This window comes from Pantoea latae (genome assembly GCF_002077695.1).
In the GTDB taxonomy this organism is placed as follows: domain Bacteria; phylum Pseudomonadota; class Gammaproteobacteria; order Enterobacterales; family Enterobacteriaceae; genus Pantoea; species Pantoea latae.
In genome coordinates this window covers 113,491-168,426 of the sequence record NZ_MWUE01000027.1, presented here as the reverse complement: position 1 = coordinate 168,426, position 54,936 = coordinate 113,491, and the positions used below count along the sequence as shown (strand labels likewise).

Sequence of the window (54,936 nt, the reverse complement as noted above, 5' to 3'; positions counted from 1 at the left end):
CACCACGCAGTTGCCCGCGCCCAGCGCCGGCGCCAGCTTCCACGCTGCCATCAGCAGCGGGAAGTTCCAGGGAATAATCTGCGCCACCACGCCGAGCGGCTCATGAAAATGGTAGGCGGCGGTAAATTCATCAATCTCGGCGGCGGTGCCCTCCTGGGCGCGCACGCAGCCGGCGAAATAGCGGAAGTGATCCACCGCCAGCGGCAGATCGGCGGCCAGAGTTTCGCGCACCGGCTTGCCGTTATCCCAGGTCTCGTTGACCGCCATATACTCGAGGTTCTGCTCCAGCCGGTCAGCAATCTTCAGCAGCGCCAGCGAACGCAGCTGCGGCGAGGTTTTGCCCCAGGCGTCGGCGGCGGCCTGCGCTGCGGCGACGGCATTGTCGACGTCCGCCTTGTCAGAGCGCGGAAACTCGCCCGCGTCGGAGCCGTTGACCGGCGAGGTGTTGGTAAAGTAGTTGCCGTTCACCGGCGTCACGAATTCGCCGTTAATAAAGTTGCCGTAGGTTTTCTGCAGCTGGATCAGAGAACCCTGTTCTCCGGGAGAGGCGTAACGCATGATCAAACTCCTTTCAGGTCAGGAATTGAAACAACAATGAAACGTGCTGTTAACAATGAACGAACAAACCTGGCCTGTCAGATGTTGCTTTCAAGAACTGTGACCGCCGCAAAGGAAAAGCGTAACGCCTGCGCACGGCAGGCAAAACAGAGAGGAGCACGGGTGGCTGAAAAGAGAGGCGACGCGCTTTTGCGCTCAGGCGCCCTGCGCCTGGCTCGCCTGCGGACGCGTCTGCTGCCAGAACGCCAGCAGCAGTTCGCGCGCCCAGTCGTCGCCGTCGATATCCGCGCCGCTGTCGCTGACGCCCGACGGCAAACAGGCGCGCATAATACGGCGCGAAAATTCCGGGTGAAACTGCACCGACAGCGCCTGCGGCGAATAGCGCAGGATCTGACAGCCGTCTTTCTCCGACGCCGCCAGCACCTGCGCCTGCGGCGGCGGGACCAGCACCGACTGGCGATGCGACAGCCAGACGCTAAACCGTTCCGGCAGCGCTGCCAGCAGGTTGTCGCGCCGCGCCGCCGCGTCACACACTACCGGCAGCAGACCGCGCTCCCAGCCGTTGGGGTTGTCCGCCACCTTGCCGCCCAGCGCGTAGGCCATCAGCTGATGACCGTAGCAGACGCCGAGCAGCGGCAGCTGCGCCTCCAGCGCCGCCCGCACCCATGCCGCGCTGCGCTCGCTCCACTCGGCGTGATCGGTGACCATCGCCCAGGAGCCGCTGAGGATGGCGCCGCCGATCTGATCGAACTGCGGCAGGGATTCGCCCAGATGAGGGCGCACAATCACATAATCATTAGGCTGCAGGCCGAGCGCCTCGATAAACCAGCGCGGCTGTTCACCGATACGCGCGACTACGTCGGCAGGGGGCGTTTCTAACTGAATCAGGGCAAGAGGCAAAGCGGAAGTGGCAGTCACGAATCGACTCCTTTGCAGGTGAACGTCTCGGTAAAGCAGTCTGACAGCAAAGCGGCGGCTTGTCTTATGATTTTCCCGCCCGCGTCATAACATAAAAATATTTGTCGCCGCCTGTCGGCGCCTCCCCGCTTCGTGCCATCATTAGGGCGTGGCGAAAAAATAACAGCGAAGGACAGTATTGTGGCATTGCGGCATTTTTTTCTGGTGTTGATGGTGGTGTCCATCTGGGCGTTCAACAACGTGGCGGTTAAGTGGGGGCTGCTGGAGCTGCCGCCGCTGTTTCTCACCTGGATGCGCTTCGTGGTGGTGGCGATCGTGCTGATCCCCTTCTGCCGTATCACGCGGCAGCAGCTGCCGTGGCTAATGGCGCTCGCCTTTACCTTCGGCTTTATGCACTTCTCGCTGCTGTTCGTCGGCATGCGCTATACCGACGCCGGCACCGGCGCGATTGTGGTGCAGCTCGGCACGCCTATCGCCATGCTGCTGGCGATGGTGGTGCTGAAAGAGCGGCTGCGGGCGATCCAGCTGGTCGGCATCGCCGTCTCGCTGTGCGGCGTGGCGGTGCTCTCCGGCAGCCCGACCATTCCCGCCTGGTGGGTGCTGGCGATCCTGCTCTGCAGCGCCACCGGCTGGGCGGTGAGCAATCTGATCGTCAAGAAATCGCCGCCGATTAAGCCGCTAACCATGACCGGCTGGATCGCCTTTCTGGCGGTGCCGATCGTCGGCCTGTCGAGCTTTGTGATGGAGTCGCATCAGTTCTACGCGCTGAGCCAGGCGGGCTGGCGCGGCTGGTTCGGCATTCTCTACAGCGCCCTCGCCTCCTCCATTGTCGCCTATACCCTCTGGTACGGACTGCTGAAGCAGTACAACGTCAATCTGATCATGCCCTATTCGCTGCTGACGCCGGTGCTGTCGGTGCTGATGGGCATCCTGGTGCTGGGCGACAGCCTCAACAGCTTTAAGATTATCGGCGCCTCGCTGGTGGTCTGCGGCACGGCGATTGCGGTGATCAACCTGCGCAGCCTGCGTATGCACGCGCGCTTTCCGCGTCTGCGCCGCCGCTAGACAAGCGGTGCTATGCTCTGGATACCGCTTATTTCTGGAGCACGCTTATGGATTATCCGCTCGCCGCGTCGCTGTGGCAGCAGCTGTGGCAAGGATTGCGCGGCCCGCAGCCCGCCGCCGCCGCGCCTGTTTTTCTCGATACCGCCACCTTCTCCTCCGCCTTCGCCGTCAGCGAGCTGGCTGCTACCAGCCTCGGGCTGGCGACGCGGGCAACGGCAGAGCTGATCGGCAGCGAGCAGCCGGTCAGCGTCAATGTGCGCCTCGCCTCGCGCTGGTTTCAGCACAGCTTTTTCCCGCGTAATCGCCCTGCGCCCGCGCTCTGGGACGCCTTTGCCGGTGATTACCGCAGCGCCGACAGCTGGATCCGCCTGCACACCAACGCGCCGCCTCACCGCGCGGCGATGGAATCCGTGCTGGGCCGGCATGCCGATCGCCACGCGCTGGCGCAGCAGGTTGCGCGCTGGCAGGCGGAGACGCTGGAGCAGGCGATTGTTGACGCAGGCGGCTGCGCCGCGCAGATGCGCAGCGAAAAGGGGTGGCAGCAGCATGCACAGGGTCAGGCAGTGCGCGACGAGCCGCTGATCGCCTGGCAGCGTGGCGCCGCCGCGCCAGCGCGCAACTGGCCGATGCCCGCCGCCCGACCGCTGCTCGGCGTGCGGGTGCTCGATTTAACGCGCGTGATCGCCGGACCGGTAGCGACCCGCTTTCTCGCCAGCCTGGGTGCAGAGGTGCTGCGTCTCGATCCGCCCGACTGGGACGAGCCGACGCTGGATGAAGAGATGAGCTGCGGCAAACGGCGCGCGGTGGTCGATTTCACCACAGCGGCGGGCCGCGAGACGCTGCGCGCGCTGCTGCGGCAGGCGGACGTGCTGGTGCATGGCTATCGCGCCGACGCGCTGGAGCGGCTGGGGTTTGACGCAGAGACGCGCGCCACGCTGTCGCCGGGGCTGGTGGATATCAGCCTTAACGCCTGGGGCTGGGGCGGCCCATGGCGCAACCGACGCGGCTTCGACAGTCTGGTGCAGATGGCGTGCGGCATCGCCGAGCGCGGCATGGTCTGGGCGGCAAGCGACAGGCCGACGCCGCTGCCGGTGCAGGCGCTGGATCACGCCACCGGCTATCTGATGGCCGCCGCCGCGCTGGAGGGGCTGCGTCAGCGCCGCGCCACCGGCTACGGCAGCCAGGCACGGCTGTCGCTGGCGCGCACCGCCCTGCTGCTACAGCAGCATCCTTCCCGGCACGCGAGCGCAGGCATTAGCGCCCATCAGCACGACTGGCTACCCGCAACAGAGCTGACGCCCTGGGGCGTCGGCGAACGGCTACGCGCCGCCGCGCGTCTGCCCGGCACGCCGCTGCTCTGCGCGACGCCGGGCTGCGAACCGGGCGCGCACCCGGCGCGCTGGTAAACAGCGGGCGGCGTTACGCGTCGCCCGCCTCTTCGTTCAGCTCATCCCACATCGCCTGAATCGCTTCACGGCTCAGCATCGCCAGCGTGCGGTAGAAGGCGGTAGTGGCGTGCGCCTCGACTTTGCCAAGAAACGCGCCGCACCAGGGCAGCAGATAGCTGTCAAACAGGGCGCACTGCGCCGCGCTCTCATCTTCCGCCGACTGATCTTCCAGCCAGGAGGCAGCCAGCATCAGCACGCCGAAGTGATCGGCGGGCGCGTCGCCGAGCGGCATGCCGCGTGAGGCGAGAAAGGCGCGCACTTCCGGCTCGGGTTTACCCTCCGGCCACTGCGAGGCATAGGGCGGCACGCTGCAGTCGGGGCCGACAAACAGCGCGTTATAGTCCGCCGCCAGCGCCTGCGGATCGCTGTTCTGCTGCAGGCGCTGCAGCAGCTCATCCTGCTCCAGCGGCCATTGCGCGCTGAGTTTGCCCTCGCGCAGCAGCGTAAACAGCGGCACCAGCAGCGGATCCTGCGGCTGGCGATTAAACAGGGAACCGATGACGCGGCAGAGAATGGAAAACTCGTTCATGCACTATTCCAGAGGCAAAAGGGTTTAAAAATCCGCCAGTTCGGCAATCTGCTTGCCGGTACGCTGCTCAAGAAAATCGAGCAGGCGGCGCGGCGTGACATTTAACACGCGATCTTCAGGAAAATCCACTTCGCGCGTGATGCGCAGGCAGTGCTCGAAATTCCCCAGCGTAAAGGCGGTGTGGGAATCGGAGCCAAACGCCAGCCTGCCGCCGGCGTCGCGCACCGCTTCGGCGATGGCGCGGCAGTTCGGCTCGCTGCCGGGACGCGAGGTGGTAAACGAGGAGTTGTTGATCTCCAGCGCCACGTTGTAGTGCGCCGCCGCTTCGGCAATGGCGCGGATATCTACCGGGAACTTCGGGTTGCCTGGATGGCTAATGATATGCGCCACGCCGTTGGCCATGGTGGCAATCATCGCGTCGGTGTGATGACTCTTGTCGCGCGGCGCGTAAACCGGCTCGTGAAAGCCGGCGATAATCAGATCCAGCGAGCCGAGCATCGGGCCGGAGCAGTCGATTTCGCCCTGCTGGTTTTTAATATTGGCCTCGATGCCGCGCAGAATGCCGACGCCGTCGATAACGCGCGGCCAGATTTTCATATTGACGAAGTGCCAGTAGTGCGGCGCATCGGCCATATCGGGGCCGTGATCGGTGATGGCGAACAGCCGGATGCCGTTGTTTTTCGCCTGCGCGACATAGTCGTGCAGCGTGCTGTAGGCGTGGGTGCTGGCAACGGTGTGCATATGTAAATCAACAGGATACATTCTCTTCTCCTCTCTGCCGCCCGTGCGGGCGGACAATCATTAGCGCATTAGTAGCCGCGCTGGCGATCAACGCAGCCCGACGGTTTCTCGCCCGCCTCAATGGCGCCGATAGCGCGCGCAATGGCGTCCATCGACTCATCCGGCAGCGTCAATGCCGCAATATGCGGCGTGACGGTGACGCGCGGATGACGCCACAGCGGGTGATCCTGCGGCAGCGGCTCCTGCTGGAACACGTCCAGCGCGGCGGCGCGCAGCTGCCCGCTCTCCAGCGCCGCCAGCAGATCCGCTTCCACCACCTGCGCGCCGCGCGCCATATTGAGGAAACAGGCGCCGTGCGGCAGCTGGCTCAGGGCGCGCGCGTCAAACAGGTTAAGGGTTTCCGGCGTGGTGGGCAGCAGGTTGATAACCACCTGCGCGCCGCGCAAAAAGGCGTCGAGCGACGCGCGGCCAGCAAAGCTCTCTACGCCGTCAATCCGCTTGGGCGATCGGCTCCAGACGCGCAGCGGAAAACCCCAGGGCCTCAGCGCGTCGATCACGCTCTTCCCCAGCACGCCCGCGCCGAGCACGCCGACGCTGAACGCCTCCCGCGGCATCAACGGCAAAGGCTGCCACTGCGCCTGCTGCTGCTGCCGGGCATAGTCGTCGAAGCGGCGAAACCAGCCGAGCACGCAGCAGAGCGCGTACTCCTGCATCTGCCGCGCCATGCCGCCATCCTCTAGCCGGATCAGCGGCACCGACGGCGCCAGCATATCGGGATAGCGCGCCAGCTGGGCGAGAATATCGTCCACGCCCGCGCCCATGGCGAACACGCCACGCAGGCCCGGCCGATCCGCCAGCAGCTCGCGCGGCGGCTGACGTACAATCGCATAATCGGCGGGCGCATTGTCGCCCGGCTGCCAGCGCCGCACGCGCGCCTGCGGCAGGCGCCGCTGCATTCCCTCCAGCCAGATCGCGCCCTCCTGCGTCGGGTGATACCAGATAATATCCATTTTGCTCCTCGTTTTTTTGCCCTCAGCCTCCGGTAAAAGCGGCGCCAGGGCAAGCGAAAAGCGCCGCGACGGGTAGTGTCGCACGCCTGGTCTGCTTCACATTTCCGTAGTCTGGTTGCGCTACGTTGCCAGATTGCGACTAAAGTTGTTTGAGTGGTCAATGCGTTACGCGCGGCCGCCTTTCGGACAAGGAGAAAAACCGATGAAAAAAACTGTCGTAACCGCGCCTGTCGGGCGTCATGGCGTCGCGCCAGTGCTGCTGACGCTGCTGCTGGGTTTGCCTGCGCTGACGGCGCATGCAGAGGATCAATCCCGTATGCTCAGCAGCCAGCCGCAGCCGCCGGACGTGCGGCTTGGCCCGTTGTTCAGTGCGGTGCAGCAGGCGCAGTTTTATCCAGACCAGAAAACCTTTGCCGACGCGGTGCCTAAATTCGATCCCGCGTCGATCCTGGCGGACTGGCAGATGCAGAAAAATCAGCGCAATTTCGATCTCAAGCGCTTCGTCGCCAGCAACTTCACCCTACCCGCCGCGGGCGAAAAGTATGTGCCGCCCGCCGGCCAAAGCCTGCGCGCGCATATCGACGGCCTGTGGCCGGTGCTGACGCGCACTGCCAAAAGCGCCGGGCGCTACGACTCGCTGCTGCCGCTGCCGAAGCCCTACGTGGTGCCGGGCGGCCGCTTCCGCGAGGTGTACTACTGGGACAGCTATTTCACCATGCTCGGCCTGGCCGAAAGCGGCCACTGGGATCGCGTGCAGGATATGGTGGATAACTTCGCCTGGGAACTGGATACCTACGGCCACATCCCCAACGGCAACCGCAGCTACTACCTCAGCCGCTCGCAGCCGCCCTTCTTTAGCCTGATGATCGATCTGCTGGCGACGCATGAGGGCGATGCGGCCTACCGCAAATATCTGCCGCAGCTGCAAAAAGAGTATGACTACTGGATGGCGGACAGCGACAGCGTCGCCGCCGGTCAGGCGAGCAAGCGTGTGATCAAGCTGGCGGACGGCACGGTGCTCAACCGCTACTGGGACGCGCGCGACGCGCCGCGCACCGAGTCCTGGCTGGATGACGTCAATACCGCGAAGAAAGCGCCGCAGCGTGACAAAGGCGAACTGTACCGCGACCTGCGCGCCGGCGCGGCCTCCGGCTGGGACTTCAGCTCGCGCTGGTTCAGCGACGCGCACAATCTGGCCTCAATTCGCACCACCCAGCTGGCGCCGGTGGATCTTAACAGCCTGATGTTCCATCTGGAGAAGACGCTGGCCAACGGGTATCTCCTCGACAAGCAGCAGGATAAGGCGAAGCAGTTCGCGGATCGGGCGGAGAAGCGCCAGGCGGCGGTGAATCGCTACCTGTGGGATGAGAAACAGGGCTGGTACGCCGACTACGATAGCAAGACGCGCCAGGCCAGCCCGCAGCTGACCGCCGCGGCGCTCTTCCCGCTCTATATGCAGCTGGCCAGCGACAAGCAGGCCGATCGCACCGCCTCGGCGGTAGAGAAACAGCTGCTGAAGGCGGGCGGTCTGCTCACCACCACGGTGAACAACGGCCAGCAGTGGGATGCGCCAAATGGCTGGGCGCCGCTGCAGTGGGTAGCGGTGGAAGGTCTGGAGCACTACAACAAGCCGCAGCTGGCGCAGCAGGTCGGTATGCGCTTCCTGCAGAACGTGCAGACCACCTACGACAAAGAGCACAAGCTGGTTGAGAAGTATGTGGTCGACGGGCCGAGCCTGGGCGGCGGCGGCGGCGGCGAATATCCGCTGCAGGACGGCTTCGGCTGGACCAACGGCGTGACGCTGATGCTGCTCGACAAATACTGTCCAAAAGAGAAAACCTGCAACAGCGCACAGGATATACCTCAGGCTTCGGCCACCACGAAATAACCTCCCTCAGGCGAAGGGTTTTCCCTTCGCCCCTTTTTTCAGACTCCTCTCCTGTCACAACGCTTGAAACATTTTTCACATATTGATAATAATTCTCACTCTGATTTTGAGAATCTTTACTATTTATCCGCCGCGCCCGTTTTGCGGCCCAAACAAGGACAGGACATGACGCTGCCGTTTACCCCTCACCGCTGCGCGCTGCTGTGCGCGCTGGCGATCGCTCTGCCCGCCGCCAGCCTGGCGGCTGAGACGCTTATGGTCACTGCTTCGCCGCAGGAGCGCGCGGACAGCCCGACGCAGGGCTATGTTGCCACCACCAGCGCGGGCGCCACGAAAAGCGATCGTTCGCTGGTGACGACGCCGCAGTCGGTGTCGGTGATTACTCGCCAGCAGATAGACGATCAGGGCGCGATCGATCTCAATCAGGTGCTGAACTATACGCCAGGGGTGTTTACCAACTTCGGCGGCGCGGCGACGCGCTATGATACGATTTCGCTGCGCGGTTTCCACGGCGGAGACGTCGATAACACCTTTCTTGACGGCCTGCGCCTGATGAGCGACGGCGGCAGCTATAACGTGCTGCAGGTCGACCCCTGGTTTCTGGAGCGCGTCGACGTGATTAAAGGCCCCTCGTCCGCGCTCTACGGCCAGACGGTGCCGGGCGGGCTGGTGAACCAGACCACACGCCGTCCGCAGTTCAGCGAAACGGGACACTTCCGGCTGTCGGCGGGCAACCACGACGCGCGCGGCGCGGCGTTCGACTACGCCAACGCCATCAACGACCAGTGGGCGTTTCGCCTGACCGGCATGACGCGCAACAGCGATACCCAGTATGACCACACGCGCGAGGAGAAGTATGCGCTGATGCCGCAGCTGATGTGGCAGCCCACGGAAGATACGCAGCTGCTGCTGCGCGCCTACTTGCAAAAGGATCCGTCGGGCGGCTATCACGGGTCGGTGCCGGGCGACGGCGCGCTGAGCGCCCACAACGGCGCGAAGCTCAGCACCGGCTTCTACGACGGCGATCCGTCGCTGGACCAGTTTAAACGGCGCGAGCAGATCTACAGCTATGACTTCCAGCATCGTTTCAACGACGTCTGGTCCTTTAGCTCGGTGGGCAGCTACAGCCACTCTGACGTCGATCTCGATCAGGTCTATCAGATCGGCTGGCAGGCGCCCGACAGCCGCGTGCTAAACCGCTACTACTCCGGCGAGCGCTCCTCGCTTTCCGCCTGGGCGACGGATAACCGCATCACGGCGGAGTTCGCCACCGGTGAGCTGACGCATCGCCTGTCGCTCGGCGCGGAATATCACCGTTATAAGAACGATCTCAGCGAGGCGAGCGGCGGCGCCAGCGCGCTCGACGCCGCCACCGGCGCGGCGCTCGGGCCGATGCCGGACATGAGCTGGACGCGCGAGACGCGCCGCTACTATCAGACCGGGCTCTACCTGCAGGATGAGATGGTGTGGGATCGCTGGCATCTCGATCTCTCTGGCCGCTATGACCGCATCGTCGCCGACAACAGCGGCACGGCGCGCCGGCAGGACGACCATATCAGCGGGCGCGCGGCGCTGCTCTACGCCTTTGACAGCGGCGTCTCTCCTTACGTCAGCTACAGCCAGGCGATTACCCCCACCGCCCTGACCGGCTCGGATGGCAATCTGCTGCAACCGACCACCTCAGAGCAGTATGAGGCGGGCGTGAAGTTTCAGCCGCCGGGCACGCGAGATCTCTACACGCTGGCGATTTACGATCTGACGCAAAAAGATGTCGCCACGCGCAATATCGTCGACTCCACCTACACGCCGACCGGCAAGGTGCATTCGCAGGGGATTGAGCTGGAGGCGCATAATCAGCTGACGCCGCGCCTGAGTACGGTGGCGGGCTATACGCTGAATCATCTGCGCTATAAAGAGACGGTGGACGGCAATGATGGCCATACGCCCTATGTAACGCCCAACAGCATCGCCTCATTCTGGGGCCACTATCAGTTTGACGCCGGGATTGGCGTCGGCGCGGGCGTGCGCTATATCGGCAAGCAGTGGGCGGACAATGAAAACAGCCGGCGCGTGCCTTCGGTTACGCTGTTTGACGCCTCGGTGCGCGCCGATTTAGGCGCCTGGCAGCACAGCCTGAAGGGCGCGTGGCTGCAGGTTAACGCCAGTAACCTGACCAACCGTCACTATGTCGCGGCCTGCTACGGCACCGGCTATTGCTACTGGGGCGCGGATCGCTCGCTGCTGTTAACGGTGGGATATGATTTCTAGCGTTTAACGTAAAACGGGACGACCAGAGGTCGTCCCGTTGCAGTTCTGACGCAATGCGTACTAGCTACGGACTTTACGGTAGATAAACAGCACCACCAGCGCGCCGATAACCGCCACCACAAAGCTGCCGAAGTTGAAGCCGTCTACTCGACCGAAGCCGAACAGTGTACTGATCCAGCCGCCGACCACCGCACCGATAATCCCCAGGATCACCGTGACGATAAAACCGCCGCCATCGCGACCCGGCATGATCCACTTAGCGAGAATACCGGCGATTAAACCAAAGATGATCCATGAAATGATACCCATCAACTACTCCTTTCTTTTGCGTTTAATTTGTGACCGCCTGATTAATCAGGAGAATTACAGAGATAAGTATAGACAGTAAATTTTTTACTGCAGGGTAAACGGCGGCAAAAAATTGACTTAAAAATCTAAAGCTCCCGCAGCGATCGCCGATAATGGTCAAAGAATAATGGATTAACGAACCGTAAATTTGCCCTCTTTTGGAGCCAGGAAGTGAAAGAAGCCGACAACGAACAGTATCTCAAACGTGGCACGCTGGCGGTTTTAGGCGTAATGAAGGATCTGCTGCGTTTTCAGACGCCCTTGATGGTCACTTTTTCGCGCGGTCAGTTTATCAGCCGTATGCTGGATGCCGATGCAGAGCGCATTATTTTCGATCTCGGCAGCAATAATCTCGACAACGAATACATTCTCGCCTGCCACGAGGTGAGCGTCTCCGCTGAAACGCATGGCGCCAAGGTAGAGTTTAGCCTCGGCACGCTGGAGAGAACCACCTTCGACGGGCTGCCCGCCTTTAGCGCGCCGCTGCCCGAGCTGCTGTGGCAAATTCAGCGCCGCGAATTTTTCCGCATCTCTGCCCCGCTGGAGCCGACGTTTTACTGCCACAGCGAGTGGCCCAACGGCAAGAAGGTGCGTTTCCGCCTGCAGGATCTGTCGCTGGGCGGCATCGGCGTGCTGGTGGACGAGGCGCTGCCGGACGGTTTGAACAGCGGCGACAGGTTTAACAAGCTGCGCGTCGAGCTGGGCGAGTATGGTCAGTTTGAGGTCGGGGCGCAGCTGCTGCATATCGGCGAGCGCAGCGTGGTCAGCAGCAAAAATGAAACGCGCGTTACGCCGCGCCTCAGCTTCCGCTTTACCGCTATCGAGCCGCTGCAGGAGCGTCAGCTGCAGCAGGTGATTTTCGCCCTTGAGCGCCTGGCGCGCGACAAAGCGAATCGATTTCAGTAATTATTCAGTGATTTGCGCGGCCTCCGGCCGCATCCAGGCTATGCTTCTCCTTGCTCTCTTTTTTAAACCGGCTCCCAGCAAGGAGAATCTCCCCAATGGAAAACTGGCTCTCATCCGGCTATTTTCAACGTCTTTTTCTTAATCAAACTTTCTGGATCAACAGCGCTATCGTGGTCGTGGGCACGCTGGTGATCTACTGGCTGTTGCGCAGCGCCATTCGCTTTATCTGCGGCCGCATTGCGCGCTACAGCGAGCAGCGGCATGTGCGCGTCACTTCGATTCTGGTAGAGATCCTGCGCAGCACCAGCCAGCTGCTGCTGCTGATTTTTTCGCTGCTGATCGCCCTGCGCTTCGTCGACGTGCCCGCCAGCTGGAACGGGTTTATCTCCCACGGCTGGTTCCTCGCGTTCGCCGTGCAGCTCGCCATGTGGATCGACTGCGGCATCCGGCTGTGGCTGCATAATCTGCTGCGCGACCCGCTGCACGTGCGCAACCCGGTCACCACGGTGATCCTCGGCATTCTGCTGCGCGTGGTGGTCTGGGTGATGATGCTGCTCGCCATTCTGTCGAATATGGGCATCAATATTACTGCGCTGGTGGCGAGTCTCGGCGTAGGCGGTATCGCCATCGCGCTGGCGATCCAGACGGTGCTGAGCGACGTCTTCGCCTCGCTGGCGATCGGCTTCGATAAGCCGTTCGAGCACGGCGATTTTATCGTGTTCGGCGATATCGCCGGCTCTATCGAGCATATCGGCCTGAAGACCACGCGCCTGCGCAGTCTGAGCGGCGAGCAGATTGTCTGCTCCAATACCATTTTGCTGCAGCAGACCATTCACAACTACAAGCGTATGCAGCAGCGGCGCATTGTGTTTCGTTTTGGCCTGAGCTACGGCACCCCCTCCGCTGAGGTGCGCGAAGTGAGCGATCTGGTGAAGTCGATTATTCAGGGCATCGAGCTGACCCGCTTCGACCGCGCCCATTTTTTCGCCTTCGAAGATTCGAAGCTTACCTTCGAGGTGGTCTATTTCGTGCTCGACGCCGACTACAACAAATATATGGATATTCAGCAGGAGATTAACCTGCAGCTGATGGCGGCGCTGGAGCAGCGCGATATCCGCTTCGCCTTCCCGATCCGTCAGGTGGAGTTCAGCGGCGGACGTATTCCGCCGGTGGAGATGCTGCACGCGGAGAACGATGAGGAAGAGGCGCGGCGGGCCTGATTTTACAGGCGCACCCATGCTAAAAGGGCAAGGACGCTTCGGCCGAAGAGCAAAGCGTCGCGGGCCAGGGATGGCCCGCGCCGAGGCGCAGGGATGCTTAATGCCGTCTTTGCGATCGGCCGAAGCGCCCTTTCCCTTTGGCTATAGTGCGGCTGTGAGATGCACGGTGAGTCCTTTTTGAGGTTTCAAACGTCATCAGGCTCTTACTGAGGCGGCTGAAACCGGCAGCGCGCCACCGCCTCCAGCCAGCCCTGGTAGTTCTCCCGCATCGCCTGCGCCTGCTCGCGGCGCGGCTCGACGCGCGTGCCGCCCTGCAGCGCCTGCATTTCGCTGCCCTGCTGCCACCAGCCCAGCGTCTTGCCCGCCAGCAGCGCCGCGCCAAGCGCAGAGACCTCCGCCGTGGGCGCGCGCAGCAGCGGACGCTGCAGCACGTCCGCCTGCAGCTGCATCAGCCAGTCGTTGGCGGTGGCGCTGCCGTCCACGCAGAGCGCTGAAAGGTGCTGCCCGCCGGCCTGCTCCATAGCGAAGAAAACGTCAGCGATCTGAAAAACGATCGACTCCAGCGCCACACGCGCCAGCACCGCAGGGGTGGCGGCGTCGGTCAGGCCGCATACCATGCCGCGCGCCTTGAGATCCCACCAGGGCGCGCCAAGCCCGGAGAGCGCCGGCACAAAATAGATGCCCTGATTGCTGTCGGTGCGCTGCGCCAGCGCGGTCAGCTCGCGCGGGTCCTGAATGCCGAGCATTTTACCCAGCCAGGCGGCGCCGGAGCCGGTATGGGTGATATTGCCCTCAAAGGCGAAACGCAGCTCGCCGTCATGCCAGGCAACCGTGGTACTGAGGCCGTTGTCGGTGAGCAGCGGCGTCGCCATCGACATCATCAGCGAGGAGCCGGTGCCGTAGGTCGCCTTCACCACCTCTTCGTCGCCGCGCCGCTGCGCCTGTAGCGCCGCGTGCGAGTCGCCGATGCGCGCCAGCAGCGGCGTGCCGCGCGGCAGACCGGGAATATCGTCAATCGCCACTACGCCCTGCGCGCTGGCCGACGGCACAATGGTCGGCAGCGCGGCGCGCGGCAGCTGAAACAGCCGCAGCAGCTCATCGTCCCAGCCGTTGCTGTGCAGGCTGTAGAGCTGGGTGCGCGCGGCGTTGGCGTGATCGGTCACAAAGCTCTCGCCCGCGCTGAGCTGCCAGGCGAGCCAGCTGTCGACGGTGCCGATGCACAGCTCGCCCGCCGCCGCGCGCGCCGCGCCGTCCGGGATCCCCGCCAGCATGCCGGTCAGCTTCGCCGCCGGGAACATCGGATCCACCGCCAGCCCGGTCAGCCCGGTAATGCGCGAGGCGCTGCCAGCGGCGCGCAAATCGCGGCAGAACGCTTCGGAGCGGCGATCCTGCCAGCTCACCAGCGGCGTGAGCGGCTTGCCGTCGCGCCGCTGCCAGATCAGCACCGACTCGCGCTGATTGCTGATCGCCACCGCCGCTACAGGCGCGCCGCGACACTGCGCCAGACAGTCGGTCACCGCCTGCTTCACCGCCTGCCAGATCGCCAGCGCGTCCTGCTCCGCCAGCCCCGGCTGCGGATGCGACAGCGACAGCGGCTGGCTGCCGCGCGCCACCACGCTGCCCTGACGATTGACGGCGATCGCCTTGGCGTTGGTGGTGCCTTCGTCAATCGCCAGAATAACGGCGTCTTCCATGGTCAGGCTCCCGCGCAAATGCGCACTGCGCTGTTAACCACGCTCGCGGCGTCGATGCCGTGATGCGCTCGGGTTGAGGCGCGATCGCCCGCAATGGCGTACTGGCCGTCAGGGATGCCGAGCCGCAGCAGCGGAATGGCGCAGCCCCCTTCCGCCAGCACTTCCGCCACCAGGCTGCCGACGCCGCCGTTGACGTTGTGCTCTTCCACGCTGATCACGGCTGGATAGTGATTTAACAGGTTGCGCAGCTGTTGGGTATCGCAAGGTCTGATGGATGGAACGCTGATCACACCCGCCGCAATCCCTTTTTCAGCCAGTTGCTCCGCCGCGTGAACAATCTCATGCACCGTCGAGCCCATCGCCACCAGCGCAATATCCTTGCCTTCGCGCAGGCAATCGATTTTGCCCGGCTCAAAACGGTAGTTTTCCTCATGCAGCTGCGGCAGATCTTTACCGTCGAGGCGAATATAGACCGGGCCGACATGCTCAATGGCGTAATCGATAATCTGGCGGCACTCCAGCGGACAGGACGGCGCATAGATTTCAATGTTGCCGAAGCCGCGCATCACCGCGATATCGTCGATGCTGTGGTGGGTGCTGGCGAGCGGGCCGTAGCTGGCGCCGGCGTTCAGGCCGAACAGCTTGACGTTGGTGTTGTTGTAGCAGACGTCGACTTTGACCTGCTCGTTGGCGCGCGACACCAGAAACGGCGCGGCGTTGCAGGTGACGGCGATCTTGCCGCCGAGCGCCAGCCCGGCGGCGGTGCCGACCAGCGTCTGTTCGGCGATGCCGACGTTCACCAGCCGGTCGGGAAAGGCTTTAATAAAAGGCGAAATTTTCGCGGTGGAGGTAGAGTCGGCCACCACCGGCACCAGATCGACGCCGCGATTCACCGCGTCGATAAACGCGTTCACCATTACGCTGGCTAAATGTTGTGCATTACTCATCTTTCAGTTCCTCCAGTGCCAGTTCAATCTCTTCGCCCTTCGGCACGCGGTGATGCCACTCCGCCTTGCTCTGAATAAAGGAGACGCCAAACCCTTTCTCGGTATGCGCCACCACCACCTGCGGCCTGCCGTTCTGCGGCAGGCTTTCCAGCGTGTCGACCAGCTGCGCCATATCGTTGCCGTTGCACTCCGTCACCTCCAGACCAAAGGCGCGCCATTTTTCCGGCAGCGGATCGGTGTTCATAATGTCGCGCGTCGCGCCCGCCAGCTGCAGCTTGTTTTTGTCGTTGATGATAATCAGGTTGTCGAGGCCGTAGTGGGCCGCCACCAGCGCCGCCTCCCAGTTGCTGCCTTCCGCCAGCTCACCGTCGCCGGTCACCACGAAGATGCGCCGCTGGCTGTTATCTTTTTTCGCCGCCAGCGCCAGCCCTACCGCCACCGGCAGGCCGTGGCCGAGCGCGCCGGTGTTGAGTTCGACGCCGGGGGTTTTCTGCCGCACCGGATGGCCCGGCAGATGCGAGTCGGCATGCTGATAGGTCGGCAGCCACTCGGTGGGGAAATAGCCCGCCTCCGCCAGCACGCAGTAGTAACCGCCGACGGCGTGCCCTTTTGACTGGATATAGATGTCGCGCTGCGGATCCTCGGTGCGATCCGGCGCGCAGTTAAGAATGCGGAAATAGAGCGCGGTGACGATATCCGCCTGCGACAGATCCGCGCCGGTGTGGCCGCCCGCCGGGCTGCCGGCGTTAAGCTGGATAATACGGCGGCGCACGGCGCGCGCCTTACGCTGCAGTTCGTCGACCGGAAGATTGAAAGGATTCATCTCTCACCTCTGAATTAAAAATCATATACGAATATATATTCATAGTGGGTAAAAAAAGGGGTGCAGCAAAAGCACTGGCCTGCACCGCTACCGATTAACTTTTCGCCTCGCCGCCCTCCTCGATCAGCGCCTTCTGCGCCACCACCGCCGCTTTCTGCTGCATGCGGTTTTGCATCTGGTCGATGATGACGGCAATGATGATGACGATGCCCTTGATCACCATCTGCCAGAATTCGCTGACTCCCATCATAATCAGGCCGTCGGCGAGAAAGCCGATGACAAAGGCACCGACCAGGGTGCCGAGAATGGTGCCGCGTCCGCCCGCCAGCGAGGTGCCGCCCAGCACCACCGCCGCAATGGCGTTCATCTCAAACGAGGTGCCGTTGGCGGGATGGCTGGCCACCAGCTGCGACGACACCACGATGCCCGCAATCGCCGCGCAGAAGCCGGAAAGGGTATAGACCCAGATCTTCACCTGTTTCACCTTGACGCCAGAGAGTTCGGCGGCGCGCTCGTTGTCGCCGATGGCGTAGACCTGACGGCCAAACGGCAGACGGCGCGCGATATAGGCGATCACCAGCGCCAGCAGCACCATCATCCAGATGGCGTACGGCAGGCCGAGCAGCGAGCCGGCGCCGATGCGGTCGAAGCCAGTGTTACCGAGCAGCGGATTGCCCTGCAGGCCTGGAAAGGTCTCCCCGCCCGAGGTGAGCATCGCCGCGCCGCGCAGGATATACATGGTGCCCAGCGTGCAGATAAAGGGCGCAACGTTGTAGCGCGTGATGATCCAGCCGTTCGCCGCGCCAATGAGCCCGCCGATGAACAGCACCAGCGGCACGATGATCCAGACGCTGGGAAAGATGGCGATACCGAACATCGGCAGCACGATCCCTTTGGTGATCATCCAGCCGGCGATCATGCCGCACAGCCCCAGCGTCGCGCCGATAGAGAGATCGATGCCGGCGGTGATGATCACGAAGGTGATGCCCAGCGCCAGGAAGGCGTTGATGGCGATATGCTTCACCATAATCACCAGGCTGCCTACCGCGAGAAAGTCCGGCACGGTTATCGCAAAGAAGCCGACGATCAAAAACAGCGCGATAAAGGTGCGCAGCTTCAGCAGCAGCAGGATAATGCTTTCGCGCGAGTTAAACGCCTTCGCCGGCTGGCCGGCCATCGTCATAGCGTTGTTGCCTTTCATGCTCAGAACCCCTGTGCGCTTGCTTTGACCAGCGCTGACTCTTCCGCGTCGCCGCGAGCGATATCAGCCGTAAGTTTGCCGCCCGACATCACCAGGATGCGATCGGCCACCGCCATAATCTCTTTTAAATCGGAGGTGGAGAATAGCACCGCGATGCCCTGCTCCGACAGCCGCACCATCATGCGGAACACCTCCGCTTTGGCGCCGACGTCGATACCGCGGCTCGGCTCGTCGAGCAGCAGCAGGCGCGGGTTGGTCAGCAGCGAGCGGCCGATGACCACCTTCTGCTGGTTGCCGCCGCTCAGCGCGCTGATCGCCACCTCCGGCGAAGAGATCTTGATCGCCAGATTGCCGACGGTGTGCGTCACCGCCTCCTGCTCTTGCTGCTGGGCGATGGCGAAGCGGTGCGACAGCCGCCGCCACAGGCTGGCGATGGTCAGGTTGCTCGCCACCGACGACACCGGAAAAATCCCGGCGCGCTTGCGATCTTCCGGCACCAGGCTCATACCCATGCGGATGCGTTCGGCGGGCGGCAGCCGCGTCGGCACCGGCTTGCTGTCGAGCCAGATTTTGCCAAGATAGTTGCGCTCGCTGCCGAGCAGACATTCGAACAGCTCGGTGCGTCCGGCGCCCATCAGGCCGTAGATGCCGACGATCTCCCCGGCGCGCACGTTAAAGGTGACGTCATCCACCACCGTATTGCCGTTGGGGCTGACGCAGGTGATATGCTCCGCCTCCAGCACCGGCGCGCCGAACGCGCGCCCCTCCGGCAGGAAGTTGCTCATCGGCTCGCTGCCGAGCATTTCGCGCACGATCCAGGGCACGTCGATTTCGCTGACCGCCGCCTCCGCCTGAAAGCGGCCGTCGCGCAGGATAGTGATCCTGTCGCCGATCGCCATCAGCTCTTCGAGGCGGTGCGAGATATAGATGATGGTGACGCCCTGGCGCGTCAGCTCGCGGATGACGCGGAACAGGATCTCCACCTCGGTTTTGCTCAGCGCCGAGGTGGGTTCGTCGAGGATCAGGATGTCGGCGTCTTCCGCCAGCGCTTTGGCGATCTCCACCAGCTGCTGCTGCCCGACCTTAAGATTGCCGACGTGCTCTTTCGGCGAAATCGGCTGGTCGAGGCGCGCCATCAGCGCGGCGGTGCGCCGCTCCTGCTCCGCTTCGTTAATCGGCCGAATGCCGCGCTGCAGCTCGCGGCCGAGAAAGATATTCTCCGCCACCGAGAGGTTTTCAAACAGGTTCAGCTCCTGATGCACCATGCCGATGCCGAGCTTAGCCGCGGCGCGCGTGCTGCTCAGCACCACCTTTTCGCCGTTGAGGAAGAGTTCGCCGCTGGTGGGCTGCTGCACCCCGGCGAGGATTTTCATCAGGGTCGATTTGCCCGCGCCGTTCTCGCCGATAATCACGTTGACCTTGCCGCGCCAGACGCGGTAGTCGACGCGATCCAGCGCCAGCGTGCCGGGGAACAGCATGGAGATATTGTGGGCGCTCAGGATGATGTCGTCGCTCATGGCGCCTCTCCCGATTTCAGCTCGACCGCCATCACATCATTGACGGTGCCGTGGCCCATCTCCACCGCCAGCAGCGCCTGCACCGGTTTGCCGACCCAGCTGGCGTCCACCTTCGGCAGCTGCTGCACCGCGTGGCGGTTAAGCGCGCGGGTCAGCTGCGCATACTGCACCTGATTGGTGAACTCCTCGAAGCGGAAACCCGCCGCGTCGCGCAGCGCGTTGCTGCGCATCACCGGACCGATACTGACCCTGACCGGCTTGCCGTTCAGGGTCAGCGTCAGGATGCGTTCGCGGCTGTTGCTCTCGTCCAGCGCCGCCACCGTGCCGCTGGCGCGCACGAAGACGCTTTCGCTGCCGCCCGCTTTCACCGTGCTGCTTTTGGTTTCCATATCCGCCCAGCTCATGGCGTGCTGCTGGGCCACGTCGAGCACCCGGCTCTGCCAGCTCGCTTCGGCGATCTGCTGCGGCGTCTGGTTGCTGTAGCCGGGTTTCGCATGGGGATCTTTCGGCATGATCGGATTGCCGCTGGCGTCGAGATCCACCACGGTACAGCCGCTTACTGCTAACGCCAGGCTAATGGCCAGAATGGCCCGCATCCGCTTCATGCCACCTCCGGTTATTTCGCCAGGTTAAAGTTTTTCAGCTTCGACGCGTTGCTGTCGTCAATCAGCACGCAGTCCATCAGCTGTTTCTCTTCTTTCTGCGCTTTGCCGTTTTTCAGGTAGTAGTCCGCCTGCTCCACCGCCATCTGCGCCTGCGCCCAGCCCGGCTGCAGCACCGTGGCCTTGATATTGCCTTTGTTGATAATGGAGTCGCGGGTGTAGTCGCTGCCGTCGAAGCCCACCACGATAACGTTGGTTTTGCCCGCCGCCTTCAGCGCCGCCTCCGCGCCCAGCGCCATGGTGTCGTTGCCGGAGATCACGCCGACGATGTTCGGGTTCTTCTGCAGGATGGTTTCCATGCGGCTGAACGCCTCGGTCTGGCTCCAGTTGGCGCTCTGCTGCGCCACCATTTTCAGATCGGTGTAGTCGTCCAGCACGTCGTGATAGCCCTGCGAGCGCACGCCAGCGTTGGTGTCCGACTCTTTGCCCAGCAGCTCGACGTAGCTCCCTTTGCCGTTAAGCAGTTTGGCGAACTTCTCGGCGCCGAGCTGCGCGCCCTGGTAGTTGTTGGAGACGATCTGCGCCACGGCGATGCCGGTTTTGTTGATCTCCCGGTCGATCAGGAACGTCGGGATGCCGGCGTCTTTGGCCTTCTGCACCGGGCCGACGGTGGCGTCCGCGCCGGCGTTGTCGAGGATAATCGCCTTCGCCTTGCGCGCGATGGCAGTTTCAATCAGCTGGTTCTGCTTGCTGACGTCGTCGTCGTGCGACGCCACCAGCGTGGCGTAGCCGAGCGCTTTGGCTTTCTCCTGCGCGCCGTCCGCCTCCGCTTTAAAGAAGGGGTTATCGTGCGACGGGGTAATGATCGCCAGCAGGCCTTTATCGGAGGCGTGCGTGGCGGCCGAGAGCGCCATCAGTGAAGCCAGCAGGGTAAGTTTGACGAGAGGTGCGTTCATTCGTTATTCTCCGCTTGAATAAATATTCAATTGCGATTTTATATGCAATCTGACTATGCACCCGCTCTGACCGGGCGCGCAACCCGGAATGTTTAAAAAGCGAAAAGGATCACAAAATGTCCTGCGTTGTGATTTACGGCATCCTGGTTAACAATACCAGGCCGACACAGAGAGGAAGGATGAATGGCGAAACAGGATGAGCAACGGCTGATGGTGAAGATTGCCACGCTTTACTACAGCGAAGGAATGAAGCAGTCAGATATCGCGCAGCTGCTGAAGTTATCGCAGTCGTTTGTCTCGCGCATTCTCAACCGCAGCGTGAAAGAGGGCGTGGTGAAGATCAGCGTGGTGCCGCCCGCCAATATTTTCCCGGCGATCGAGAAGGCGATCGAGCAGACCTACGGATTGCCGCAGGCGATTGTGGTAGACGTGCCGGACAACGCCTCCTCGCTGCAGATCAAACAGGCGATCGGCTCGGCGGCGGCGCACTATCTGGAGACCCGGCTGCGCGCCGACGAGCTGATCGGCATCTCCTCCTGGAGCGGCACCATTCGTGCCATGGTGGATGCGCTGCATCCGCTGAACGTGCCCTGCAAAGGGGTGATCCAGCTACTGGGCGGCGTCGGCGCCAACGGCAACGTGCAGGCGACCATCCTGACGCAGAACCTGGCGGCGCTGCTCAACTGCCCGTCGTGGCTGCTGCCGTCGCAGTCGATCGAGCATTCGGTGCAGGATCGTCAGCGGCTCGCCGCCAGCCCCGACGTCGCCGAGGTGCTGGAGAAGTTTGAGCAGGTGGATCTGGCCATCGTCGGCATCGGCGACCTGGAGCCGTCGGCGCTGCTGCGCAACTCCGGCAACTATTATGATGAAGAGATGCTGCGCACCCTGGCGCAGCGCGGCGCGGTGGGCGATATCTGCCTGCACTACTTCGACGCGCAGGGCGAACCGGTGCTGAGCGCGGAGGAAGATCCGGTGATTGGCATGGAGCTGGCGCAGGTGCGCCACTGCCAGCAGGTGGTGGCGCTGGCGGGCGGCAAAGAGAAGGCGCACGCCATTCGCGGCGCGCTGCGCGGCGGCTACGTCAACGTGCTGATCGTCGATTACCCCACCGCGCGGCTGCTGGTGGAGTAACGTTTTAGATGGTGCGGTACGCCGTAGTCACCTTCCAGAGGTAGCGCGGCGCCTGCGCGGCAGGATGCTTGTTCTGCACGTGCTGGTAGAACTCGTCCGGCGACATGGCGTTAATCATGGCAATGGCGCGATCGCGGTCGCGCGAGAAGGTGCGCAGCAGCGCGCCCGCGCCGTTGGCGTAGGAGACGATGGTGGCGTAGCGCAGCGTCAGCGGATCGCGAATGCCGGCAAGCGCCGACTGCTGCAGGATTTTGATATAGGCGGCGCCGATATCGATATTTTTTGCCGGATCGCGCAGCTCGGCGTTAGAGGGCTGCCCGCGACGTCCCTGCACGCGATAGACCTCTCTGCCCGCCGTCGCGGCTTTAATCTGCATCAGGCCCACCGCGTTGGAGCGGCTGACGACGCGGGGATTGCCGCCCGACTCGACAGTAATAATGGCGCTGAGCAGCTTCTCATCAACGCCATAATGACTGGCGGCATCTTCGGTGAACATCGCCCAGGCCGCGTTGATATTCGACGGTGGCGCCTGGGTTAACGGCGTATTGGGTTGTCTGACGACCTGTTTTGACGGCTCGCTGGCGCAGCCGGCGAGCAGCAGCGCGGAAAGGGCAAGGTATCGAAATTTCACCAATTATTCATCCTGATGCAATAGGGTCGCAGGCTATCATACCTGGCGCGCGCGGCAGCAAAATTGCCGTTTATCTTAATTGCGTAAAAAAGCGTGTCGCGCAGTGACTTCCGTCGCGCTTTTCGTCATCATCGGCCAGATAATCGCCCGCTAACCGCAGGAATAGCCTTATGATTTCGCGCTCCATCCACCTCGTTTCGCCCTCTGGATATTGTCACAATCAGCCCGCCGCGTGGCGCGGCGTCGAGCGGCTGCGCGCGGCGGGCCATCAGGTCGATAACCTGGAAACCCTCACCCGCCGTTTTCAGCGCTTCGCCGGCACCGACGCCGAGCGGCTCGCCGAGTTTAACCAGCTGGCGCAGCTTGAGACGCTGCCCGATATCGTGCTGGCGGTGCGCGGCGGCTACGGCGCCAGTCGACTGCTGGCGCAGATCGATTACGTCGGCCTGCAGCGTCGCCTGCTCAATCAGCCGCTGGCGCTGTGCGGCCACAGCGACTTTACCGCGCTGCAGCTGGCCCTGCTGGCGCAGACCGGGCTGGTGAGCTTCAGCGGTCCCATGCTGGCGGGCAACTTCGGCGCGGAGGCTTTATCTGAATTTACCCTGTCGCACTTCTGGCAGGCGCTGACTTCGCCTACAGTCAAGGTGGGCTGGCGCAGCGAGACGCCGGACGCCGGCGAGTGGCAGGGCACGCTGTGGGGCGGCAATCTGGCGATGATCTGTTCGCTGATCGGCACGCCCTGGCTGCCGCAGTTCGACGACGGCATTCTGGTGATCGAGGATGTCAACGAGCATCCGTTCCGCATCGAGCGCATGCTGATCCAGCTGCAGCAGAGCGGCGTGCTGGCGCGACAGCGCGCCATTATTACCGGCAGCTTTACCAGCAGCGCGCTGAGCGACTATGACAACGGCTTTGATTTCGCCAGCGTCTGGCGCTATCTGCGCGACCTCACCGGCCTGCCGGTGATCAGCGATCTGGCCTTCGGCCACGACGCGGATACCGTCACGCTGCCGCTCGGCGCCCGCGCCCGCCTGCGCGTGGCCAACCACCAGGCCGAACTGCAGGCCACCGGCCATCCGGTTTTACCCGAGCAATAAGCCGTTCTCAGGGAGATCGCCATTGAAGCCGCTGTACGACGATTTGTGGATCTCCACGCCGGAATTTCCGGTAGAAGAAGCCGTCAACGACCTGATGATGCACGGCTTTATGCTGCGTCATCCGCGCGGCAACCTGCTGATTGGCCGCGTTGAGCATCCGCTCGATCACGAGGTGCTGGCGGACGAAGGCGGCGTCATCCGCCACTATCTGACGCACTGGCATGAGGCGGCGCCCGGCGCGCGTGCCATCCAGCAGCGCTTCAGCAGCGCGCTCTACTGCCACAGCCGCTCGCTGGGCCCGGTCAGCCGCGTGCTGGAGCCGGACGATACCTTTACCCAGCAGGAGACGCACTTCGGCGACTTCCATCTGCTGCCGACGCCGGGCCATACGCCGGGCAGCAGCAGCTTTCTCTACGCTTCCCCACAGGGACGCACCTACCTGTTCGTTGGCGATACCCTGACGCGCGACCATCATCGCTGGATCACCGTGCTGGTGCCGGAGAGCAACCCGCACGAGCTGCAGCAGTCGCTGGAGTTCTACCGCACGCTGCGTCCCGACGTGGTGCTGCTGAGCACCACGCGCGGCCATCTCTCCTGGGTAGAGGTGACGCTGCAAAGCTGGCTGGCGGCGATTGACGAGGCGGAGCAGCAGCCGCTGGATATGCGCCAGCAGCCGCTGTTTTAGCTACAGCGTCTTGCTGAGATAGTGGCGCTGATGGTGACGCGGATAGCGATCGAGGCTGAAACGCAGGGTGTAGCCTAATTTTTCATAGAACGGGCGCGCCTGAAAGCTGGTGGTATCGACCTGCGCGTAGCGGCAGCCGCGCTGACGCGCCTCCGCTTCTGCCGCCTTGATCAACTGCGTGCCGACGCCCTGCCCGCGCAACGCGTCGCTGACCCACAGCATGTCGATGCGCAGCCAGTTGCCGGCGGTGGAGCCGGTCAGCCCCGCCAGCTTGACGCCGCGCTCGTCGGTAACGAAGACGCCGATCGATTTTAACTCGTCGATATTGATAAAGCGGCTGTTGAAGGCATTCAGTCCCAGGCGTACCTCATCAAGATCCTGATGGGTTACCCTTTCCGTCACGTTCAGTTGCATAGGCTCTCCGGCTAAAGCGGGTTAAGAGTGCGGATGGTCGCGATCGTCATAGCGCTCCAGCGACAGCTGCTCGACATCGCGCGTTTCGCTGCGGCTACAGGGTAACAGGCGGTCGCTGTCGCGGTAAACGAAGAAGGTTTCCTCGCTGGCCTTGTTGACGATCAGCCGATCGCCATTGCGAAAGCGGGTAATGGAGACCTTGTCGCCCTCCTCGGTGCGGATCCGCTGCTGGCCTGCGGCGATCTGAAAATGGTGCTGCGGCCACGTCAGGGTGCTGAGGCCATACTCGGCGCGGGAGATGGTCATGGTGGGACGGCCCGGGCAGGTGATCTGAAACTCGGTTTCGCTCCAGGCGGGCGCGATATGGCAGCTTAGCAGGCCGAGTGTCACGAGAAGGGCTTTCATGTTTTCAGGCTCCGTTGAAGTTATACTCTGATTTATCTGATTATTTTCAGAGTAACATATCCAGCGGCCCCATAAAGCGAAACGGCCCGCGCAGGGCGGGCCGAAATGTGTCAAACGCTGTCGTTAATCCCCGACTTCCGACATATCTTTGATGGCGTCGCGATTGATCTGCTGCTCTTTACCGTAGACGTCTTTATAGGTGATCATACCGGTGTCGCTATCCACCTGCGGCTTGCCCTGCGCCACAATGGTGCGGCCGTCGTTGGTGTGCAGCACATGGTCGTTGGCGCAGCCGGCCAGCATCAGGCCCGCGCTCAGCATAGCGATCATCGTGAGTGTTTTTTTCATGTTTCCTCCTTGCCTGGGTTCGCATTAGGTTTAGCACAGCGTGACGAAAGCGAAACCAGGAACAGGTTGAAAACGCATTGATTCCTAAAGGAGATGTCATGACCCGCGAGGATGCGCTGTTTCAGCGGCTGGCGCAGTCGCCGTTTCGTCGCCGCTTTCATCTGGGGGCGAAAGAGCGAGCGTACTGTCTGGCGAAAGGACCCGAGGTGATCGATCGGCACGCGGCGGATTTCGTCGCGCAGCGTCTGGCGGCGGCGGAACCGGTTAACGACGGCAAGCAGACGCCAATGCGCGGTCATCCGGTGTTTATTGCCCAGCATGCCACGGCGACCTGCTGTCGCGGCTGTCTGGCGAAGTGGCACCATATTGCGGCCCATCAGCCGCTGAGCGAGGCGCAGCAGGCCTGGATCGTCGCGGTGATCCATCGCTGGCTGGTAGGTGAGATGAATCGATAGAAGCCCGGCGCCGCATCCTGCCGCGCCGGACGGGGGATTATTCTGCAGCCACCTCGGCGGCGATCAGCATCAGCGCCATGTAGGCGTTTTCCTCGTCGAACGTCTGCATCACGTCGCGGATCGCCCCGACGCATGCCATTACCTGTTGCTTTTTTTCAACCTCAAGCTTCTCAATCGCATGACGGATAATCATTAGACTGGCTTCTTCTTCTTTCATTAAATTTCCCTTAAATCGCCCAACTGGTGCGCAAAGATGGCAAGAATACCTTTAATGTGCTACTCAAGTCACCCTCTGGCACGCTTAAAGCTTAACTATTAATCGAACTGCAAATGGGAAGCCGCGCCAGACCTGCTATGATCACAATAGCCGGGACGCAACGCGTCGAAATCAGCGCCACGGGATTCCCAGGGATTGAAGCAGGTACAGGATATGTTGCGACTCACGCTTTTCACTATTATTACGCTGCTTGCCGGCTGCGCCTCCGGCCCGAAAGGGGTGGAGTGCCCAGGCGAAGTCAGCACCATCTACGGGCAGCCGATGGGCCAGACGCGGGCGACGATCTTCGATCTCGTCAGCGCCTTCACTATCAGCCGCGACGGGGTTAACGTGCAGAGTGGGACACTGCAATCGCTGGATCGTTTCAAATATGTGCCTTCCGCCGTCACCCCTGAAGGCTATTACGCGCAGCGGCTGTCAGATAAGCAGTTCCGCCTGATCAACCCGCACGAAGATACGATGATTACCTGGACGTGCCCCTGAGCGTGCGTCCTGCGGCCAGATGGTTTATTGTCAGGGGCTTGTCAGGCTGCAGGCTCACCTCGTATGGAAAAGCGACTGGATAACAACGGCTATATCGATTTCCCCTTCCCCGCCACGCGCAACGAGGATGGCTCGCTGAACCCGTGCGGCATCGACCTCACCCTGCAGACCGATCGCATCGATGAGATTGCGGTGCTGGCGCAGTCGGCTAATCTGCGTCGTTTGCTGGAAGAGATTAATCTGCAGGACGGGCTCTTTATGACGCTGGCCTGTGACTGGCAGCAGCGCGAGGATGCGGTGTGCGGCTTCGTCGATTTCGCCTTTCGTCCCGAACTGCCTGAGACGCAGCAGGAGACGCTGACGCTCGATCAGGCCTTTGGCCGCTATCTGCGCGAGCAGGCGGCGCAGCACGGGCTGGAGCCGGACGCGCTGATTAACTTCGCGCGCTGCGTGCTCGACTGGGGCTGGTCGCCGCTGCGGCAGCGTGGACGAGAGTATGAAAAGGTTACGGTGATGTACTACTGCCAGCAGCGCGATGAGGCGGAGTGGTGCCTCGATCATCTGCGCCATTTTCTGGCGAGCTGGTATCCCGCCTGCCGCCAGACGCCAGCAGCGCGGCAGGCATAAAAAAAACCGGCGCGGTGGCCGGTTTGACATTCAGGGCTTGACCAGGCGAATAGCGTGCTCCAGCATGCGCTGCTCATCGCGCTCGCTGTGGGATCGATGCAGCCGCGCGCGCTTCAGCAGGCCGGAAATCTCTTCCCGTTTGGTTTCGTGGCCCGACTCCGCCAGCACCACCACCGCATCGCCGATCACGCGACACACCTCATCGTAATCCTCTTCACTCAAGACATCGCGCTTCATCGCTCCTCCTGTTTCGCCTTGCCGGTCGCTTTATCAGCCTGTCCAGAAACAGTAGTCATGATTGGTACAGGCTGCAAACCCAGCGGCTGAGGAGCGCATCTGCTGTTTAGGGCTGCGTTTTCCCCTGCCTTAGCGACGGGTGGAGAGGGTTTGCAGCACCTTCAGCTCCGCCACCGCCTCCTGCATCGCGTCCATGCCCGCCGTCAGGGTGCGCAGGCTGTCCAGCTGTTTGGTCATATCGGCGCGCTCATGGCGCGTTTGATGACTCATGGCGGCAATGCTGTCGGCGGCGTGAATACTGCGTTCCGCCATATCCGTGGCGGTCTGAACGGTGTGGGTCGCCACATCGCGAATGCGTGAAATGGTGCTTACCGCCTCGTTGATATTGCTCGCCGTGGCTTCCGCCTGCTCGCGGGAGGAGTGCGCCAGACGGCGCACCTCGCCCGCCACCACGGCAAATCCCCTGCCCGCCTCGCCGGCGCGCGCGGCTTCAACCGCCGCATTAAGCGCCAGGATATTGGTCTGGAAGGCGATATCGCTGATGCCGTGCGTGATGACGTTGATGCCGTTCGAGATCGCCTCCAGATCGTCCAGCCCTTCGCCCAGGCGGCTCTGCGCCTGCTGGCTCTCTCTGGCGAGATCGCTAATGCCGCGGATGGCGCTTTCAGCCAGCGTCAGCGCCTCGCTCTGGCTCTGGGTGGCCGCCTCCAGCACCGGCAGCGCCTGCACAATCGGAGCTAATTCCTGCTGATAGTTGACCACGCGCGCCAGCACCCCTGACTGCACGCGGTTCAGCGCCTCCCAGCGGCGCAGCGCGCGCTGCGCGTAGTGCGCGGCATAGCTGGCATACTCCACCGGAAAGTGCGCCATGGCATTCGCCTCATGGTTAAAAAACACCAGCGCAGAGAGGGTCTGGTTGATCGGCACGCCAAGAATTTCGCCAAAGCTGGAGAAGCCGGCGGCGGGAATGCCCTTAAAGAAATGGGCGTCGTGCAGCCGATCGACATTGCCCGCGCGGCGCAGGATGCAGTCGTTCATCAGCACGGCCGCTGGCTTGCCGTGGCGCGCGGTAAACGCTTGCCAGTCGCGCAGCGTGGCCTGTTTGAAATCGGTTTCGCGCATTAAAAAGAGCCGATCGCCAAACTCCAGATCGCAAAAAAAGTGCAGCTTCTGGTTTTCTATCTTTGCCACCGAGCGAATAAAAAAGGCGTCGCCTACTTTAACGGCGAAGGTCAGCCCTTTGAGCCGCTCCGTCAGCTCTTGCTCGCGACATGCCAGATGCTCCGCCAGCGCCTGGGTAAAGGGCTGCTGCTGTCCCTGCGCGTTGAACACCGAGGTCAGGGTGCGCGTCACCGGATCCGCTTCTGCAATAAGCCAGCTTTTATTCAGCGGCTCAAAGTTCTGGCTCTTAAAGGGTGAGAACGATTTTCCCGCCGCCATGCGGCAGAACACGATAACCGCTTTGCCCTGCAGCACGCGGCCGCCGACGCCGATCCAGGTGCCGTCGAAGCTCACGCGGCCGCCGGCGGAGCCGCCAATCGCCAGGCAGGGAAAGCGGCCGCTGTTGTACCAGGCCTGCATCAGAAAACCTTCCGACGCCGAAAGCCCGTCGCAGTAGATCATGGCGAAGGTGCGGTCAGCGGAGAGCGGCATCTGCAGCTGCAGCGCGGCCAGTTCCCCTTCGATGGCACGAATGCGATCGGTCGCCGTGTGGGTATCAGCAAGATGCAGGTCGACGATATGGGTTTCATGCTGCGCAATCAGGCTGCGGGGCAGCCAGAGCCAGCTTCCCTCTTGTCCATCCCCTTTGCAGTAGGTGGTCTGCCTGCCGCTGGCGCTGAGCGCGCCGTTGGAGGAGAGCGTAATCACGGTCAGATCCGCTGAGGTAAAACGCTGCCATGCCTGGCTGACCTGATGGAAATTTGCCTCCGGCGGCACGAACGTCAGCAGGATGCCCGCCGCGCGCCGGTTGATGCCTGCCGCAGAGAGCGATGCCGGCAGATCCTGACAGTTAAAAATACCGTTAGCGGGCTGTGACGCGCCGGCAAAACGGGAACCGATAACGCTTTTACCCATGCTCTTAAAGAGAGACATATTATTATTTCCGCTGTAATCAAAGAATTGCTGGTGTGTTGAAAAAAGAGGGGCTAAAAGCAGGTCCGTTCGCAATCAGTACTCATGTTCCCTGTTCAGCGCTAAAGAGGCGCTGAGAGGAGGTTATCGACGCGCGCGCCAATAGCTTCAGCGATTAGTGTGATTGATATCACTGATGTGATATCGGAAGTGTGCATTGAGGTGGACAGCGGCAGCCTGAAGGGGCAGATTTTAGCCCTTGCGCGGCGCGGCGATCTTGCCTGGCGGACAGCCGATCACCCGCTTAAAGGCTTTGGCGAAGGCGCTCTCAGACTCATAGCCAGACGCGGCGGCTATCTGCGCGATGGTGTCGTCTGAATGGGTCAACCGCTCGCAGGCCAGCAGCATTCTCCACTGCGTCAGATAGTCGACAGGCGCGATCCCCACGGTTTGTTTAAACCGTCTGGCAAAGACCGCACGCGACATGCCCGCCTCGCCGGCAAGCTGCGCGAGCGTCCATTTTTGTTCGGGATGCTGGTGCATACTGACCAGCGCAGCGGCCAGTTTTTCGTTGCGCAGAGCAGCCAGCCAGCCGGTATTCTCACTGCTGCTGGCATAGAGCCGCAGCGCCTGTATCAGCAGCATAAATGCCAGCTGCTGCACTATCAGCGCGCTGCCTGGCTGCGGCGCGCGGATCTCCTCAACCATTCTTTCCAGCGCCCACTGCATCGCAGCCCTGTCTGCGGGGTTGCGGATATGCACCACGGTCGGCAAAGGATCCAGCAGCATCTTCGCCGCGCGCCCGGCCAGCAGAAAGTGGCCGCCCGCCAGCAAGCAGCCTGACGCTGCGTCCTGCACTTCGGCTGCCGCAGAGACCATACCGGTGCGCACACGGGTGAAATCCACCGTCGGCGCCGACAGCGCGGTCGCCAGCCTGAAAGGCGGCCCAGGCGGCAGCAAAAAGCAGTCGCCTTTTTGCAGCCTTAGCGGCGCACCTCCCTCTACCGCGAGCCAGCACTCGCCCGAGACGATGGCGTAGCACTTTACGCCGTCATGAGAGGGCCACTGCACTGACCGTTCAGGCGCGAGCATCACGCCGCCCGAGACATAGCTTTCCGGTTTAAGCAGCGACAGCAGCTGTGACAGTAAATCCATCTTAATCTCAGACTATCAGACATAAAAAAGCGACTTTACCACATAGATCGTATTGGCGACCGCGCTTACAGTGACTCTGCTGGATTGACAGTGCAATCCTCCATACTGATAAGGCAGAGAGCATGCGTATATTTCTGACAGGAGCGACCGGATTCATTGGTTCGGCGGTGGCGGCGCAGCTTATCGCGGCGGGACATCAGGTGACCGGGCTCACCCGCAGCCCGCAGGGAGCCGCGGCGCTGCGCGCGGCGGGCATTGAGCCGCTCGCGGGCGATATCACCGAGCCGGAAAGCCTGCGGCGCGGCGCAATGGCCAGCGATGGCGTTATCCACACCGCGTTCAATCACGATTTTTCGACCTTCCCCGCAAACTGCGCAAGGGACGGGCTGGCGATCGACGCTCTCGCCCGCGCGCTGCAAGGCTCGTCACGTCCTTTGCTGATCACCTCGGTTGTCGGGATGGGTGCGGACAAACCGGGCGCGCTGGCGGTGGAAAATCACTTCAATGCTGAACAGCCCAACCCGCGTAAAGCGTCGGAGCTGGCGGGCATGACGGCGTTGAGCAATAACGTCAACGTCTCTTTTATCCGCCTTTCCCAGGTGCACAACCGGGTAAAACAGGGCCTGATTACGCCGCTGATTGCGCTTGCCCGGGAGAAAGGCGTGTCGGCCTGGATTGACGATGGAGAGACCCGCTGGTCTGCGGTGCATCTGAACGATGCGGCAGCGCTCTACCTGCTGGCCCTGAACCAGGCGGCACCGGGCAGTCGATATCACGCCGTGGCTGAAGAGGGTATTCGATTGCGCACCCTTGCCGAAACCATTGGGCGCCTGCTTGACCTGCCGGTTAGCGCTATCGACGCTGCTGACGCTGCCGCGCACTTTGGCTGGCTGAGCAAGTTTGTCGCGCTGGATATGTCAGCCTCAGGCGCCCTCACCCAGGCGCAGCTGGGATGGCAGCCAACGGGTCCGGGCTTGCTGGCCGATCTTGCGCAGATGCGTGTTTAACTGCCTCGTGACACGAAAAAAGGGCGCCATGAAAACATGGCGCCCCGGTTACCTCTGCTGCGGGATCCCGTCAGGCCGGAATGGATTTAGCCTTCTGGCTGCGTGACCAGACGCGGTGCGCCTTCATCGCCTGCGTGAACTGCGCCATCAGCGCGCTCTCCGCTTTGTCGCCCTGCACAATTCCCTCTTCCTGATCCGCATCCTCCAGACCGAACTGCGCTTTAAAGCGGCGCGCGCCGCCCACCAGCCCAATCACCTTCAGATGCTTGTAGGCTTCCAGCAGGAAGTAACGGGCATCGCCGCTCAGCAGCAGCGCATCAATATTGCCGTCCGGCACGATCGCCGCGTCAAACGTCAGAGAAGGCAGACCGGCGAAGGTGGCGTCAACCGGCAGCACAGAGCCGTCATCGGCGCGCACCTGGCCCATATGCGGCGCCAGCAGTTTGGCGTGCACGCCTTCGGCTTTCAGCGCCTGCAGAATGCTCAGCACATCGGCGGCTTTAACGCCATCGCTGATCAGCAGCGCGACCTGACGTCCTTTGATCTCGCCATCGGGCTTCGCATAGAGGCTCAGGCTCTCATCTTTGGTCAGGCCATTTACCGCAGCCGGCGGCTGAATATTACGCTGCTCGTCGGTCAGGGCGATGCCGAGGTTATCCGCCACGCCCTGCGCCAGCGCGATATCGATGCGCGCCAGATGGTCCACCACGCGCTCGCGGATGTAGGCGCGCGCCACCTTGCTCAGCTCAAACGAGTAGGCGCCGATGATGTGCTGCTGCTCCACCTCAGTCTGGCTCAGCCAGAACAGACGCGGCTGGGCATAGTACTCTCCGAATGAGGGGCTACGCTCGCGCACCTTGTGGCCTTCCACCCGCTCCTGATAGCTTTCAAAACCGCCGCCCTCAGCAGCCGGCGGCGTTTCGCGCGGCCAGTTGTCGTTGATCGAGTTCGGCTCGTAGTTGGCCGGGTTGGTATCGATATCCTGGCGATGCATGCCCTGACGCTGGAAGTTATGGTAAGGACAGGTCGGACGGTTGATCGGGATTTCGTGGAAGTTCGGCCCGCCCAGACGGCTGATCTGGGTGTCGGTGTAGGAGAACAGACGCCCCTGCAGCAGCGGATCGTTGGTAAAATCCAGGCCCGGCACGATATGGCCCGGATGGAACGCCACCTGCTCGGTTTCCGCGAAGAAGTTGTCCGGGTTACGGTTCAGCACCATCTTGCCGACGATCTCGACCGGCACCAGCGCCTCCGGGATCAGCTTGGTGGCGTCCAGAATATCGAAGTCGAATTTAAACTCGTCCTCTTCCGGGATCAGCTGCAGCCCCAGCTCATATTCCGGGTAGTCCCCCGCTTCAATCGCCTCCCACAGATCGCGGCGATGGAAATCGGGATCGCGACCGGTGAGCTTCTGTGACTCATCCCACAGCAGCGACGCCTTACCGGCCACCGGCTTCCAGTGGAAACGGACAAAGGTCGCTTTGCCTTCGGCGTTGATCAGGCGGAAGGTGTGGATACCGAACCCTTCCATGGTGCGATAGCTGCGCGGAATGCCGCGATCGGACATCGCCCAGATGACGTTATGCATGGTTTCCGGCTGCAGAGAGACGTAATCCCAGAAGGTGTCATGGGCGCTCTGGCCCTGCGGAATTTCGTTGTGCGGCTCTGGCTTAACCGCGTGCACAAAGTCAGGGAATTTATGCGCGTCCTGAATAAAGAACACCGGCGTGTTGTTGCCGACGAGGTCAAACACCCCCTCTTCGGTGTAGAACTTGGCGGCGAAGCCGCGAATATCACGCACGGTATCGGCGGAACCTGCGCCGCCCTGCACCGTGGAGAAGCGCACAAAGACCGGCGTGGTCTGCTCGGGATCGCTGAGGAACTGCGCTTTGGTGAGATCTTTTAGCGAGCGGTAGGGCTGAAAATAGCCGTGCGCCGCCGAGCCGCGCGCGTGCACGATGCGCTCCGGGATGCGCTCATGGTCAAAGTGCGTGATCTTCTCACGCATAATGAAGTCTTCCAGCAGCGTCGGACCGCGCGAACCGGCGCGCAGCGAGTTTTGATCGTTGGCGATGCGCGTGCCCTGATTAGTGGTAAGGGCGCGGTCGGTGCCGTTTTTACGGCTGGCTTCGAGCTGGTCGAGTTTGGCGTTATGCGTCTGCGGGGCTTTCAGGCTGCCTGGCGCGGTTGGCTGTTTGCCTGGCGGGGTCGGCTCAGGCGAAGGCTGGTGCGATCCATCCTTCGGCGCCAGCGAACCTAAACCCGGTTCTGAGGATTCAGGGCCCGTGGTGGGCGCGCGGTGGCTCAGTGGTTGCTTCTCTGTTTCTTTCGACATTAACCCATGCTCCAGCGGTTGGTTTATTTTTTTAACGACAGTAAAGATAGAACAACCTGAACGAAGCTGCGGGTTAAGGCGGGCAATAAACGCGGAGATGGTGGGTTTTTGCGCGGTGCAGGCCTGTTTTGCTGTGCTGAAACAGGATGAATAAAATTTCAGGGGCAGTGAGTCAGGATCAGGAGGTAATTTTCAGGCTCTTTAATAGTGACTCCAGCGAGTCGATAGCGCCTGGATGGTGGTTAGCTGAACGCGTTTTATCCCAGGGCATGGCATCATCAGTGCAGAAATCGCCTGCACATTCCATGTCACTGCTTTCATCCAGTAAACCCACAGGGATCCAGACATAAGGTTGGTCGCGCAAAGGGTTAGGCACCGTCGAGCCGCATAGCTGGCAAAAATCGGTGCGATAACCAGTAGGTTTAGACCAGGAAGCGATATGGTTTTCTCCTGTGATCCAGCGAAACCCCTCACCTTTCACCAGCGTGGCGAGATTGTAGCCTACGCCACTCTGCTTTCGGCAAAGCGAGCAGTGGCAGCGATAAAAGCGTGCTGGCTTATCAGATAATTCAAATACCACCGCGCCACACAAACAAGAGCCATTCATTTTAAAACCATCCTGGTTGAGTTTTAGATGTTGTAAAAAACAATATCATCTTTTGTGATGCTTAATAAGCGCGCCTGGAGAGGAAGAGTAAACTCCGCTGATGCACAGGTTTGACGTCCGCTTTTCGCTATCAGGTTAATATTGAATCCAACGTGCATATTGTTATTCAGTAAACTTGTCAGCAGGCTTCGTGGCTAAGGTGAATCTCACGTCCGTCCCGGTACGCTACTGGATGGCAGGTCTGCCGCTGCCGGGGGAAATGCCTGGCGGTAATAATTGTCGTGTTATACAGTCCGATAGCAGTGACTTTTTTCGTATTTTATTCCCGACATTCAGACAGGACACATGCTTAAAACATCAAGGACATTATGGAGTCGTGAGGCTATAGCCAGTACCGCCCATGTTATTCAGGTCGAACGCTTACTCACAAACCAGATTTTTATTGATGAAACACTACTGGTTATGGTCCGCCAGGGGCAAAAAAGCATTGCGTGGCGCGGCCAGGATATACTTGTGTCTGCAGGCGAGGCCATATTAGTCAGTGCCGGAAGCTCACTCGATGTAACCAATATTCCTCCATCAAACCACACGCCTTTTGAGGCCGTGTGGCTGAGCTTTCCTTTATTAACGCTATATGATCCCACTGGCGAAAACGCAAGCAATATGCCGCGCGTGCTCCGCGATGTGAGCCTCGTTTTTCGCCAGGCTTTCGACCATGCGGTCGTGTCGATTCGGGACACCGCAGGCATTCCCGACAGAGTGGCAATGAAACGCATGGAGGAAATGTGCGTATGGTTAGAAAGTTTCGGTCTGATGCTGAAGCCAGCGGCAAACATCATGCTGAGTCAGCGCATCAGGAAGCTGGTATTAAAAGATCTCCTGAAAAACTGGACAGCATCAGAAATTTCCCGTCACTTTGCCATGTCAGAGGCGACATTACGCCGCAGGCTTAATGCTGAAAATACCTCTTTCAAGAATGTTGTCACCGAAGCCAGAATGGGACATGCCCTGGCACTATTACAGGTCACAGACCAGACAATATTCCAGATAGCGCTGAGCGTGGGTTATGAAAATCCATCGAAGTTTTCTGCCCGTTTCCGTGCCCGCTATGGTTTTAATCCAAAGCAAATTCGCGTGCAGTAAACGCCCGTTGCCCTGACATAACCTGAACATATTACCGGCTCTGTATCACTTCCAGGCGGGCTGCTGCAAGAATATTCATGTTAGCAAGATAGCCAACCAGAGCCGGAGTAGCATCGGCTGTAACATGAGGCAGCGTGGCAATATTCAGCGCTTTAAGGGTGATCACGTAGTGGTGTGTCTGCCCGGCGGGCGGGCATGGCCCACCGTATCCCGGCATACCGAAATCGGTGCGAGTTTGCAAGGCAGGTAACGGCAATCCCTTATTATCTGATCCTATACCAGCAGCAAGCGCGTGGCTGCTGGCTGGTATATTGACCACTGTCCAGTGCACCCATCCGTGTCCCGTTGGAGCATCTTTATCAAACATCTCCAGCACAAAACTTTGCGTGCCAGCAGGAGCATGTTCCCATTCAAGAGCAGGCGAATGATTTCCCCCAACACATCCCAAACCCAACGCGGCGCTGCTCAGATGGCTATTTTCAAAGTGGCCATTTTTGATTTCCGGGCTGGACAATTTGAAAGGGAGAGGGGGATTTGCCTGAGCCGCCCCACTCAGCATGGACAAAAGACCGGCGGCAATGATTTTTTTTAATGCATTCACAATATTGACCCGTTGAAATAAAACAGATCGCTACTCTATCAATGACCTGCTTCAGAACGCGCTCCCGCCCCGCTCATGTTCTAATCCGAAACGCTCAATAAGCGCTTTGCTGGATCAATCAATTAGCAGCTTCGGTTAGCTAAATTGCATGCCATTGCGAAGTTGCAGAGCGGGAAGTTCCTAAAATCACCTGACTTCGCCGCACAGTCGATGGCGGTAATATTTAAGGACAACGTATGTTGCTATTTGGCCGTACAGAAAGCCGCCCAGTGCGGCCATCAGTATGCCGCCCACCCTACCGAATACATGGGCGCCCACACCCGCACAGCCACCGCATAGCGCGAGCCCGCACCAGGTTTCCCAGTGCCGGTAAACGGACTTATAGGCCCTCCGCCACCGCCTGCCGCGTTCCCACAGGGGTAAATCGGCCAGTTCAGGGATGCTTTTCAGGGTCCAGTAGATTTTCACGGTAGTCTCCTTTCTCCGTTTATTAGGCAGGAATTAAGATAACCTGCCGGGTAAAAAAATACTTTGCTATTATCGCCGCGCCTGCAGCCTGGCCAAGGTCAGATACCTATAGGTTGATAGCCCTGCCATTCTGGTTGATCACGATGTCCAGAGTCGCAGGGAATCAAATGAATAAAGAACTCACCTACCTTTTCAAGTAACAGGCAATCATCCACGTCCTTCAAATTATCTTTATGCTGATGGTCGGTGCCGCACAGCAGCGTCTGTAAAGCTTTTTTCTTAGCCTGCTGCGCATTTTCGGCCACAAACAGATCGAATTCATGTAACTCAGCGAGCGTATCAGGTCGATAGCCGCCTGCATTGACGAAAAATAACCTGTTTGCAGAACGGGAAGGTTCAGCGGACAGAGTGACAGAATATCCGTCAGCCCAGGTGACACGGCTGTAGCCGTCAATATGGATTTTATCCTTATCACCAAACCATACATCGCGAAGAGCGGGCCAGGCATCCTCTGGTTTGTTTGCCACAACAAACTGGATGTCGTGCACTTCAATGTTGGATTTACCCGCATTGCCGCCAATATAGAACATATACAGATTCATTTAACATCCTCTTTCAGTATGAATATCGCTATATATTTGAATATATAACGATTCGTAGTGCAATTCTATAAAAGATGATGCCGGGTTTATGAAGCCGGGTGTTGACCTGTGTATGAAACCTGCCCTTCGTTACTGCTGCTTCAACACTATCCGGTTGTCATTGCGGCACCTCTTGGGATAAGGTTGATTTCACAGTTGGGTTCACTGCGACCATCGCTAATATAAAGGAGGTATGCCTGTTCAGGCGTACCTCTATTGCGTTTTTCGCTCAACGCGGCCATCGTTCAGCGCATATGACCGCTTTATGCCAGAAGTGAATCCTGGACGGGCAGCCTGTTTTATGTTCATGGCCCAAACAAGGAAAGTGATGACCAACAAGACTATTTACTTTATTCATGCTCCCAGCACGACATTAGGCCGCTCACCTTTGCAGAGAGGCTTTTTCCCTTACGCTTTCACTGAGAAATATATCCATAGCCTTCAGAGTGAGTTAGACCGGTTAGATGTAAATATGAATGTTGTGGCTGACGATACAGAATCTGAGATCGAGAGGCTGATAGCCCGCGCGCCTGCTCTGCTCGTTTGTGCTCCCGGCCTTCGCTATCAGTTCTACCATCGCGGATTCGACAAACATAAAATCGTATGGCTAAACGTAGCGGAGTATATGTCTGCCGATGTGCAGCCCGTGATTGCGAAAATTTTTGAATCAAAAGTTATTGGGTAATAATGCAATTAACATTCTTTATATTGCACCTACTTTAAGGTGTCCCTCTTTTCCAGGGTCAGTTCACAAAACAGAGCCTGTAACTTCTCCGTCCTTACCCCATTCCCGCGCGCGATCACACTTCTGCACGTCGCCTCGCCCGCTTAACCTTCTCTTAAGAATAATCCTATAGCTTCAGTGCTGCATCAGCCCGTTTTGGGCTTTTCCGGAGCACTCCCTATGAAAAATAAGATCGCAGACCCACACTCTCTGAGTAAAGTTCCCGCCGTCACGGCGGCTTTCTGGTTAACCAAAATCGCGGCGACCACCCTGGGTGAAACCGGCGGCGATGCGGTGACCATGTCAATGAATCTGGGCTACCTGACCGGCACGCTGATTTTTGCCATCATCTTTCTGGTAGCCGTGGTGGTGCAGATTAAACGCCACAGCTTCAACAAATGGATCTACTGGTTTACCGTGGTGGCCACCACCACCGTTGGCACCACGCTGGCGGACTTTGCCGATCGCTCGCTTGGCATCGGCTATCTGGGTGGTACGCTGCTGCTGAGCACCCTGCTGATCCTCTCCCTGTTTATCTGGCGCGTGACCTGCGGCACCATCGCCGTAAGCTCCGTCAACAACGGCGTCACAGAGTGCTTTTACTGGGTCACCATTATGTTTTCACAAACGCTTGGCACCGCGTTAGGCGACTGGACGGCAGACAGCGAAGGACTGGGCTACGACGGCGGCATCCTGCTGTTTGTCGGCGCGCTGGCCCTTATCTGGGCGGCGAGCCGCTTTACCTCGCTTTCGCGCACCGCGCTGTTCTGGGCGGCCTTTATCCTGACCCGCCCGCTGGGCGCGGTGGTGGGCGACTTCCTCGACAAGCCAGTCGCCGCCGGCGGCCTGGCGCTGAGCCGCTATAGCGCCTCGCTGGCGCTAACGGTGATGATTATCGCTTTCCTCTGGCTGCTGCCGCAGCGTCCGGCTATGAAGGCCGCGCCAGCTCAAGGATAAAGCAAACCGGGCGATCCCGCCGGATCGCCCCTCCTTTATAACGCGCGACGCTGCCTCAGCGCATACACCAGCACCACGCCAAAACAGAGCAGCGGCAGGCCATAGGCCACGGCGGTGCTGACATGGTCGGAAATCAGCCCCATGAAATAGGGCATAATCGCGCCGCCGACAATCGCCATGATCATAAACGAGCTGGCCTGTTTGGTGGAGGGTCCGAGGTTTTTCACCCCCATGGCAAAGATGGTCGGGAACATGGTGGACATAAAAAAGAAGATAGCAATCAGCGCCACCACAGAGACATCGCCCGCGCCCAGCATCACCACGGCGCACAGCACGATATTGATCAGCGCATAGGCCGCCAGCATCGCTGCCGGTTTGACGCGGCCCATCAGCCAGGTGGAAAAGAAACGGCCCAGCATAAAGCAGATCATCGCGACCGACAGCATATAGGAGGCGCTCTGGTTGGTAACGCCGTGCCAGTGCTCGGTAGCATAGTTAATAAAGAAGGCGCCCACGCCAACCTGCGCCGCGACGTAAAAAAACTGCGCAATCACGCCGCCGACAAAATGTTTTTGCTGCCACAGGGTAGCGCCGGGCTGCTGCGCATGTTCGCTGGCGGCCTCGCGGATATCGGGCAAGGCGGTGCGTTTAAACAGCAGCGCAATGGCAATCACCACAAAGGCGATCACCACATAGGTGGTTTTTACGCTCTCCTGCGCCGCATCCTGCGTGGCGTGGGTGAAGAACAGCGAGCCGCCGATCATCGGTCCGACAAACTGCCCAAGGCCGTTAAAAGACTGCGCCAGGTTAAGACGACGCTCCGCGCCGCTGGCGTCGCCCAGCACCGTGGCGTAGGGGTTGGCGGCGGTTTCCAGACAGCCCAGCCCGCACGCCAGCACGAACAGCGCAAACAGAAACACAGAGAAATTATTCACCATCGCCGCCGGCACAAACAGCAGCGCGCCAAGCGCGTAGAGCGCCAGTCCCGCCAGGATGCCGGCCTTATAGCCGTGACGGCGCATAAAATAGCCGGCCGGCAGCGCCACGATAAAATAGGCGCCGAAATAGGCCGCCTGTAATAATCCCGATTGCGCTTTGGTGACGCTTAACGTTTCCTGGAAGTGTTTATTCAGCACATCCAGCAGGCCGTAGGAGACGCCCCACATAAAAAACAGGGTGGTGATCAGCATAAACGCCCAGCGCAGGCTGATCGATCCCCCGACGCCGATATTTTCCGGCGTCTCGACGCGTTGTATTGCCATGGTTATATCCTCGTAGCGTAGAGTCGGTAAGTGTTGTTATTGGTCCTGCAAAGAGAATATTCGCGCCATCGCCACCCATTTTTCCCCTGCGGGCGTCCAGGGCGTTGGCCGTTGAAACTGCCACATCAGCGCCTCCCAGCGCTGAATGTGCGGATCCTGTTCAGAGGCCTGAGCAAAATCCTGCGCGTTAAAGCGTCTGTTCACCTCCATCACCATAAAAAGGCGTGTGCCGAGCCGGTATATCTCCATATTGACGACGCCGTGCTGGCGCAGATGCTGCGCCACCTCCGGCCAGATGCGCTGATGCAGCCGCTGATATTCGGCGATCTTCTCCGCCTCGTCCGCCAGATCCAGCGCCAGGGCGTAGCGCGCGGTGGCGCCGCTCATAGCAGCGCCCGATCGAGATGCAGATAGCCGCCGTCGACGCTCAGCCATTCGCCGGTGGTGTGCGAGGCGCGCGATGAGAGCAAAAACAGCACGGTGTTGGCGATCTCCTCTGGCGTGGTCATGCGCTGGCCGAGCGGAATACGCTGGGTAATTTTTGCCAGTTCGCCCGCGGGATCGGCAAAGGTGCCAATCCAGCGTTCATAAAGCGGCGTCATCACTTCGGCGGGCACCACGGCGTTCACCCGCACGCCGCTGTGCCGCAGCGACACCGCCCACTCCCGCGTCAGCGCCAGAATCGCGCCTTTTGCCGCGCAGTAGCCGCTGGTGCCGCCCTGCCCGCTCAGCGCGGTTTTTGACGCGATATTGACGATGGCGCCACGGCTCCTCTCCAGCGCGCGCTGGCAGAAGTGCGTCATCTGGTAATAGTGCAGCAGGTTCTTCTCCAGCGAGGCAACAAAGGCGCTGCGCCCCGCGTCCAGCCCGACGCCGTCGTTGACGCCCGCATTGTTCACCAGCCCGTCGATGCGCCCGAACCGCTGCTGCACCGTCTCAACCGCGCGCTGGCACTGCTGCTCGTCGCACAGATCGGCAATGACGACCTCGGTTTGCGGCTGTTGCTCACGCAGCGCGGCCAGCCACCGCTCATCCGGCTGCGCGTTAGTGACGATTGCCGGGATCGCGCCCTCTTCCGCCAGCAGGCAGGAGATAGCGGCGCCGATGCCCGATCCGCCGCCGGTGACGATAACCACCTTATCCTGCAAAAACAGATTCATTGTTCTCTCCTGTCAGGCCATACACCTGCGCGGCCGTTTCGCCCCAGAGGGCGGCCTGTTCGTGTGTCGACAGCTCAGCGGCTGCCTCGTCAACCAGCTGCGCCACCGCGTGATACTCCGCCGCCAGCAAGCAGACCGGCCAGTCCGAGCCGAACATCAGCCGCTCGGGCCCGAAACGCGCCAGCGCTTCGTCGATAAAGGGCCGCAGCTGCGCACGGCTCCACTGCCCGTGCGGCGCTTCGGTTACCAGCCCGGAGAGCTTGCAGACCACGTGCGGCATCGCGGCCAGCTCCGCCACCTGCTCGCCCCAGGCCTGCGCGCCGCGTGCAATATCCGGCTTGCCGAGATGGTCAAGCACCAGCCAGTGGCGATCGTGCCGCGCGGCAAACTGCGTGGCGTCCGCCAGATGACGCCAGGTCACCAGCATCTCCCACACGTAACGCTGGGCCTGCAGCTGCTGCATACCCGCCGCCACGCGCGGCTGCCCTAGCCAGCCGGCGGGATCGGGTTCATCCTGCACCAGATGACGAAATCCCCGCAGCCGCGGATGGCGCAGCGCCGCCAGCTGCGGCGCCAGATCCGCCGCCGTGACGTCGATCCAGCCTACCACCTGCGTGGCTGGCAGCGCCTGCGCCCACTGCAGCAGCTGCTGCGTCTCCGCCGCGCTCTGCCGCGCCTGCACCGCAATCGATGCCGCCAGCCGGTGTTGCCCCAGCAGTGGCGCCAGGTCCTGCGGCAGAAAATCCTGTTGCAGGCGCGTCATGCTGTCGTCGATCCAGGGATAGCTCGCCGCGTCGTAGCGCCAGTAATGGTGATGCGCGTCGATACGCATCTCAGCCTCGCTCGCCGCGATAGCAGTATCTCTCGCGCGAGGCGGGGAGCATTTCGATAGAGAAGCCGGGCGCGGTCGGCGGCATATAGGCGGCGCCGCGGATTTCGCACGGGTGCAGGAAGTGTTCATGCAGATGATCGACATACTCGATGACCCGGCCCTCATGGCTGCCGGCAATGCAGACAAAATCGATCATCGACAGGTGCTGCACGTATTCGCACAGCCCCACGCCGCCGGCATGCGGACAGACCGGCAGCTGGTATTTCGCCGCCATCAGCATCACCGCCAGCACTTCGTTGACGCCGCCGAGGCGGCAGGCGTCAATCTGCACCACGTCGATCGCCTCGCGCATCATCAGCTGCTTAAAGATGATGCGGTTCTGGCACATCTCGCCGGTGGCGACTTTGACCGGCGCCACGCCCTGACGGATGGTGCGGTGGCCTTCAATATCGTCCGGGCTGGTCGGCTCTTCGATAAACCAGGGCTCGGCAAACGCCAGCTGCTGCACCCAGTCGATGGCGTCATTGACTTCCCACACCTGATTGGCGTCGATCATCAGCTGGCGATCCGGCCCCAGCACCTCGCGCGCAATGCGCACGCGGCGAATGTCATCTTCCAGATCGCGCCCCACTTTGAGTTTGATGTGGGAGAAACCGGCGTCGACCGCCTGCTGACAGAGGCGGCGCAGCTTGTCGTCGTCATAGCCGAGCCAGCCCGCCGAGGTGGTGTAGCAGGGGTAGCCGTGCTGCTCAAGCTGACGGATACGCGCGGCTTTGCCCGGCTGCTGCGCCGTCAGCAGGGCGAGCGCCTCTTCCGGCGTGATGCAGTCGGTGAGGTAGCGAAAATCGATGCAGCGCACCAGCTCCTGCGGGGACAGTTCGGCTACCAGCCGCCACAGCGGCTTCTCTTCTGACTTTGCCCACAGATCCCACACCGCGTTGACCACCGCGCCGGTCGCCAGATGAATGGCGCCCTTGTCGGGGCCGATCCAGCGCAGCTGGCTGTCGCTGGTGATATCGCGCCAGAACTGCCCCATATCGGCAACGATCGCCTCTAACTGTCGGCCGACGATCAGGTGCTCCAGCGCGCGGATCGCCGCGCAGCAGATCTCATTGCCGCGCCCGATGGTAAAAGTCAGGCCGTGCCCGCTGATCGCCGCATTATCGGTTTCGATAATGACGTAGGCGGCAGAGTAGTCCGGGTCCGGGTTCATCGCGTCCGATCCGTCAAGATGCGCGGAGGTGGGAAAGCGGATATCTTCCACGCGCAGTGCAGTCAGTCTGGTCATGCTTCGCTGCCCTCGGTGAGTTGACGCTGCTCGCCCAGTCCGGCGATGCCTAAGCGGATGACCTGACCCGGACGCAGGTAGACCGGCGGCTTCTGCCCCATGCCGACGCCCGGCGGCGTGCCGGTGGAGATTACGTCGCCCGGTTGCAGGCTCATAAAGCGGCTGAGATAGCTGATAATGTGCGCGACGCTGAAGATCATGGTGCGGGTGTTGCCGTTCTGATAGCGTTTGCCGTCAACCTCCAGCCAGAGATCGAGCTGCTGCGGATCGGCGATCTCATCGGCGGTCACCAGCCAGGGGCCGATGGGGCCAAAGGTGTCGCAGCCTTTGCCTTTGTCCCAGGTGCCGCCGCGCTCGATCTGATATTCGCGCTCCGAGACATCGTTGACCACGCAGTAGCCCGCGACGTGGGAGAGCGCATCCGCTTCGTCGATATAGCTGCCGCCTTTGCCGATCACCACGCCCAGCTCCACTTCCCAGTCGGTTTTCACCGAGCCGCGCGGAATGCGCACCGCGTCGTTTGGCCCCACCACCGCGCTGGTCCATTTACCAAACACCACCGGTTCCTGCGGGATGGCGGCGCCGGTCTCGGCGGCGTGATCGGCATAGTTCAGGCCGATACAGATAAACTTGCCGATCTGCCCGACGCAGGCGCCGATGCGCGGCTGGCCGCCTATTTTGGGCAGTTCGCTGAGCGGCAGCTTGCGCAGCTGCTCCAGCGAAGACGGCAACAGCGCCTCGCCCGCGAGGTCATCAATATAATGCGACAGATCGCGCAGCTCGCCCTGCGCATCCAGCATCGCCGGACGCTCGTTGCCCGGCTCGCCCACACGTAATAATTTCATTGTTCCACTCCTGTTAGTTGCTCCAGCCGCCATCGATAATCTGGGCGGTGCCGGTGGTGTAGGCGCTTGCATCGGACGCCAGATAGGCAGCCAGACAGGCGATCTCCTCTGGCGTGCCGATACGGCCAATGGGCTGACGCGCCACAAAGGCGTCATAGACTTCCGCTTCCGGGCGCCCTTCCGCCTGTGCCTGTGCGGCGATGCGCTGGCGCAGCGACGGCGAATCCACCGTGCCGGGGCAGATGGCGTTGCAGCGGATGCCCTCGCCGATGTAGTCCGCCGCCACCGAGCGCGTCAGGCCGATGACCGCCGCCTTGGTCGCGCTGTAGGCAAAGCGATTCGCCACCCCCTTCACGCTGGAGGCCACCGACGACATGTTGATAATCGAGCCTTTTCGCTGCTGCAGCATGGCGGGCAGGAACGCCTGGATCATGTGAAACATCGCCGTGACGTTGAGATCGAGCGCGAACTGCCACTCCTCTTCGCTGCACGCCAGCAGGCTGCCGCTGTGCACCACGCCCGCGCAGTTAAACAAGACATCGAGCGTGCCCAGCTCCTGCGCCGCCGCCGCGATCGCCTGGCGATCGGTGACATCCAGCCGATAGGCGCGGATGCCGGGCAGATGCTGCAGCGCGTTCAGATTGATATCGCTGGCGATCACCTCTGCGCCCTGCTGAGCGAAGTAGCGTGCGCTGGCCAGCCCAATGCCCTGTCCGGCAGCGGTGATTAATACGCGTTTTCCGTGTAGATTCATTGCATATCCTCTGGTACAAAGATCTAATGGTCAGGCCAATGGAGAGAGGTTTTGCCCGTCCGGGTGTGCAAAATAACGCTGGCTACTTTTGCGCTGACGCATTACGTTTTATTGACAATTGCGTAACATTGACAAGGGCTCTGTTGATTATTTGTGCAGCGGGTCACTGAATTTATTTAGACAGGTAGCAGTGCCATGCCGATAAGAAAGATGGAAAACCCCAGGCTTTACAGACAAATAGCTGACCAGCTGATCACGCTTATCAACAACAACGAATTTCCCCCCGGCAGTCGCTTGCCAGCGGAGCGGGAGTTAGCTGAGCAGCTGCAGGTCAGTCGCGCCTCGGTGCGTGAAGCGCTGATCGCGCTGGAGGTGATCGGGCTGGTGGATGTGAAGGTCGGCAACGGTGTGATTGTCAAAGCGCGCGCCAGCACCCAGGAGCCGGTGATGATGCAGGCCGGGCGCGATCAGTGGAGCGAGCCGGACGATGAGCTGGGCATCAAACTCGATTTCTCCACCGAGCTGCCGCCGTTTTCCCTGCTGCAGGCGCGACGCCTGATTGAGCCGGAAGCCGCCGCGCTGGCCGCCGTGCATGCCAGCGAGGAGGAGCTGGCGTTGATCCGCGCAGCTTATCGGCAAAACTGCGAAGATAACCGCGCCCAGTCGCGCACCCATCCCGGCGACCGGCTATTCCATATCCGCATCGCCCAGGCGAGCGGCAATCCCGCCTATGGTTTTATCATCGGCCACCTGCTCGGCCATCGCTACGGCAGTATGTTCCGCATGCTGCAGGCGCACTATACGCCGGGCGATATGCCGCTGGCGTCGGAGACCGAGCATCTTACGATCCTTTCCGCGCTGGAGAAGCGCGACGGCAAGGCGGCAAGAGCGGCGATGAAGCAGCATATTGACCGGGTGATTGCCACGTTTGAGCGGGCGCAGGAGTGAGGGGGTTGTGCGGTGGGAAAACGGAAGTTATCTTACGCTAAGGCTAACCGACGGCTTTATGATGAAATTTTGCTTACACAGGACAGGAAAGTATGCTGTTTTAGGAGCTGATAATTCGTGCCATTGTCTGCAAACACAAATCGAGCCTGAAATGGAAACGATACGTCGACTGTTCCCTGTCAGGCCTGACATAACTGCCTGTTTAAATCATTCTTTCACTTCCTTCCCTCGCATTTCACAATATTAATGAATGTGATTCATAGTCCCTATTCTCCCGCTTGTGATTATCAGCATGCACAAATCCGTTAACATACTCCTGTTTCTTCATTTCTAACGGATCACCATGCTTAATCAACAGACAAGTGCGCAGTCGGCTACAGCTAAAAGTACCGGTCTGTCGTTTCTACTCATTCTTAGCGCTCTGATGGCTGTTACCTCTTTATCAACCGATATCTATCTTCCAGCTATGCCCGTCATGACCAGAGATTTGCAGGGTGATGCCGAGCTGACCATAACAGGGTTTCTTACCGGCTTTTGCATCGCACAACTGATTTGGGGACCGATTAGCGATCGTTACGGGCGTCGTCAGCCGCTATTTATAGGTTTAGGTCTATTCATTATCGGCTCGGTGGGCTGCGCGTTATCAACAGATATTTTGCAAATTGTCTTCTGGCGTGTTTTTCAGGCATTAGGTGCCTGTACGGGTCCGATGCTGGCACGAGCAATGATCCGTGACCTGTTTAGCCGCACTCGTGCAGCACAAATGCTTTCAACCCTGATGATGATTATGGCCATCGCACCGATTGCCGGTCCACTGGTCGGTGGGCAAATGATTAAAGCGACTTCGTGGCATATCATTTTCTGGTTGCTGGCGATTATCGGAACATTAATGCTGATGTCTTTATTCTGGTTACCGGAGACATTACCTGCTGAAAAACGCTCACAAGCATCTGTACCCAAAGCCTTTCAAAACTACTATGCCTTGCTAACCAACGCCAAATACATGCAGTTTACTCTGTGCCTGACGTTCTATTATGTCGCGGCCTACGCCTTTATCACGGGCTCTCCGTTTGTGTACATCACGTACTTTGGTATTGATCCGCAGCACTACGGTTGGCTGTTTGCAGTAAACGTTGTGGGATGCAGGTTCTGCATCTGCGCTAATAGGAGCGTTGCAATATGGCAGTGGCATCATCTCTTCCCTTCTTCTCGCTCTGTTCAGTGATGGCACGCCATGGACGATGAGCTGGATAATTGCGTTGTTTACAGCGGCCAGCGCCTTGATGGTACTGACCGTTCAACTAAAAAAATAAAACTTCATTATCGATGTCAGATGACATTATATATTAGTGCTGACGTAACTCGCCGTATTTATAGGAAGCAGTTGCACCACCATCAATCAGCAGATCGCTTCCTGTCACGTAGCTGCCATTGGGCCCAAACAGAAACTCCGCCAGCGCACCGATTTCATCTGGCGTACCACCCCGTCCCGCCGGAGATTTATCCAGCATGTTTCGATAGAATGCCCCTCTTTCGTCACTGTTAAGCTCGTCATAAGCCAGAGGCGTATAGACGATACCGGCGCTGATGCAGTTAATTCGCGCTCCGCGCTTGCCCCATTTTACCGCTTCAGACATAACGCGGAGCGCATTGCAGCGTTTGGATATCTGGTAAGCATATAAGCTGTCTTTAATTTCTTTCACCAGGGGCAGTTCAAGAAGGTCTTCCGGCCGCAGGGTTGCAAGCGCATCCGCCTCAGCCTGCGTCAGAGCATCAACGTCTAAGCGATGACTGGACTGAGAGCCAATCACAACACAGGATCCACCGGAAGCAATAACTTTACCAAATTCTTCAAACAGCACGGCACTGCCGTATAGATCTACGCGGATGAGGTCCTGCGGTTGTGCTTGAGACGGTGACAATCCTGCAGTATGGATAACCCCCTTTATTTCCCCCATGCTACACGCTATTTTCACAAGCTCCTGGATAGACTCACGCGAACGCACATCGACCATAGTAGTACTCACGTCAAATCCGGCGCGTGAAAGAGTATTTTCAGACTGTTGAACGTTTTCAGTTTTTATATCGGCCAGGAGAATATGTTTTCCAACGCTCACTCGTCGCGCAATGGCCTGAGCAATCGAGCCACTACCAATTACAACAATGACATCTTTCATTTTTATCCCTCTTCTGCAGGTATAGTCATCAGCCCAGACCAAAGGATTTCATAAATTGCCCCTGTCGTGATGACAACTCATGCATCATAGCGTCTGGTAAAAGATTGTTTTAGTCATCTAAGACGCTTAGCCTTATGAATGATTTTCATAAATAATCGCTTTAGGTAAAAACTTTCGATCTTAAACTTGCAAATTAATGACAATTACTAATAAACCCTAGCTAATTATCCCGTCTAATCGAATCAATCAGTTTGCATTACGCTTTCCTGAACAACAGCTAAGGATAACTTCATGCAAACTGTAAAACTAAACAACGGTATCGATATGCCCCTGCTGGGCTTTGGTGTCTTTCAGATGACGGATGCTACCGAATGCGAAAGATCCGTTATTGATGCCATCAATACAGGATACCGACTGATAGATACCGCCGCGTCTTACCAGAATGAAACCCAGGTCGGAAACGCACTGAAACAGACCGGTATCGCCCGTAACGAACTCTTTATAACGACCAAGCTGTGGCTTCAGAATACCAGTTACGAAGGTGCTAAAGCACAGTTCGAACGCTCTCTGAATCGGCTGCAACTTGATTACATTGACCTGTATTTGATTCACCAGCCTTACGGCGATGTTCATGGAGCATGGCGTGCCATGGAAGAATTGCAGGAGGCAGGCAAAATTCGCGCCATTGGCGTCAGTAACTTCCATCCTGACCGACTTGCCGATCTTATCGCTTTCAACAACGTTTCCCCTGCGGTGAACCAGATTGAAGTTAACCCCTTCAACCAGCAGTTGCACGCCGCGCCATGGATGCAAAGCCGAGGTATTCAGCCGGAAGCCTGGGCGCCCTTTGCAGAGGGTAAAAATGGTCTGTTTGAACATTCCATGTTAACGGCGATTGGCCAGAAGTACGGTAAAAGCGTGGGGCAGGTTGTACTGCGGTGGATTTTCCAGCGAGGCATCGTTTCGCTGGCAAAAACAGTGCGAAAAGAACGCATGGAAGAGAATATCAACATTCTCGATTTTGAACTGAGTTATGAAGATATGTTGCAGATTACAGCTATCGATACCGCAACAAGCGCTTTCTTCTCCCACCGCGATCCTGCCAGAATTGAATGGTTGGCAAGTCGAAAACTGGATGTTTAAGACGCGACAAATGAGGCAGTTAATAGCCAGACGGGTCCACCGCATATGGCGGACCCGTTATTCTGAGTAACGAAGTGCATCGATCATCAGCGCAAAAGCGGGCGGATGCTGCTTACGACTTGGGTAGTAAAGATAATAACCGGGGAAAGACTGACACCAGTCCTGCAGAACCTGAATAAGCTCTCCTGACTTTATATAATCCTGCACCCGGTCTTCAGGTATACAGGCTATGCCAAAACCGGATAAAGCAGCATCAATCCTTTCCTCCTGCAAATTAAACGTGACCTGCCCTTCCACTCTGACCCGTAACGGTTTCCCTTCCTTCTCAAATTCCCAGTGGTAAAGTCCACCGGAAGTTGGCAGGCGCATATTGATACACCGATGATTTTGTAGCTCGTGAGGTGTTTTGGGCACGGGGTTAGCGGCAAAAAAGGATGGTGCGCCAACCACAGCCATGCGTATATCCGGTCCAATCTTCACGGCGATCATATCCTTATCCACGCTTTCGCCCAGACGGATCCCAGCATCAAAACGCTCTTTGACAATATCGACAAAGCCGTTATCGACCACTAGTTCAAGATTAACTTCCGGATATTCACTGAGAAAGGGTTTTAACTTCGGCCATACCAGACTTCGCGCGGCATGCTCCCCGGCAGATAAACGGATATTGCCGGAGGCGGTACCATTCAGTTGTACAAGCGACTCCAGCTCCTGTTCAAGATCGGCGATACGGGGTTCAAGGCAGGCAATAATCCTCTCTCCTGCTTCCGTAGGCGCAACGCTTCGGGTTGTGCGGGTCAGAAGACGGATATTCAGTCTTTCCTCCAGTGCCTTCATCGCGTGGCTGAGTGCAGACTGAGAAACCCCCAGTTTGCCCGCTGCTTTGGTAAAACTTCGCTCCCGTGCTACCACAAGAAAGATTTGCAGTTCATTGAAGTTTTCTTTGAGCATCGGCGATTTCCTTATGGAGGTATTCCCTTCAATGCACATTTATGAAGGGTGTTCATAGACACAATCATCTTAGCCCTATTACTGACAAGTATGATAATTGACATTCTGATTATATCTAAAATAAGGATTAATTATCAGGAAGTTTATCATGAAAATAATCATTGCCGGGGCGACAGGAAGTATTGGTCTATTTGCGGATTTGCAGGCAGATAATCCTCAAAAAAATGATGGGGTTTTGGATTTGAACAACATGCCTTTCAGCGAAGGGCCTGAATGCATTATTAACGAGCTGAATCTGTGTTCAAAACACGTAAAATCAATCTAACGGCTTTGAACATTTGGTTAAATAGAGGTCAGTCTTCTGAGATTGTGGATTTGGCCTTTGCTCGAGATATAGTTTGCCGGGTAATACTAAATTCCCGCGCAATGGCGCTGATGCTTAAGCCTGGATTGATATGCTCAATAACGACCTGTTCTTGTTCTTCGTTCAGGGCAGAACGCGCCGGCTTCTCTGCTACGCTATTCGGTAGGACTCCGTTCTGGGCTGAACTCTTGAAATCCAGTTTTGCGTAAGCGGAGTTTTTATTTTTGCTTTTAAATACTTCACAATGGCGAGGCTCAGTCACAAGATGTCATTTAAGACATTGAGACAATGTCCGCTCCTCGCTCAAAGCAGACACAGAGGCTCAATACGCGTTTCGCTCAGCGTACCGTCGAACCGTGTGAGGACGACACGGCTGGCGTGCTCCATCCCCACAACGGCGAGCTGTTTTCCAGGCTACAGCTTAACCTCAGCCCGTCAGCTTCCTCAAACAGCGATCCATCGCGCTCACCACCCAGTCGATATCCTGCGTCTGGAAACAGAGCGGCGGGCGGATTTTCAGCACGTTGCCGTAGGGTCCGGCGACGGAGGTGAGCACAAACGCCTCACGTAGCGCCTCCACCAGGTCGAGCGCCAGCGCTTTATCCGGCTGCTTGCTTTCCCTGTCCTTCACCAGCTCAAAACCGATAAACAGACCGGCACCTCGTACCTCACCGATACAGGGATAGGTCGCCTGCAGTTCCTGCAGGGCCGCCAGCAGCGCGGCGCCGGTGTGCAGACTGTGCGCCTGCAGCCCCTCCTGCTCAATTACATCCAGAACCGCATGCGCCGCCGCCATGGAGACCGGGTTGCCGCCAAAGGTATTGAAGTAAGGCAGCGCATCGCTAAACGCCGCCAGCACCGGCGCTTTCGCCATCAGCCCCGACACCGGAATGCCGTTGCCCATCGGTTTGCCGGTGGTCACCACATCAGGCACGATGCCGTGTCGGGCAAAGCCCCAAAAGGCCTCGCCGGTGCGGGCGAAACCGGGCTGCACTTCGTCGGCAATAAAGATGCCGCCGTTCTGATGTACAACGTCAATCGCCTGTTTCAGAAAACCAGGCTGGCCGGGTAAAACGCCGTCCGACGAGAAGATCGAGTCAGCCAGAAAACCGGCAAACTTAATGCCCTGCGCGCGCATATCATCGATCTGCTGCTGAATTTGCTGCGCGAACCAGGCGCCCTGATCCGCCGTCTGGATGCGATAAAAGTCGGGCGGTGCCACCAGCCGGGTATGCGGCGACAGCGGCTGACCGCTGCCCAGCGCGGGCGAGACGCCAGAGGTAAGCGCGCTGGTGCCGTGATAGGCCTCTTTAGACACGATGATGCCGGTGCCACCGCTCCAGCACTGGGCAATGCGGATCGCCAGATCGTTCGCTTCAGATCCGGTGCACATATACATAGCGCGATCGATTTCAGCCGGCATGGTGGCCAGAATGCGGTCGCTGTAGGCCAGGATCGACTCGTGCAGATAGCGCGTATGGGTATTCAGCTGCATCATCTGTTGATGCACCGCCTCCACCACCGCCGGATGACAGTGACCAATGCTGGCCACGTTGTTGTACATATCCAGGTACTGATTGCCCGCCTTGTCCCACAGATACTGGCCCTGCCCGCGCACCAGATGCACCGGGTTGCGGTAAAACAGCCGATAGGACTCGCCCAGCACCTGGCTGCGCTTACTGGTCAGCTGTCGAATCTCCGGTGCCAGCGTTTCCGCGTGTTCAGCACGAAAGCTGTTGGTATCCATAATGGTTGATCGTACCGTCATCGTGACTCCTTGGTCTTGGTGCTGCCCTGCCGCGCGTCAGGCGCTGCAGGGCGACTATTAGCGTTACTCGGTTTCTGCGGCAACCGCGCGCTGGGCGAGCGCGCCGCGGCGCGAGTGGGTGGTGAGAAAATAGAGGTAGCCCGCCACCATCAAGCCCACAAACAGCGCGCCGATCTGCGGGTTGAACCACAGCATGGCGATCAGGCAGATCACCGAGCCGCACAGGGCGATGCCGGGGATCAGCGGATAACCCGGCGCACGATAGCTGCGCGCCAGCGTCGGCGCCGTGCGACGCAGTTTAAACAGGCTCAGCATACTCATGATGTACATGACGATGGCGCCAAACACCGACATGGTGATCATTGCGGCGGTCAGGCTCATGCCCTGAAAGCTGATGCCGTCAGAGAAAATCGCAAGAATGCCAACCGCGCCACCCGCCAGAATCGCCCGGTGCGGCGTGTTGAAACGCGACAGCCTGGCCAGCGACGGCGGTAAATAGCCTTCGCGCGCCAGCGCAAAGAACTGGCGAGAGTAGCCCATGATGATGCCGTGAAAACTGGCGATCAGGCCGAACAGCCCAATCCACACCAGCATGTGCATCCAGCGCGAATCGTTGCCGACCAGCATTTTCATCGCCTGCGGCAGCGGATCGTTAATGCCAGAGAGGGTGCGCCAGTCGCCTGCGCCGCCCGCAAACACCATGACGCCAATCGCCAGCACCACCAGGGTTAAAATGCCGCTGATATAGGCGCGAGGGATGGTGCGGCGCGGCTCTTTCGCCTCTTCCGCCGCCATCGCGACGCCTTCGATAGCGAGGAAAAACCAGATGGCAAAAGGAATGGCGGCAAACATGCCGGACACCGACGCCAGCGAGAACGTCTCCTGCCCCGCCCAGCCGTGCGCGACAAAATTCGCCAGGCTGAAGCCCGGCGCCACCACGCCCATAAACACCAGCAGTTCAATCACCGCCAGCAGAGTGACCAGCAGCTCAAAGGTGGCGGCAATGCTGACGCCGATGATGTTAAGGCCCATAAAGATCAGGTAGGCGCAGACGGCGATCAGTTTGGGGTTCACTTCCGGAAACTGCACGTTGAGGTAAGCGCCGATTGCCATGGCGATGGCCGGAGGCGCGAAGACAAACTCGATCAGCGTGGCGATGCCCGCAATCAATCCGCCGGTATCGCCGAAGGCGCGACGGCTGTAGGCAAATGGCCCACCAGCCTGCGGAATGGCGGTGGTCAGTTCGGTAAAGCTGAAGATAAAACAGCTGTACATGGCGGCGACAAACAACGTCGTGACCAGAAAGCCCAGGGTGCCTGCGGCGCCCCAGCCATAGCTCCAGCCAAAATACTCTCCCGATATAACCAGTCCCACGGCGATGCCCCAGAGTTGCAGGGTGCCCAGGGTGGGTTTCAGTTTCTCTTTCATCACGGCGTTCCCCGTCTGTGTAAAGTGAAAAGCGATGGCTAAACAGCTGACGGGTAGATAATGGACACAGCGACCTCAGAAAAACTTGACCGCAGCAAACAGAAACTGGTCGGCTGCGGTCAAGTTGCCCCCGCCCAGGCCGTTGTGGCGCGGCTGAAGTCAATTATTGCCCGCTCTGCTGTCAAGCGTGCAAGGTGGGTTCAGCGCCATGCTGCCTCCACACGCAGAGAACGGGAGCCAGCCATGAGCATTAAGCAATATGACACCTTAAGTAACGACGCCATTCTTCAGCTTGCCCATCAGGCGCTGCAGGCCTATCCCGCCTGTCGGCACGCGGGGGTCAAACTTTTGTGCCGTTCCGAGAACGCGACCCTGACTGTCACCACGCCGCAGGGCCGCTATGCGTTACGCATTCACCGGGGCGATTACCACGCTAAGCAGGACATTGAAAGCGAGCTGCACTGGCTGGACGCCCTTCAGGCTGATGGCATCTGCGTGCCGGTTGCCGTAAGCGACGCGCAGGGTCAGCGCATCCAGACTCTTCCCCTGGCTGATGGCGGTGAGCGCTATGCCGTGCTGTTTCACTGGATCGAGGGCGATATGCTCACCGATGCGGTGGATCCGGCGGCTTTTCGTCAGCTAGGCCGCATCACCGCGCAGCTGCACCACCACAGTCGGCGCTGGCAAAAGCCGCAATCTTTTCGCCGTATCGTCTGGGATCATCACAGCATGGTCTCTCCTGCGGGCCACTGGGGCGACTGGCGTGATGTGGCGGGCTTAGCGCCGTCACAACACGGCGTCATCGAAGAGACGCTGGCCCACGTGGGCCGTGAGATGGCGGCCTTTGGTCAGTCGGCCGATCGCTACGGCCTGATC

At 59.8% G+C, this 54,936-nt stretch carries 56 protein-coding genes and 2 pseudogenes (2 of these 58 cut by a window edge); 21 read left to right on the top strand and 37 right to left on the bottom strand.

The features are described from left to right. Nucleotides 1-558, bottom strand: partial view of an acetaldehyde dehydrogenase ExaC gene (gene exaC / locus B2J69_RS18795; RefSeq protein WP_081141155.1) — the 5' end (the start) only. The gene continues 963 nt to the left of window position 1, outside the view; 558 of the gene's 1,521 nt are visible here — the first part of the coding sequence; the start codon lies at nt 556-558; its stop codon lies beyond the left edge, outside the window. A 195-nt stretch (nt 559-753) separates the two neighbouring features. Continuing rightward, entirely contained in the window at nt 754-1,476 is a 723-nt protein-coding gene (locus B2J69_RS18790; protein ID WP_081141154.1) for a glutamine amidotransferase, read from the bottom strand. A gap of 180 nt (nt 1,477-1,656) precedes the next feature. Here B2J69_RS18790 and B2J69_RS18785 point away from each other — a divergent pair, with 180 nt between their 5' ends. Both B2J69_RS18785 and B2J69_RS18780 read left to right on the top strand, forming a co-directional pair. Continuing rightward, nucleotides 1,657-2,541 (top strand): DMT family transporter, encoded by an 885-nt coding sequence (locus B2J69_RS18785; RefSeq protein WP_081141153.1) that lies wholly within the window; start codon nt 1,657-1,659, stop codon nt 2,539-2,541. 47 nt (nt 2,542-2,588) lie between these two features. After that, a complete protein-coding gene (locus tag B2J69_RS18780) occupies nt 2,589-3,947 on the top strand; it encodes a CoA transferase (protein WP_081141152.1) in 1,359 nt (452 codons plus the stop codon). Between the two features lie 13 nt (nt 3,948-3,960). Here B2J69_RS18780 and B2J69_RS18775 read toward each other — a convergent pair whose 3' ends face one another. From B2J69_RS18775 to ghrA, 3 genes are read right to left on the bottom strand one after another with little or no spacing between them, the layout of a single operon-like run. Continuing rightward, on the bottom strand, nt 3,961-4,518 hold the full coding sequence (locus B2J69_RS18775; RefSeq protein ID WP_081141151.1) for a TorD/DmsD family molecular chaperone: 558 nt from the start codon (nt 4,516-4,518) through the stop codon (nt 3,961-3,963). 24 nt (nt 4,519-4,542) lie between these two features. Next, complete coding sequence (locus B2J69_RS18770; RefSeq protein ID WP_081141150.1) at nt 4,543-5,280, bottom strand: phosphatase; 738 nt, start codon at nt 5,278-5,280, stop codon at nt 4,543-4,545. A 47-nt stretch (nt 5,281-5,327) separates the two neighbouring features. Next, nucleotides 5,328-6,269 (bottom strand): glyoxylate/hydroxypyruvate reductase GhrA, encoded by a 942-nt coding sequence (gene ghrA, locus B2J69_RS18765; protein WP_081141149.1) that lies wholly within the window; start codon nt 6,267-6,269, stop codon nt 5,328-5,330. Between the two features lie 202 nt (nt 6,270-6,471). Here ghrA and treA point away from each other — a divergent pair, with 202 nt between their 5' ends. Together treA and B2J69_RS18755 are read left to right on the top strand one after the other, a co-directional pair. Further along, the gene (treA, locus tag B2J69_RS18760) at nt 6,472-8,157 is read left to right on the top strand and encodes an alpha,alpha-trehalase TreA (RefSeq protein ID WP_081141148.1); all 1,686 of its coding nucleotides are present in this window, start codon (nt 6,472-6,474) and stop codon (nt 8,155-8,157) included. A gap of 165 nt (nt 8,158-8,322) precedes the next feature. After that, entirely contained in the window at nt 8,323-10,425 is a 2,103-nt protein-coding gene (locus tag B2J69_RS18755; RefSeq protein WP_081141147.1) for a TonB-dependent siderophore receptor, read from the top strand. Nucleotides 10,426-10,485: 60 nt separating this feature from the next. On the opposite strand, the gene B2J69_RS18750 is transcribed toward B2J69_RS18755, so the two are convergent. Continuing rightward, nucleotides 10,486-10,734 carry a GlsB/YeaQ/YmgE family stress response membrane protein gene (locus B2J69_RS18750; RefSeq protein ID WP_081141146.1) on the bottom strand — a complete coding sequence of 83 codons (249 nt, stop codon included), beginning with the start codon at nt 10,732-10,734 and terminating at the stop codon, nt 10,486-10,488. Between the two features lie 210 nt (nt 10,735-10,944). Between B2J69_RS18750 and B2J69_RS18745 the strand changes: the two genes are divergently transcribed. Continuing rightward, nucleotides 10,945-11,679: a flagellar brake protein gene (locus tag B2J69_RS18745; RefSeq protein WP_081141145.1), complete on the top strand. Its 735-nt coding sequence runs from the start codon at nt 10,945-10,947 to the stop codon at nt 11,677-11,679. Between the two features lie 95 nt (nt 11,680-11,774). Beyond that, nucleotides 11,775-12,899: a mechanosensitive ion channel family protein gene (locus tag B2J69_RS18740; protein ID WP_081141144.1), complete on the top strand. Its 1,125-nt coding sequence runs from the start codon at nt 11,775-11,777 to the stop codon at nt 12,897-12,899. A gap of 203 nt (nt 12,900-13,102) precedes the next feature. Here the strand turns inward: B2J69_RS18740 and B2J69_RS18735 are convergent, their stop codons facing one another. From B2J69_RS18735 to B2J69_RS18705, 7 genes are all read right to left on the bottom strand, one after another. Beyond that, nucleotides 13,103-14,593: an FGGY family carbohydrate kinase gene (locus B2J69_RS18735; protein WP_081141143.1), complete on the bottom strand. Its 1,491-nt coding sequence runs from the start codon at nt 14,591-14,593 to the stop codon at nt 13,103-13,105. A 2-nt stretch (nt 14,594-14,595) separates the two neighbouring features. Next, on the bottom strand, nt 14,596-15,540 hold the full coding sequence (locus B2J69_RS18730) for a transketolase family protein (RefSeq protein WP_081141142.1): 945 nt from the start codon (nt 15,538-15,540) through the stop codon (nt 14,596-14,598). Beyond that, nucleotides 15,533-16,363: a transketolase gene (locus B2J69_RS18725; RefSeq protein WP_081141141.1), complete on the bottom strand. Its 831-nt coding sequence runs from the start codon at nt 16,361-16,363 to the stop codon at nt 15,533-15,535. Before B2J69_RS18725 ends, B2J69_RS18730 begins: the two co-directional genes overlap by 8 nt. Nucleotides 16,364-16,457: 94 nt before the next feature. After that, entirely contained in the window at nt 16,458-17,564 is a 1,107-nt protein-coding gene (locus B2J69_RS18720; RefSeq protein ID WP_081141140.1) for an ABC transporter permease, read from the bottom strand. A gap of 2 nt (nt 17,565-17,566) precedes the next feature. After that, the gene (locus tag B2J69_RS18715; protein WP_081141139.1) at nt 17,567-19,081 is read right to left on the bottom strand and encodes a sugar ABC transporter ATP-binding protein; all 1,515 of its coding nucleotides are present in this window, start codon (nt 19,079-19,081) and stop codon (nt 17,567-17,569) included. Continuing rightward, nucleotides 19,078-19,677: a DUF2291 family protein gene (locus B2J69_RS18710; RefSeq protein WP_407944755.1), complete on the bottom strand. Its 600-nt coding sequence runs from the start codon at nt 19,675-19,677 to the stop codon at nt 19,078-19,080. The genes B2J69_RS18715 and B2J69_RS18710 overlap by 4 nt, the downstream gene beginning before the upstream one ends. 20 nt (nt 19,678-19,697) lie before the next feature. Continuing rightward, a complete protein-coding gene (locus B2J69_RS18705) occupies nt 19,698-20,639 on the bottom strand; it encodes a D-ribose ABC transporter substrate-binding protein (protein ID WP_081141137.1) in 942 nt (313 codons plus the stop codon). Between the two features lie 183 nt (nt 20,640-20,822). On the opposite strand from B2J69_RS18705, the gene B2J69_RS18700 reads away from it, so the two are divergent. Then, nucleotides 20,823-21,770: a sugar-binding transcriptional regulator gene (locus tag B2J69_RS18700; protein WP_081141136.1), complete on the top strand. Its 948-nt coding sequence runs from the start codon at nt 20,823-20,825 to the stop codon at nt 21,768-21,770. A gap of 4 nt (nt 21,771-21,774) precedes the next feature. Here the strand turns inward: B2J69_RS18700 and emtA are convergent, their stop codons facing one another. Then, a complete protein-coding gene (emtA, locus tag B2J69_RS18695) occupies nt 21,775-22,404 on the bottom strand; it encodes a membrane-bound lytic murein transglycosylase EmtA (protein ID WP_081141135.1) in 630 nt (209 codons plus the stop codon). A gap of 167 nt (nt 22,405-22,571) precedes the next feature. Between emtA and ldcA the strand changes: the two genes are divergently transcribed. Together ldcA and B2J69_RS18685 are read left to right on the top strand one after the other, a co-directional pair. Continuing rightward, complete coding sequence (gene ldcA, locus B2J69_RS18690; protein ID WP_081141134.1) at nt 22,572-23,498, top strand: muramoyltetrapeptide carboxypeptidase; 927 nt, start codon at nt 22,572-22,574, stop codon at nt 23,496-23,498. Between the two features lie 22 nt (nt 23,499-23,520). Then, nucleotides 23,521-24,183 carry an MBL fold metallo-hydrolase gene (locus B2J69_RS18685; RefSeq protein WP_081141133.1) on the top strand — a complete coding sequence of 221 codons (663 nt, stop codon included), beginning with the start codon at nt 23,521-23,523 and terminating at the stop codon, nt 24,181-24,183. Here the strand turns inward: B2J69_RS18685 and B2J69_RS18680 are convergent, their stop codons facing one another. The 3 genes from B2J69_RS18680 to B2J69_RS18670 form a co-directional block, all read right to left on the bottom strand. Then, a complete protein-coding gene (locus B2J69_RS18680; protein ID WP_081141132.1) occupies nt 24,184-24,597 on the bottom strand; it encodes a GNAT family N-acetyltransferase in 414 nt (137 codons plus the stop codon). It lies immediately after the preceding gene. 21 nt (nt 24,598-24,618) lie between these two features. Further along, complete coding sequence (locus B2J69_RS18675) at nt 24,619-25,002, bottom strand: hypothetical protein (protein ID WP_081141131.1); 384 nt, start codon at nt 25,000-25,002, stop codon at nt 24,619-24,621. A 123-nt stretch (nt 25,003-25,125) separates the two neighbouring features. Next, nucleotides 25,126-25,350 (bottom strand): YgdI/YgdR family lipoprotein, encoded by a 225-nt coding sequence (locus B2J69_RS18670; RefSeq protein WP_081141130.1) that lies wholly within the window; start codon nt 25,348-25,350, stop codon nt 25,126-25,128. A 98-nt stretch (nt 25,351-25,448) separates the two neighbouring features. On the opposite strand from B2J69_RS18670, the gene B2J69_RS18665 reads away from it, so the two are divergent. Beyond that, nucleotides 25,449-25,805 carry a DUF4186 domain-containing protein gene (locus tag B2J69_RS18665; RefSeq protein ID WP_081141129.1) on the top strand — a complete coding sequence of 119 codons (357 nt, stop codon included), beginning with the start codon at nt 25,449-25,451 and terminating at the stop codon, nt 25,803-25,805. A 37-nt stretch (nt 25,806-25,842) separates the two neighbouring features. On the opposite strand, the gene B2J69_RS18660 is transcribed toward B2J69_RS18665, so the two are convergent. Beyond that, the gene (locus tag B2J69_RS18660; protein ID WP_081141128.1) at nt 25,843-26,022 is read right to left on the bottom strand and encodes a hypothetical protein; all 180 of its coding nucleotides are present in this window, start codon (nt 26,020-26,022) and stop codon (nt 25,843-25,845) included. Nucleotides 26,023-26,235: 213 nt separating this feature from the next. On the opposite strand from B2J69_RS18660, the gene B2J69_RS18655 reads away from it, so the two are divergent. After that, nucleotides 26,236-26,565, top strand: a complete 330-nt coding sequence (locus tag B2J69_RS18655; protein ID WP_081141127.1) for a hypothetical protein — start codon at nt 26,236-26,238, stop codon at nt 26,563-26,565. Nucleotides 26,566-26,628: 63 nt separating this feature from the next. Beyond that, nucleotides 26,629-27,192, top strand: a complete 564-nt coding sequence (locus B2J69_RS18650; RefSeq protein ID WP_081141126.1) for a hypothetical protein — start codon at nt 26,629-26,631, stop codon at nt 27,190-27,192. A gap of 30 nt (nt 27,193-27,222) precedes the next feature. Here the strand turns inward: B2J69_RS18650 and B2J69_RS18645 are convergent, their stop codons facing one another. The 3 genes from B2J69_RS18645 to B2J69_RS18635 form a co-directional block, all read right to left on the bottom strand. After that, entirely contained in the window at nt 27,223-27,429 is a 207-nt protein-coding gene (locus B2J69_RS18645) for a DUF2767 family protein (protein WP_081141125.1), read from the bottom strand. Between the two features lie 129 nt (nt 27,430-27,558). After that, the gene (locus tag B2J69_RS18640; RefSeq protein ID WP_407944754.1) at nt 27,559-29,505 is read right to left on the bottom strand and encodes a methyl-accepting chemotaxis protein; all 1,947 of its coding nucleotides are present in this window, start codon (nt 29,503-29,505) and stop codon (nt 27,559-27,561) included. A 249-nt stretch (nt 29,506-29,754) separates the two neighbouring features. After that, entirely contained in the window at nt 29,755-30,657 is a 903-nt protein-coding gene (locus B2J69_RS18635; RefSeq protein ID WP_081141123.1) for an AraC family transcriptional regulator, read from the bottom strand. A 122-nt stretch (nt 30,658-30,779) separates the two neighbouring features. On the opposite strand from B2J69_RS18635, the gene B2J69_RS18630 reads away from it, so the two are divergent. Beyond that, nucleotides 30,780-31,664 (top strand): SDR family oxidoreductase, encoded by an 885-nt coding sequence (locus B2J69_RS18630; protein WP_081141122.1) that lies wholly within the window; start codon nt 30,780-30,782, stop codon nt 31,662-31,664. Nucleotides 31,665-31,734: 70 nt separating this feature from the next. Here B2J69_RS18630 and katE read toward each other — a convergent pair whose 3' ends face one another. Further along, nucleotides 31,735-33,999 carry a catalase HPII gene (gene katE / locus B2J69_RS18625; RefSeq protein WP_081141121.1) on the bottom strand — a complete coding sequence of 755 codons (2,265 nt, stop codon included), beginning with the start codon at nt 33,997-33,999 and terminating at the stop codon, nt 31,735-31,737. A gap of 178 nt (nt 34,000-34,177) precedes the next feature. Next, a complete protein-coding gene (locus B2J69_RS18620; protein ID WP_081141120.1) occupies nt 34,178-34,606 on the bottom strand; it encodes a GFA family protein in 429 nt (142 codons plus the stop codon). 345 nt (nt 34,607-34,951) lie between these two features. Between B2J69_RS18620 and B2J69_RS18615 the strand changes: the two genes are divergently transcribed. After that, entirely contained in the window at nt 34,952-35,749 is a 798-nt protein-coding gene (locus B2J69_RS18615) for a helix-turn-helix transcriptional regulator (protein ID WP_081141119.1), read from the top strand. A 31-nt stretch (nt 35,750-35,780) separates the two neighbouring features. Here the strand turns inward: B2J69_RS18615 and B2J69_RS18610 are convergent, their stop codons facing one another. After that, on the bottom strand, nt 35,781-36,350 hold the full coding sequence (locus B2J69_RS18610) for a YbhB/YbcL family Raf kinase inhibitor-like protein (RefSeq protein ID WP_236722750.1): 570 nt from the start codon (nt 36,348-36,350) through the stop codon (nt 35,781-35,783). Nucleotides 36,351-36,916: 566 nt separating this feature from the next. Then, nucleotides 36,917-37,420 carry a DUF1543 domain-containing protein gene (locus tag B2J69_RS18600; RefSeq protein WP_081141116.1) on the bottom strand — a complete coding sequence of 168 codons (504 nt, stop codon included), beginning with the start codon at nt 37,418-37,420 and terminating at the stop codon, nt 36,917-36,919. 367 nt (nt 37,421-37,787) lie between these two features. Between B2J69_RS18600 and B2J69_RS18595 the strand changes: the two genes are divergently transcribed. Together B2J69_RS18595 and B2J69_RS18590 are read left to right on the top strand one after the other, a co-directional pair. Continuing rightward, nucleotides 37,788-38,144, top strand: coding sequence for a hypothetical protein (locus tag B2J69_RS18595; protein WP_081141161.1), 357 nt, complete (start codon nt 37,788-37,790; stop codon nt 38,142-38,144). 219 nt (nt 38,145-38,363) lie between these two features. Continuing rightward, a complete protein-coding gene (locus tag B2J69_RS18590) occupies nt 38,364-39,140 on the top strand; it encodes a COG4705 family protein (RefSeq protein ID WP_081141115.1) in 777 nt (258 codons plus the stop codon). A gap of 35 nt (nt 39,141-39,175) precedes the next feature. On the opposite strand, the gene B2J69_RS18585 is transcribed toward B2J69_RS18590, so the two are convergent. The 7 genes from B2J69_RS18585 to B2J69_RS18555 are packed head-to-tail and all read right to left on the bottom strand — an operon-like array spanning nt 39,176 to nt 45,281. Further along, the gene (locus B2J69_RS18585; RefSeq protein ID WP_081141114.1) at nt 39,176-40,402 is read right to left on the bottom strand and encodes a sugar MFS transporter; all 1,227 of its coding nucleotides are present in this window, start codon (nt 40,400-40,402) and stop codon (nt 39,176-39,178) included. Nucleotides 40,403-40,438: 36 nt separating this feature from the next. Continuing rightward, nucleotides 40,439-40,789 carry an L-rhamnose mutarotase gene (locus tag B2J69_RS18580; protein WP_081141113.1) on the bottom strand — a complete coding sequence of 117 codons (351 nt, stop codon included), beginning with the start codon at nt 40,787-40,789 and terminating at the stop codon, nt 40,439-40,441. Next, entirely contained in the window at nt 40,786-41,562 is a 777-nt protein-coding gene (locus B2J69_RS18575) for an L-fucose dehydrogenase (protein WP_081141112.1), read from the bottom strand. The genes B2J69_RS18580 and B2J69_RS18575 overlap by 4 nt, the downstream gene beginning before the upstream one ends. Then, nucleotides 41,540-42,394: an amidohydrolase family protein gene (locus B2J69_RS18570; protein ID WP_081141111.1), complete on the bottom strand. Its 855-nt coding sequence runs from the start codon at nt 42,392-42,394 to the stop codon at nt 41,540-41,542. The genes B2J69_RS18575 and B2J69_RS18570 overlap by 23 nt, the downstream gene beginning before the upstream one ends. A 1-nt stretch (nt 42,395) precedes the next feature. Next, entirely contained in the window at nt 42,396-43,682 is a 1,287-nt protein-coding gene (locus B2J69_RS18565; protein WP_081141110.1) for an L-fuconate dehydratase, read from the bottom strand. Next, on the bottom strand, nt 43,679-44,527 hold the full coding sequence (locus B2J69_RS18560; protein WP_081141109.1) for a fumarylacetoacetate hydrolase family protein: 849 nt from the start codon (nt 44,525-44,527) through the stop codon (nt 43,679-43,681). The genes B2J69_RS18565 and B2J69_RS18560 overlap by 4 nt, the downstream gene beginning before the upstream one ends. A gap of 13 nt (nt 44,528-44,540) precedes the next feature. Further along, the gene (locus tag B2J69_RS18555; RefSeq protein ID WP_081141108.1) at nt 44,541-45,281 is read right to left on the bottom strand and encodes an SDR family oxidoreductase; all 741 of its coding nucleotides are present in this window, start codon (nt 45,279-45,281) and stop codon (nt 44,541-44,543) included. A gap of 195 nt (nt 45,282-45,476) precedes the next feature. Here B2J69_RS18555 and B2J69_RS18550 point away from each other — a divergent pair, with 195 nt between their 5' ends. Together B2J69_RS18550 and B2J69_RS18545 are read left to right on the top strand one after the other, a co-directional pair. Continuing rightward, complete coding sequence (locus tag B2J69_RS18550; protein WP_081141107.1) at nt 45,477-46,229, top strand: FadR/GntR family transcriptional regulator; 753 nt, start codon at nt 45,477-45,479, stop codon at nt 46,227-46,229. A 343-nt stretch (nt 46,230-46,572) separates the two neighbouring features. Next, nucleotides 46,573-47,454 carry a multidrug effflux MFS transporter gene (locus B2J69_RS18545; RefSeq protein WP_236722749.1) on the top strand — a complete coding sequence of 294 codons (882 nt, stop codon included), beginning with the start codon at nt 46,573-46,575 and terminating at the stop codon, nt 47,452-47,454. 121 nt (nt 47,455-47,575) lie between these two features. Here the strand turns inward: B2J69_RS18545 and B2J69_RS18540 are convergent, their stop codons facing one another. Continuing rightward, entirely contained in the window at nt 47,576-48,406 is an 831-nt protein-coding gene (locus tag B2J69_RS18540; RefSeq protein WP_081141106.1) for an SDR family oxidoreductase, read from the bottom strand. 291 nt (nt 48,407-48,697) lie between these two features. Between B2J69_RS18540 and B2J69_RS18535 the strand changes: the two genes are divergently transcribed. Then, on the top strand, nt 48,698-49,549 hold the full coding sequence (locus tag B2J69_RS18535) for an aldo/keto reductase (RefSeq protein WP_081141105.1): 852 nt from the start codon (nt 48,698-48,700) through the stop codon (nt 49,547-49,549). A 57-nt stretch (nt 49,550-49,606) separates the two neighbouring features. Here B2J69_RS18535 and B2J69_RS18530 read toward each other — a convergent pair whose 3' ends face one another. Further along, a complete protein-coding gene (locus B2J69_RS18530; protein WP_081141104.1) occupies nt 49,607-50,500 on the bottom strand; it encodes a LysR family transcriptional regulator in 894 nt (297 codons plus the stop codon). 187 nt (nt 50,501-50,687) lie between these two features. Here B2J69_RS18530 and B2J69_RS23665 point away from each other — a divergent pair. Beyond that, nucleotides 50,688-50,825, top strand: a pseudogene (locus tag B2J69_RS23665) (SDR family oxidoreductase); the annotation flags it as partial. Between the two features lie 28 nt (nt 50,826-50,853). On the opposite strand, the pseudogene B2J69_RS24390 reads toward B2J69_RS23665, so the two are convergent. The 3 genes and pseudogenes from B2J69_RS24390 to eat form a co-directional block, all read right to left on the bottom strand. After that, nucleotides 50,854-50,991 (bottom strand): annotated as a pseudogene (locus B2J69_RS24390) (helix-turn-helix domain-containing protein); the annotation flags it as partial. 300 nt (nt 50,992-51,291) lie between these two features. Then, nucleotides 51,292-52,632, bottom strand: coding sequence for an aspartate aminotransferase family protein (locus tag B2J69_RS18520; protein WP_081141102.1), 1,341 nt, complete (start codon nt 52,630-52,632; stop codon nt 51,292-51,294). A 63-nt stretch (nt 52,633-52,695) separates the two neighbouring features. After that, nucleotides 52,696-54,060 (bottom strand): ethanolamine permease, encoded by a 1,365-nt coding sequence (gene eat, locus B2J69_RS18515; protein ID WP_081141101.1) that lies wholly within the window; start codon nt 54,058-54,060, stop codon nt 52,696-52,698. A gap of 243 nt (nt 54,061-54,303) precedes the next feature. Between eat and B2J69_RS18510 the strand changes: the two genes are divergently transcribed. Then, nucleotides 54,304-54,936, top strand: partial view of a phosphotransferase enzyme family protein gene (locus B2J69_RS18510; protein WP_081141100.1) — the 5' portion only. Its footprint extends 372 nt past the window's final position; only the first 633 of its 1,005 coding nucleotides appear in the window; it begins with the start codon at nt 54,304-54,306; its stop codon lies beyond the right edge, outside the window.

What these genes read in the sequence shown, in the direction of transcription:
- B2J69_RS18780 (WP_081141152.1), top strand. Translation starts at nt 2,589, where the DNA reads ATGGATTATCCGCTCGCCGCGTCGCTGTGGCAGCAGCTGTGGCAAGGA.
- B2J69_RS18775 (WP_081141151.1), bottom strand. Translation starts at nt 4,518, where the DNA reads ATGAACGAGTTTTCCATTCTCTGCCGCGTCATCGGTTCCCTGTTTAAT.
- B2J69_RS18770 (WP_081141150.1), bottom strand. Translation starts at nt 5,280, where the DNA reads ATGTATCCTGTTGATTTACATATGCACACCGTTGCCAGCACCCACGCC.
- ghrA (WP_081141149.1), bottom strand. Translation starts at nt 6,269, where the DNA reads ATGGATATTATCTGGTATCACCCGACGCAGGAGGGCGCGATCTGGCTG.
- treA (WP_081141148.1), top strand. Translation starts at nt 6,472, where the DNA reads ATGAAAAAAACTGTCGTAACCGCGCCTGTCGGGCGTCATGGCGTCGCG.
- B2J69_RS18755 (WP_081141147.1), top strand. Translation starts at nt 8,323, where the DNA reads ATGACGCTGCCGTTTACCCCTCACCGCTGCGCGCTGCTGTGCGCGCTG.
- B2J69_RS18750 (WP_081141146.1), bottom strand. Translation starts at nt 10,734, where the DNA reads ATGGGTATCATTTCATGGATCATCTTTGGTTTAATCGCCGGTATTCTC.
- B2J69_RS18740 (WP_081141144.1), top strand. Translation starts at nt 11,775, where the DNA reads ATGGAAAACTGGCTCTCATCCGGCTATTTTCAACGTCTTTTTCTTAAT.
- B2J69_RS18735 (WP_081141143.1), bottom strand. Translation starts at nt 14,593, where the DNA reads ATGGAAGACGCCGTTATTCTGGCGATTGACGAAGGCACCACCAACGCC.
- B2J69_RS18730 (WP_081141142.1), bottom strand. Translation starts at nt 15,540, where the DNA reads ATGAGTAATGCACAACATTTAGCCAGCGTAATGGTGAACGCGTTTATC.
- B2J69_RS18725 (WP_081141141.1), bottom strand. Translation starts at nt 16,363, where the DNA reads ATGAATCCTTTCAATCTTCCGGTCGACGAACTGCAGCGTAAGGCGCGC.
- B2J69_RS18720 (WP_081141140.1), bottom strand. Translation starts at nt 17,564, where the DNA reads ATGAAAGGCAACAACGCTATGACGATGGCCGGCCAGCCGGCGAAGGCG.
- B2J69_RS18715 (WP_081141139.1), bottom strand. Translation starts at nt 19,081, where the DNA reads ATGAGCGACGACATCATCCTGAGCGCCCACAATATCTCCATGCTGTTC.
- B2J69_RS18710 (WP_407944755.1), bottom strand. Translation starts at nt 19,677, where the DNA reads ATGCGGGCCATTCTGGCCATTAGCCTGGCGTTAGCAGTAAGCGGCTGT.
- B2J69_RS18705 (WP_081141137.1), bottom strand. Translation starts at nt 20,639, where the DNA reads ATGAACGCACCTCTCGTCAAACTTACCCTGCTGGCTTCACTGATGGCG.
- B2J69_RS18700 (WP_081141136.1), top strand. Translation starts at nt 20,823, where the DNA reads ATGGCGAAACAGGATGAGCAACGGCTGATGGTGAAGATTGCCACGCTT.
- ldcA (WP_081141134.1), top strand. Translation starts at nt 22,572, where the DNA reads ATGATTTCGCGCTCCATCCACCTCGTTTCGCCCTCTGGATATTGTCAC.
- B2J69_RS18680 (WP_081141132.1), bottom strand. Translation starts at nt 24,597, where the DNA reads ATGCAACTGAACGTGACGGAAAGGGTAACCCATCAGGATCTTGATGAG.
- B2J69_RS18675 (WP_081141131.1), bottom strand. Translation starts at nt 25,002, where the DNA reads ATGAAAGCCCTTCTCGTGACACTCGGCCTGCTAAGCTGCCATATCGCG.
- B2J69_RS18670 (WP_081141130.1), bottom strand. Translation starts at nt 25,350, where the DNA reads ATGAAAAAAACACTCACGATGATCGCTATGCTGAGCGCGGGCCTGATG.
- B2J69_RS18665 (WP_081141129.1), top strand. Translation starts at nt 25,449, where the DNA reads ATGACCCGCGAGGATGCGCTGTTTCAGCGGCTGGCGCAGTCGCCGTTT.
- B2J69_RS18660 (WP_081141128.1), bottom strand. Translation starts at nt 26,022, where the DNA reads ATGAAAGAAGAAGAAGCCAGTCTAATGATTATCCGTCATGCGATTGAG.
- B2J69_RS18655 (WP_081141127.1), top strand. Translation starts at nt 26,236, where the DNA reads ATGTTGCGACTCACGCTTTTCACTATTATTACGCTGCTTGCCGGCTGC.
- B2J69_RS18650 (WP_081141126.1), top strand. Translation starts at nt 26,629, where the DNA reads ATGGAAAAGCGACTGGATAACAACGGCTATATCGATTTCCCCTTCCCC.
- B2J69_RS18645 (WP_081141125.1), bottom strand. Translation starts at nt 27,429, where the DNA reads ATGAAGCGCGATGTCTTGAGTGAAGAGGATTACGATGAGGTGTGTCGC.
- B2J69_RS18640 (WP_407944754.1), bottom strand. Translation starts at nt 29,505, where the DNA reads ATGGGTAAAAGCGTTATCGGTTCCCGTTTTGCCGGCGCGTCACAGCCC.
- B2J69_RS18635 (WP_081141123.1), bottom strand. Translation starts at nt 30,657, where the DNA reads ATGGATTTACTGTCACAGCTGCTGTCGCTGCTTAAACCGGAAAGCTAT.
- B2J69_RS18630 (WP_081141122.1), top strand. Translation starts at nt 30,780, where the DNA reads ATGCGTATATTTCTGACAGGAGCGACCGGATTCATTGGTTCGGCGGTG.
- katE (WP_081141121.1), bottom strand. Translation starts at nt 33,999, where the DNA reads ATGTCGAAAGAAACAGAGAAGCAACCACTGAGCCACCGCGCGCCCACC.
- B2J69_RS18620 (WP_081141120.1), bottom strand. Translation starts at nt 34,606, where the DNA reads ATGAATGGCTCTTGTTTGTGTGGCGCGGTGGTATTTGAATTATCTGAT.
- B2J69_RS18615 (WP_081141119.1), top strand. Translation starts at nt 34,952, where the DNA reads ATGCTTAAAACATCAAGGACATTATGGAGTCGTGAGGCTATAGCCAGT.
- B2J69_RS18600 (WP_081141116.1), bottom strand. Translation starts at nt 37,420, where the DNA reads ATGAATCTGTATATGTTCTATATTGGCGGCAATGCGGGTAAATCCAAC.
- B2J69_RS18595 (WP_081141161.1), top strand. Translation starts at nt 37,788, where the DNA reads ATGACCAACAAGACTATTTACTTTATTCATGCTCCCAGCACGACATTA.
- B2J69_RS18590 (WP_081141115.1), top strand. Translation starts at nt 38,364, where the DNA reads ATGAAAAATAAGATCGCAGACCCACACTCTCTGAGTAAAGTTCCCGCC.
- B2J69_RS18585 (WP_081141114.1), bottom strand. Translation starts at nt 40,402, where the DNA reads ATGGCAATACAACGCGTCGAGACGCCGGAAAATATCGGCGTCGGGGGA.
- B2J69_RS18580 (WP_081141113.1), bottom strand. Translation starts at nt 40,789, where the DNA reads ATGAGCGGCGCCACCGCGCGCTACGCCCTGGCGCTGGATCTGGCGGAC.
- B2J69_RS18575 (WP_081141112.1), bottom strand. Translation starts at nt 41,562, where the DNA reads ATGAATCTGTTTTTGCAGGATAAGGTGGTTATCGTCACCGGCGGCGGA.
- B2J69_RS18570 (WP_081141111.1), bottom strand. Translation starts at nt 42,394, where the DNA reads ATGCGTATCGACGCGCATCACCATTACTGGCGCTACGACGCGGCGAGC.
- B2J69_RS18565 (WP_081141110.1), bottom strand. Translation starts at nt 43,682, where the DNA reads ATGACCAGACTGACTGCACTGCGCGTGGAAGATATCCGCTTTCCCACC.
- B2J69_RS18560 (WP_081141109.1), bottom strand. Translation starts at nt 44,527, where the DNA reads ATGAAATTATTACGTGTGGGCGAGCCGGGCAACGAGCGTCCGGCGATG.
- B2J69_RS18555 (WP_081141108.1), bottom strand. Translation starts at nt 45,281, where the DNA reads ATGAATCTACACGGAAAACGCGTATTAATCACCGCTGCCGGACAGGGC.
- B2J69_RS18550 (WP_081141107.1), top strand. Translation starts at nt 45,477, where the DNA reads ATGCCGATAAGAAAGATGGAAAACCCCAGGCTTTACAGACAAATAGCT.
- B2J69_RS18545 (WP_236722749.1), top strand. Translation starts at nt 46,573, where the DNA reads ATGCTTAATCAACAGACAAGTGCGCAGTCGGCTACAGCTAAAAGTACC.
- B2J69_RS18540 (WP_081141106.1), bottom strand. Translation starts at nt 48,406, where the DNA reads ATGAAAGATGTCATTGTTGTAATTGGTAGTGGCTCGATTGCTCAGGCC.
- B2J69_RS18535 (WP_081141105.1), top strand. Translation starts at nt 48,698, where the DNA reads ATGCAAACTGTAAAACTAAACAACGGTATCGATATGCCCCTGCTGGGC.
- B2J69_RS18530 (WP_081141104.1), bottom strand. Translation starts at nt 50,500, where the DNA reads ATGCTCAAAGAAAACTTCAATGAACTGCAAATCTTTCTTGTGGTAGCA.
- B2J69_RS18520 (WP_081141102.1), bottom strand. Translation starts at nt 52,632, where the DNA reads ATGACGGTACGATCAACCATTATGGATACCAACAGCTTTCGTGCTGAA.
- eat (WP_081141101.1), bottom strand. Translation starts at nt 54,060, where the DNA reads ATGAAAGAGAAACTGAAACCCACCCTGGGCACCCTGCAACTCTGGGGC.